The sequence below is a fragment of the Rhizobium altiplani genome, from assembly GCF_001542405.1.
GTDB lineage: Bacteria > Pseudomonadota > Alphaproteobacteria > Rhizobiales > Rhizobiaceae > Rhizobium > Rhizobium altiplani.
This window is the reverse complement of record NZ_LNCD01000078.1, coordinates 1-57671: the sequence shown is the minus strand read 5'-3', so window position 1 is coordinate 57671 and position 57671 is coordinate 1. Positions and strand designations below refer to the sequence as shown.

Annotated in this window: 46 protein-coding genes, 1 tRNA gene, 2 rRNA genes and 3 pseudogenes (1 of these 52 running past the window's edge); 35 read left to right on the top strand and 17 right to left on the bottom strand. The window is 60.5% G+C overall.

The features are described 5' to 3' along the window. The 3 genes in view from AS026_RS17060 to AS026_RS17050 are tightly spaced (each overlapping or abutting the next) and all read left to right on the top strand, a layout consistent with a single transcriptional unit that may run on beyond the window. On the top strand, positions 1–871 hold the 3' portion of the coding sequence (locus tag AS026_RS17060; RefSeq protein WP_062370692.1) for an HlyD family secretion protein. The gene continues 95 nt to the left of window position 1, outside the view; only the last 871 of its 966 coding nucleotides appear in the window; its start codon lies off the left edge, out of view; it ends in the stop codon at positions 869–871. Next, on the top strand, positions 868–1818 hold the full coding sequence (locus AS026_RS17055) for an ABC transporter ATP-binding protein (protein WP_062370690.1): 951 nt from the start codon (positions 868–870) through the stop codon (positions 1816–1818). The genes AS026_RS17060 and AS026_RS17055 overlap by 4 nt, the downstream gene beginning before the upstream one ends. Next, positions 1815–2963: an ABC transporter permease gene (locus tag AS026_RS17050; RefSeq protein ID WP_018117179.1), complete on the top strand. Its 1149-nt coding sequence runs from the start codon at positions 1815–1817 to the stop codon at positions 2961–2963. Before AS026_RS17055 ends, AS026_RS17050 begins: the two co-directional genes overlap by 4 nt. A 59-nt stretch (positions 2964–3022) precedes the next feature. Here AS026_RS17050 and AS026_RS17045 read toward each other — a convergent pair whose 3' ends face one another. Together AS026_RS17045 and AS026_RS17040 are read right to left on the bottom strand one after the other, a co-directional pair. After that, positions 3023–3655 (bottom strand): Vgb family protein, encoded by a 633-nt coding sequence (locus tag AS026_RS17045; RefSeq protein WP_062370688.1) that lies wholly within the window; start codon positions 3653–3655, stop codon positions 3023–3025. A 9-nt stretch (positions 3656–3664) separates the two neighbouring features. Further along, positions 3665–4885, bottom strand: a complete 1221-nt coding sequence (locus AS026_RS17040) for a hypothetical protein (RefSeq protein ID WP_062370687.1) — start codon at positions 4883–4885, stop codon at positions 3665–3667. 121 nt (positions 4886–5006) lie between these two features. Between AS026_RS17040 and AS026_RS17035 the strand changes: the two genes are divergently transcribed. The 5 genes from AS026_RS17035 to AS026_RS17015 all read left to right on the top strand — a co-directional run bounded on the left by AS026_RS17035 (position 5007) and on the right by AS026_RS17015 (position 9725). After that, positions 5007–5804, top strand: coding sequence for a DUF899 domain-containing protein (locus tag AS026_RS17035; protein ID WP_018117176.1), 798 nt, complete (start codon positions 5007–5009; stop codon positions 5802–5804). A gap of 5 nt (positions 5805–5809) precedes the next feature. Next, positions 5810–6091, top strand: a complete 282-nt coding sequence (locus AS026_RS17030) for a hypothetical protein (RefSeq protein ID WP_062370684.1) — start codon at positions 5810–5812, stop codon at positions 6089–6091. 72 nt (positions 6092–6163) lie between these two features. Then, on the top strand, positions 6164–7042 hold the full coding sequence (locus AS026_RS17025; protein ID WP_062370682.1) for an aldo/keto reductase: 879 nt from the start codon (positions 6164–6166) through the stop codon (positions 7040–7042). 233 nt (positions 7043–7275) lie between these two features. Next, the gene (locus tag AS026_RS17020) at positions 7276–8733 is read left to right on the top strand and encodes a CYTH and CHAD domain-containing protein (RefSeq protein ID WP_062370680.1); all 1458 of its coding nucleotides are present in this window, start codon (positions 7276–7278) and stop codon (positions 8731–8733) included. A 203-nt stretch (positions 8734–8936) separates the two neighbouring features. After that, on the top strand, positions 8937–9725 hold the full coding sequence (locus AS026_RS17015; protein WP_062370678.1) for a DUF481 domain-containing protein: 789 nt from the start codon (positions 8937–8939) through the stop codon (positions 9723–9725). A 60-nt stretch (positions 9726–9785) separates the two neighbouring features. Here AS026_RS17015 and AS026_RS17010 read toward each other — a convergent pair whose 3' ends face one another. Further along, entirely contained in the window at positions 9786–10490 is a 705-nt protein-coding gene (locus AS026_RS17010; protein ID WP_062370676.1) for an SDR family oxidoreductase, read from the bottom strand. A 129-nt stretch (positions 10491–10619) separates the two neighbouring features. On the opposite strand from AS026_RS17010, the gene AS026_RS17005 reads away from it, so the two are divergent. The 3 genes and pseudogenes from AS026_RS17005 to AS026_RS41275 all read left to right on the top strand — a co-directional run. Beyond that, the gene (locus AS026_RS17005) at positions 10620–11516 is read left to right on the top strand and encodes a LysR substrate-binding domain-containing protein (protein WP_205634473.1); all 897 of its coding nucleotides are present in this window, start codon (positions 10620–10622) and stop codon (positions 11514–11516) included. Between the two features lie 257 nt (positions 11517–11773). After that, the gene (locus AS026_RS17000; RefSeq protein ID WP_018857276.1) at positions 11774–12133 is read left to right on the top strand and encodes an RT0821/Lpp0805 family surface protein; all 360 of its coding nucleotides are present in this window, start codon (positions 11774–11776) and stop codon (positions 12131–12133) included. A 754-nt stretch (positions 12134–12887) separates the two neighbouring features. Further along, positions 12888–13004 (top strand): annotated as a pseudogene (locus AS026_RS41275) (DUF3175 domain-containing protein); the annotation flags it as partial. 115 nt (positions 13005–13119) lie between these two features. Here the strand turns inward: AS026_RS41275 and katG are convergent. Then, positions 13120–15300: a catalase/peroxidase HPI gene (gene katG / locus AS026_RS16990; RefSeq protein ID WP_018857273.1), complete on the bottom strand. Its 2181-nt coding sequence runs from the start codon at positions 15298–15300 to the stop codon at positions 13120–13122. Positions 15301–15769: 469 nt separating this feature from the next. Between katG and AS026_RS16985 the strand changes: the two genes are divergently transcribed. From AS026_RS16985 to AS026_RS16950, 8 genes are read left to right on the top strand one after another with little or no spacing between them, the layout of a single operon-like run. Then, positions 15770–16501: a FadR/GntR family transcriptional regulator gene (locus AS026_RS16985; RefSeq protein WP_026371801.1), complete on the top strand. Its 732-nt coding sequence runs from the start codon at positions 15770–15772 to the stop codon at positions 16499–16501. After that, on the top strand, positions 16498–18081 hold the full coding sequence (locus AS026_RS16980) for an ABC transporter substrate-binding protein (RefSeq protein ID WP_062370672.1): 1584 nt from the start codon (positions 16498–16500) through the stop codon (positions 18079–18081). The genes AS026_RS16985 and AS026_RS16980 overlap by 4 nt, the downstream gene beginning before the upstream one ends. 57 nt (positions 18082–18138) lie before the next feature. Next, positions 18139–19098, top strand: coding sequence for an ABC transporter permease (locus AS026_RS16975; RefSeq protein WP_062370670.1), 960 nt, complete (start codon positions 18139–18141; stop codon positions 19096–19098). Positions 19099–19100: 2 nt separating this feature from the next. Further along, positions 19101–19976, top strand: coding sequence for an ABC transporter permease (locus AS026_RS16970; RefSeq protein ID WP_062370667.1), 876 nt, complete (start codon positions 19101–19103; stop codon positions 19974–19976). A 20-nt stretch (positions 19977–19996) separates the two neighbouring features. Then, positions 19997–20917: a dihydrodipicolinate synthase family protein gene (locus tag AS026_RS16965; RefSeq protein WP_018857268.1), complete on the top strand. Its 921-nt coding sequence runs from the start codon at positions 19997–19999 to the stop codon at positions 20915–20917. Between the two features lie 5 nt (positions 20918–20922). After that, positions 20923–21936 carry an ABC transporter ATP-binding protein gene (locus tag AS026_RS16960; RefSeq protein ID WP_037216125.1) on the top strand — a complete coding sequence of 338 codons (1014 nt, stop codon included), beginning with the start codon at positions 20923–20925 and terminating at the stop codon, positions 21934–21936. Continuing rightward, the gene (locus AS026_RS16955) at positions 21937–22905 is read left to right on the top strand and encodes an ABC transporter ATP-binding protein (RefSeq protein WP_062370666.1); all 969 of its coding nucleotides are present in this window, start codon (positions 21937–21939) and stop codon (positions 22903–22905) included. Beyond that, a complete protein-coding gene (locus AS026_RS16950) occupies positions 22902–23834 on the top strand; it encodes a dihydrodipicolinate synthase family protein (protein WP_025660071.1) in 933 nt (310 codons plus the stop codon). The genes AS026_RS16955 and AS026_RS16950 overlap by 4 nt, the downstream gene beginning before the upstream one ends. 121 nt (positions 23835–23955) lie before the next feature. On the opposite strand, the gene AS026_RS16945 is transcribed toward AS026_RS16950, so the two are convergent. Beyond that, on the bottom strand, positions 23956–24438 hold the full coding sequence (locus tag AS026_RS16945) for a BON domain-containing protein (protein WP_025660072.1): 483 nt from the start codon (positions 24436–24438) through the stop codon (positions 23956–23958). Between the two features lie 216 nt (positions 24439–24654). Between AS026_RS16945 and AS026_RS16940 the strand changes: the two genes are divergently transcribed. The 10 genes and pseudogenes from AS026_RS16940 to AS026_RS42750 form a co-directional block, all read left to right on the top strand. Beyond that, entirely contained in the window at positions 24655–25425 is a 771-nt protein-coding gene (locus tag AS026_RS16940; RefSeq protein WP_025660073.1) for an SDR family NAD(P)-dependent oxidoreductase, read from the top strand. A 373-nt stretch (positions 25426–25798) separates the two neighbouring features. Further along, complete coding sequence (gene hisD / locus AS026_RS16935) at positions 25799–27133, top strand: histidinol dehydrogenase (protein WP_025660074.1); 1335 nt, start codon at positions 25799–25801, stop codon at positions 27131–27133. A 68-nt stretch (positions 27134–27201) separates the two neighbouring features. Further along, positions 27202–28218, top strand: a complete 1017-nt coding sequence (locus AS026_RS16930; RefSeq protein ID WP_062370663.1) for an ABC transporter substrate-binding protein — start codon at positions 27202–27204, stop codon at positions 28216–28218. 25 nt (positions 28219–28243) lie between these two features. Then, positions 28244–29104 carry an ABC transporter permease gene (locus AS026_RS16925; RefSeq protein ID WP_018117153.1) on the top strand — a complete coding sequence of 287 codons (861 nt, stop codon included), beginning with the start codon at positions 28244–28246 and terminating at the stop codon, positions 29102–29104. Position 29105: 1 nt separating this feature from the next. After that, positions 29106–29888, top strand: a complete 783-nt coding sequence (locus AS026_RS16920; protein ID WP_062370661.1) for an ABC transporter ATP-binding protein — start codon at positions 29106–29108, stop codon at positions 29886–29888. A gap of 403 nt (positions 29889–30291) precedes the next feature. Beyond that, positions 30292–31638, top strand: a complete 1347-nt coding sequence (locus tag AS026_RS16915) for an LLM class flavin-dependent oxidoreductase (RefSeq protein WP_062370659.1) — start codon at positions 30292–30294, stop codon at positions 31636–31638. Between the two features lie 26 nt (positions 31639–31664). Next, complete coding sequence (locus tag AS026_RS16910) at positions 31665–32510, top strand: ABC transporter permease (RefSeq protein WP_025660079.1); 846 nt, start codon at positions 31665–31667, stop codon at positions 32508–32510. Positions 32511–32590: 80 nt separating this feature from the next. Continuing rightward, a complete protein-coding gene (locus AS026_RS16905) occupies positions 32591–33565 on the top strand; it encodes an ABC transporter substrate-binding protein (protein WP_425349813.1) in 975 nt (324 codons plus the stop codon). A gap of 12 nt (positions 33566–33577) precedes the next feature. Next, positions 33578–34348: an ABC transporter ATP-binding protein gene (locus AS026_RS16900; RefSeq protein WP_062370657.1), complete on the top strand. Its 771-nt coding sequence runs from the start codon at positions 33578–33580 to the stop codon at positions 34346–34348. 70 nt (positions 34349–34418) lie between these two features. Next, positions 34419–34657: pseudogene (locus AS026_RS42750) on the top strand (LysR family transcriptional regulator); the annotation flags it as partial. 59 nt (positions 34658–34716) lie between these two features. On the opposite strand, the gene AS026_RS16895 reads toward AS026_RS42750, so the two are convergent. Both AS026_RS16895 and AS026_RS16890 read right to left on the bottom strand, forming a co-directional pair. Then, a complete protein-coding gene (locus AS026_RS16895; protein WP_062370655.1) occupies positions 34717–36033 on the bottom strand; it encodes an epoxide hydrolase family protein in 1317 nt (438 codons plus the stop codon). Positions 36034–36057: 24 nt separating this feature from the next. Next, positions 36058–36453 carry a cupin domain-containing protein gene (locus AS026_RS16890; protein WP_018117145.1) on the bottom strand — a complete coding sequence of 132 codons (396 nt, stop codon included), beginning with the start codon at positions 36451–36453 and terminating at the stop codon, positions 36058–36060. 392 nt (positions 36454–36845) lie between these two features. Between AS026_RS16890 and AS026_RS16885 the strand changes: the two genes are divergently transcribed. Continuing rightward, a complete protein-coding gene (locus AS026_RS16885) occupies positions 36846–37787 on the top strand; it encodes an alpha/beta fold hydrolase (protein WP_062370653.1) in 942 nt (313 codons plus the stop codon). Positions 37788–37926: 139 nt separating this feature from the next. Here the strand turns inward: AS026_RS16885 and AS026_RS16880 are convergent, their stop codons facing one another. Then, positions 37927–38385 carry a MarR family winged helix-turn-helix transcriptional regulator gene (locus AS026_RS16880; protein ID WP_245271668.1) on the bottom strand — a complete coding sequence of 153 codons (459 nt, stop codon included), beginning with the start codon at positions 38383–38385 and terminating at the stop codon, positions 37927–37929. A 109-nt stretch (positions 38386–38494) separates the two neighbouring features. Next, entirely contained in the window at positions 38495–40237 is a 1743-nt protein-coding gene (locus tag AS026_RS16875) for an adenylate/guanylate cyclase domain-containing protein (protein ID WP_062370652.1), read from the bottom strand. Between the two features lie 245 nt (positions 40238–40482). Here AS026_RS16875 and AS026_RS16870 point away from each other — a divergent pair, with 245 nt between their 5' ends. Both AS026_RS16870 and AS026_RS16865 read left to right on the top strand, forming a co-directional pair. Then, entirely contained in the window at positions 40483–40821 is a 339-nt protein-coding gene (locus tag AS026_RS16870; protein ID WP_025660085.1) for a putative quinol monooxygenase, read from the top strand. A 142-nt stretch (positions 40822–40963) separates the two neighbouring features. Beyond that, positions 40964–42724 (top strand): adenylate/guanylate cyclase domain-containing protein, encoded by a 1761-nt coding sequence (locus AS026_RS16865; protein ID WP_062370650.1) that lies wholly within the window; start codon positions 40964–40966, stop codon positions 42722–42724. Between the two features lie 133 nt (positions 42725–42857). On the opposite strand, the gene AS026_RS16860 is transcribed toward AS026_RS16865, so the two are convergent. The 4 genes from AS026_RS16860 to AS026_RS16845 form a co-directional block, all read right to left on the bottom strand. Then, positions 42858–45137: a CDC48 family AAA ATPase gene (locus tag AS026_RS16860; RefSeq protein WP_025660087.1), complete on the bottom strand. Its 2280-nt coding sequence runs from the start codon at positions 45135–45137 to the stop codon at positions 42858–42860. Between the two features lie 485 nt (positions 45138–45622). Continuing rightward, complete coding sequence (locus AS026_RS16855; protein WP_018113584.1) at positions 45623–46591, bottom strand: substrate-binding domain-containing protein; 969 nt, start codon at positions 46589–46591, stop codon at positions 45623–45625. Continuing rightward, a complete protein-coding gene (locus AS026_RS16850; protein WP_062370648.1) occupies positions 46578–47903 on the bottom strand; it encodes an ABC transporter permease in 1326 nt (441 codons plus the stop codon). Before AS026_RS16850 ends, AS026_RS16855 begins: the two co-directional genes overlap by 14 nt. Further along, entirely contained in the window at positions 47900–49501 is a 1602-nt protein-coding gene (locus AS026_RS16845; RefSeq protein WP_062370646.1) for a sugar ABC transporter ATP-binding protein, read from the bottom strand. The genes AS026_RS16850 and AS026_RS16845 overlap by 4 nt, the downstream gene beginning before the upstream one ends. A gap of 216 nt (positions 49502–49717) precedes the next feature. On the opposite strand from AS026_RS16845, the gene AS026_RS16840 reads away from it, so the two are divergent. Further along, complete coding sequence (locus tag AS026_RS16840; protein ID WP_025660090.1) at positions 49718–50728, top strand: LacI family DNA-binding transcriptional regulator; 1011 nt, start codon at positions 49718–49720, stop codon at positions 50726–50728. A gap of 87 nt (positions 50729–50815) precedes the next feature. On the opposite strand, the gene AS026_RS16835 is transcribed toward AS026_RS16840, so the two are convergent. After that, positions 50816–52042: an alpha-D-ribose 1-methylphosphonate 5-triphosphate diphosphatase gene (locus AS026_RS16835; RefSeq protein WP_062370771.1), complete on the bottom strand. Its 1227-nt coding sequence runs from the start codon at positions 52040–52042 to the stop codon at positions 50816–50818. Between the two features lie 313 nt (positions 52043–52355). Between AS026_RS16835 and AS026_RS16830 the strand changes: the two genes are divergently transcribed. Together AS026_RS16830 and AS026_RS16820 are read left to right on the top strand one after the other, a co-directional pair. Beyond that, on the top strand, positions 52356–52808 hold the full coding sequence (locus AS026_RS16830) for a universal stress protein (RefSeq protein ID WP_062370644.1): 453 nt from the start codon (positions 52356–52358) through the stop codon (positions 52806–52808). A gap of 354 nt (positions 52809–53162) precedes the next feature. Continuing rightward, a pseudogene (locus tag AS026_RS16820) lies at positions 53163–54257 on the top strand (IS3 family transposase); the annotation flags it as partial. Positions 54258–54479: 222 nt separating this feature from the next. On the opposite strand, the gene AS026_RS16815 reads toward AS026_RS16820, so the two are convergent. From AS026_RS16815 to AS026_RS16805, 3 genes are all read right to left on the bottom strand, one after another. Then, positions 54480–54556: transfer RNA gene (locus AS026_RS16815), tRNA-Met, on the bottom strand. A 265-nt stretch (positions 54557–54821) separates the two neighbouring features. After that, a 5S ribosomal RNA gene (gene rrf / locus AS026_RS16810) occupies positions 54822–54936 on the bottom strand. Between the two features lie 109 nt (positions 54937–55045). Further along, positions 55046–57671, bottom strand: a 23S ribosomal RNA gene (locus tag AS026_RS16805); the annotation flags it as partial.

Here is a 57671-nt window from a genome sequence, read left to right as displayed (position 1 = left end):
GTGGGTCGAGGCCGACACACTTTTCATCGGCGCCGACACCAGCGGGCGGCTGGTCAAGCTCGACGTCGTCGAAGGCCAGGCGACTGCGCCCGGTTCGCCGCTCTTCAGCCTGGATTCGCGGAGCGAGGAGGCAGCCGTCGGCTCCGCACGCGCTTCGCTGGCGCGCCTGCAGGCAGAACTGGAACTCGCCGAGGCCGCGCAAAAGCGACCGGAAGAGATCGATGTACTGCGCGCGAGCGAACGTGAGGCGACCGCCCGGCTGGAGCTTGCCGCACAGGAGCTGGACCGCACCCGGGTGCTGGTCCAGCGCGGCACCGCGACAAAGGCGGACCTCGATACGGCGACGGCCACCGAAGCCGCCAACCGTGCCGTCCTCGATAATGTCCGCGGCCAGATCACGCTCGCCAACCTGCCTGCCCGCATCGAAACGCTGCGCCAGTCGAGGGAAGCAGTCGCGGTCGCAAAGGCCGATCTCGCCGCTGCGGAAGCCGCGCTCTCCCGTCGCTTCGTCTCGGCGCCGGCAACAGGCAGTATCGAGACCATCTACTATCGCGCGGGTGAGGTCGTCCCTGCCGGCCGGCCGATCGTGGCGCTCCTGCCGCCGGAGAACATCCGTGTCCGCTTCTTCGTACCCGAAACAGAGCTTGCGCTTTTCTCGCTGGGCCAGCCGATCCGCGTTGCCTGCAGCGCGTGCCAGCCGACCGACGCGACGATCAGCTTCATCTCAAAGAACGCCGAATACACGCCGCCGGTAATCTACAGCCTCGAAGAGCGTGCCAAACTCGTCTACCGCGTCGAGGCGATCCCGACCGATCCCACGGCGCTGCGTCCTGGCCAGCCGGTGGATGTCACCGCGGGAGCGCGACCATGAGCGACACAGCCATCGCCGTCGATGCTCCGGAGACCGTCATCGACGTCCATCACCTCACCAAGAGTTTCGGCAGCCGAAAGGTGGTCGATGACGTGTCGATGACGGTCAAGAAGGGCCGCATCCACGGCTTTCTTGGCCCCAACGGTTCCGGCAAGACCACGACAATCCGTATCCTCTGTGGTCTGCTGACGCCAGACAGCGGCAATGGCACATGTCTTGGCTTCGACATCCTGACCGAGAGCGATCGTATTCGCCGCCGTGTCGGCTACATGACTCAGAAGTTTTCGCTTTATCAGGATCTGTCGATCCGGGAAAACCTCGAGTTCGTCGCCCGCGTCTACGGTCTGGCCGATGCCCGCGGCAAGGCAAGCGCCGCCATAGACCGCCTTGGCCTGAAGGGCCGCGAACAGCAGCTTGCGGGGGAGCTCTCGGGCGGCTGGAAACAGCGTCTTGCGCTCGGCGCCTGCATCCTGCCCGAACCGGCGCTACTCCTCCTCGATGAGCCGACCGCCGGTGTCGACCCCAAAGCCCGCCGCGACTTCTGGAACGAGATCCACGCCCTCGCCGCTGACGGCCTCTCTGTCCTGGTCTCCACCCACTACATGGACGAGGCCGAGCGCTGCCACGAGATCGCCTATATCGCCTACGGCAAACTGCTGGCGCAGGGAACGGTGGACGAGGTGATTGCCGGCACCGGCCTCGTGACATGGACCGTCTCCGGGCCCGAGGTGCATCGTCTCCAGTCCGAACTTGAGAATGTGCCGGGCATCGACATGATGGCACCGTTTGGGACCAGCCTGCATGTTGCCGGCCGCGATCCGAAGGCGCTCGAAAAGGCAATCGCGCCTTATCGCGAACGGCCCGACCTCAAGTGGCAAAAGGGTGAAGCGACGTTGGAAGATGCCTTCATCGACCTGATGCGTCGCGCGGAGGATAATTTCCAATGACGACGCGACCGGCAAACCGCAACGGCATCTCATTCGGGCGCTTCTGGGCGATGACCATCAAGGAATTCATCCAGATGACCCGCGACCGCATAACGTTGGCGACGATGGTCGCCTTGCCGATCATGCAGTTGTTCTTGTTCGGCTTTGCGATCAACACGACGCCACACAATCTGCCGACAGCTGTGTTGATGCGCGAGAACACGGATGTCGGCCGATCTATTTTGGCCGCCCTCGAGAACACCGATTTCTTCCAGATCCGCTCTGTCGTTACCCGAGCCGAAGACATGGATTCGCTTCTGGAATCCGGCAGGGCTTTGTTCGTCGTGGAAATTCCGGAAGGGTTCGAACGCTCGCTTCGGCGCGGCGACACGCCCTCGCTACTGGTCGCGGCCGATGCCACCGATCCGGTCGCATCGAGCTCGGCGCTGGGTGCGCTATCAGGCATCGTGACGTCGGCGCTCGCCAATGACCGCCAGGTCGAGTTCTCCGAGCCGACCAGGCCCGCATTCTCGATCGTCCAGCACCGGCGCTACAATCCGGCCGGTTCGTCGACTTTGAATATCGTGCCCGGCTTGCTCGGCACGATCCTGACGATGACGCTGCTGATCTTCACGGCTCTTTCGGTCACCCGGGAATTGGAACGCGGCACCATGGAAAACCTGCTTTCCATGCCGATCAAGCCGCTGGAAATCATGCTGGGCAAGATCGCGCCCTATGTGCTGATCGGCCTCATCCAGTCGCTGCTCATTATCACGGCCGGCCTGTTTGTGTTCGGCGTTCCAATCCTCGGCAGCCCGGCTTCGCTCGCGGCCGCAACCGCGCTCTTCGTCATCACCAATCTGTCGATCGGTTACACCTTCTCGACGATCGCGGCCAATCAGCTGCAGGCGATGCAGATGGCGATGATGTTCTTCCTGCCGAATATCCTGCTGTCTGGGTTCATGTTTCCGTTCGCCGGCATGCCGCAATGGGCGCAATGGATCGGTGAGGCACTACCGCTGACCCACTATATCCGGATCGTCAGGGCAATCATGCTGAAGGGCGCCAGCATCCAGACCCTTGCCTACGACACCACTGCCCTGGCCTGCCTGATGGCGGTCGCCATGTTCATCGCCGTCCGCCGCTTCCGCAGGACATTGGACTAGTCATAGGCCGAACTCGCGGTTTCCCGTGCCGACCGCGCACATGCGCGAGCACGGTCTGACTATTTTGGCCGGCGGACGGCCCGGATCTTGCCGCTGTTTCCACCGCCGCAAAACAGCCGGTCCGCGCCATCGGACTCAAGTCCCGATATGCCGATACCAGCCGGCATCTCGACCCGTTCCAGGACCTGCCCGGTCTCTGGTTCAATGTGCCTGATATCGCTTTCGTCGCCCTCCCAGGTGGCATGCCAGAGCTCATCGCCGATCCAGGTCACCCCGGTAACAAAACGGTTGGACTCGATACTGCGAAGGACAGCGCCGGTTTCGGGATCAATCTGATGGATCTTCCGGCCGCGATACTCTCCGACCCAAAGCGTTCCTTCCGCCCAGGCGAGCCCGGAATCACCGCCATTGCCGGGGGCCGGAATCGTCGAGAGTATCTCGCCGGTCTTCGGGTCGATCTTCTGGATCCTGTCCTCGGCAATCTGGAAAAGATAGCGCCCATCGAAAGCCGTTCCGGCGTGTGCCGCAACGGCGATCGTATTCACGACCTCACCGACATCGGGATCGAGGGCATTCAGCCTGTCGCCGGACGCGAACCAGACATTCCGACCGTCAAAGCTCACGCCGCCCACCTGCTTCACATCTGGAAAGGGGCCATATTCACGAAGGATTTCAGCTTGGGAGTGTTTCATGGGCTTATCCTAGTCGTTGGGCAGTGGACCTGGGAGTAACAAAGTTGACGGGAATCCCGGTAGTGACGGGATAGTCCAGCGGCGTGCTGGTCCTCGTCCGAAAAACTGCACCTTGCCCGTTTCAGCGAGGGCATCAAGCGCGCGTTGCACGGTGCGCGCGCTCGCACCAATCGCGATTGCCAGCGCCGAACTCGACCAGGCCTCCCCATCGGCCAGAAAAGCAAGGATCTCACCATGCTGCTCCTCGACCGGTGGAGCCAGGATGACCACCTGGTCGGCACGCCGCGGCGCGAGCACAAAGCCGTCCTTGGTTGCCTTGATATCCGCTATGCGGTGAAGCTCGCCGCGCAGCCGCCCGATTTCGACGCGCAACCTGGCGCGATGCGATTCATCGGCATCCTTCGCCCTGAATGCACGGGCAACGAGCACGTTGCGCGATACATCCGCCGGCCAACTCTCCGCCAGTGCACGGGCGAGCGCGAACAAGACCGGGCGCGTTGTCAGCGACACGGACGCGTCGCCCTCCCGCACGACGTAGCGGCACGCGTCGACGACAAGCGTGCCGGACGACAGGACTGTCTCGACTTCTTGCAGCAGCAGCAACCGCTCCTCGCCGCGGCTGGTCAGTCGCGCCGCCGGCGCCTTCAGAACCTCGGAGACCCCTTCGACCTCCGCACGAAGCGCGGGGATTCCCGCCTCCCTCGCCGCATTTTCCGCCCGGAGCAGTGCCGCGCGCGCAACGCCCGTCTGGAGCCGGCGGATTGCAATCCCCGCGACGACAAGCTCGTTCGCCGTTCGCAAGGGCGGCGGGAGCGGTGTTGGATCGACCCCGGCGAGCAGCCGTTCGGCTTCGTCGAGATGGCCGATGAGCAGCGACCGCCTGGCTTCGAGATGTCGCGCATGTGCGGCGTTCAAGCGGTCATCATGCGCTTCGAGCACTTCCCGCGCGGAGCTGAGTGTCTTGGCAGGCCAGGTTAGATCGCGCGAGACCAGAGCGATTTCAGCCTCGGCGACGAGACAGCGCGCCCGTGCGACCGGCTCCCTTGGCCCAAACGCACGGGCAGCCGTCTTCAGCAGGACCTTTGCCCTCGCGAGATCCCCAAGCTGGGCCATCGCGATGCCGCGAAGGGCGAGCGCGGGCGCGTCATTCCGCAGCGCCACCCTCTTCAGCGCACCGAGAAGATCGCCTGTCGCAAGCAGCCTCGCCGCGGCGATGATCATCGAGTCCATCGAAATCCCGTCAAACTTGTAACTCCCACCCTCGCCCACTCCGGTCCTAGTCTGCTCACGATCACCAAGCAGCCGCAAGGAGCGGCATGCTACGTCAACAGGCACCAAGAGGAGAAGTATGATGACGATGCACATGACAGGCACACGCGAAGAATGGCTTGCGGCGCGGCTCGACCTGCTCGCAGAAGAGAAGGAACTGACCCGTCGCAGCGACATGCTGGCACAACGCCGTCAGGAACTGCCGTGGGTACGGATCGACAAGGACTACAGGTTCGAGACCGACAGCGGCAGCGCTTCGCTGGCCGACCTTTTCAAGGGCCGCTCGCAACTGCTCATCTACCACTTCATGTTCGGTCCTGACTATACAGCCGGATGCCCCTCTTGCTCCTCGATCGCGGACGGCTTCAACGGCGTTGTCGTTCACCTCGAGAACCATGACGTCGCCTTCACCGCCGTTTCCCGCGCGCTGCTTCCCAAACTGCAGGCCTTCAAAGAGCGGATGGGATGGACCTTCGACTGGGCCTCTTCCTTCGGTAGCGATTTCAACCTCGACTTCAGCGTCTTGTTTAGCCAGCAGCAACAGCGCGAAGGCGGGATAGAATATAACTACCGGCGTGAACCGCCGGCACCGGGGCCGCAGGAGAGCGAAACCGTACAGGAATGGAAGTTGCGCGGCAGCGAGACCCCGGTCGGCCAGATCGCCGCGATGACAGGAACCGACATCGCCACCTATACGCGCGACAGGCCGGGCCTCAGCGCCTTCGTGCTCGAGGACGGCGTGGTCTACCACACCTACTCCAGCTATGCCCGCGGCCTGGACGGTATTTGGGGCGTGTATCAATGGCTCGACCGCGCGCCCTTCGGCCGCAATGAGCAAGGTATATGGTGGCGGCATCATGACGAATACGGCCGAAGGTAGAGCCGATGCTTTCCTCCGACCAGACAAGGCGCAGCGCATCGGTCGAGAAGCCGGCCGACAATGCAACAAACATCGCCGACTGGCTGTGTCTTGCGGCAGCGCCCACCTTCGCCATCATGGCGGTTGTCACCATGGCAAGCGGCGGAGCAGAGACAATCTGCTCCGCAATGCAGGACGTCTTTCCCATGGATGGCATGGCCATGATGTACCTGCTGATGTGCGCTTTCCACCTGCCGCCGTGGCTGCGTCTGATCTCCGGGCGCACGGTCAAGTCTGAACAGTCCTGACTTGCATTGCTCCCTGCCCGCTCCACTTAAGGCCCGAGCAAATCCACCTAACAGGCAATCGGGAGAAGATCAGTGCCAGACAATTCCACGATCTCAGCGGCTGCATCGGGCCAATTTTCGATCGGTAGCATCGCGATCAACCGTCTCGGCTTCGGCGCCATGCGCATTACCGGACCCGGCATATGGGGACCGCCTGCGGACAAGGCCGGAGCACTGGCAACCCTGGGTCGCCTGCCCGAGATCGCGGTCAATTTCATAGACACGGCAGATTCCTACGGCCCCGACGTTTCGGAAGAACTCATCAGCGAAGCGCTGCATCCTTACAAGGGGCTGCTGATCGCGACCAAGGCAGGGCTGACCCGCGAAGGACCGGATCTCTGGACGCCAAACGGACGGCCGGACTATCTTCTCGAGCGCGCGAAAGGCAGCCTCAAGAAACTCCGTGTCGACCGGATCGATCTGTGGCAATTGCATCGCATAGACCCGAAGGTTCCTCGCGACGAGCAATTCGGCGCGGTCAAGATGCTCCTGGATCAGGACATCATTGCCCATGCCGGCCTAAGCGAAGTTTCGGTTGAAGACATAAAGGCCGCCCGAAAGGTCTTTCCCGTCGCGACGGTCCAGAACCGCTACAACCTCGTCGATCGCGCCAGCGAGGACGTGCTTGACTACTGCGAGCGCGAGGGCATTGGCTTCATACCGTGGTACCCGCTGGCCGCAGGCGAGCTTGCCCGTCCAGGGTCCATCCTCGACAGATTGGCCAAGAGGTACGACGCGACGCCAAGCCAGATTGCTCTGGCGTGGGTGCTCAAACGCAGCCCTGTGATGTTGCCGATACCGGGAACCTCCAAGGTAAAGCATCTTGAGGAAAACGTAGAGGCGGCAAGCATCGCTCTCGATGAAGCGGATTTTATAGCGCTGGACACAGCGGCTCGCCAATCCGGCTCCTAGCGCCGACCTGGCCTAGTAGCATGTCCAACCGACGCACGAGGTGATTCCTCACCTGCCTCTTATAGTCGGACGGGGTACCGCAACGAGCAGCGATCGCTTTTCTTGTGAAAGATCGCTGCGGTTGCATTCCCGCTCAGGTTTTTGTCATCAGGACGTTTTATCCCGATGCCACCGCTCTATATCGTGAAAGAGTTGCCTCCACCTAGGACTGTGCAACCGAGCGGAGAGGCTAATTGGCAACAGAAACAGAACTGAAACTTGAACTGAGCGCCGACGCGGTGGACACATTGCTGGGATCCGGCTTGCTGGGAAGCCCAATCTCTGTCGATCCCTTGACCTCCATTTATTTCGACACGCCCGACCGCCAGGCATGGGAGGGCGGCTATTCTCTGCGAATCCGTACGGTTGGCGAAGCGCACGTCCAAACGGTCAAGGCTGCGGGACCGAACAGGGCCATCTTTGCGCGCTCCGAGTGGGAAACGCCGCTCACGGGCAACACACCTGTGATCGATTACACGACCCCGCTGAGGTCCGAACTCGATATCGAGGACGGCACTCTCGTCCGGCAGTTTTCCACCCTGGTAAAGCGACATCGTTGGAACGTCGATCAGGACGGGAGCCAGATTGAAGTTGCCCTTGACATGGGCTCGATCGTTGCCGGCGACCGCGAGATGCAGATCCGGGAATTGGAGCTGGAACTGAAGGACGGCAAGCCATATACGCTGTTCACCCTTGCCCGCAGAATCGAGGCGCTTGTCCCGATCCGTTTCGGTGTCGCTTCGAAAGCGGAGAGAGGATACCGCCTGCTCCGCGAGCAACAAACGGCATACAAGGCGGAACCCGTGCATCTCGACCGCGACCTGCGGGTCTCGGCCTCGTTCCAGGTCATTGCTGAAGCATGTTTCCGGCAGTTCCGGCTGAACGAATCGATCGTCATAAATCGCCCGAACCCATCGGCACTTCATCAGGCCCGCGTGGCACTCAGGCGGCTGCGATCTGCCTTCTCGCTCTACAAGGTGATCCTGGTCGACGCCGAATCTCAGCGGTTGAAGGAAGAGTTGAAGTGGCTGGCGGGCGTTCTCGGAGAGGCACGCAACATCGATGTACTGATTGCCAGGGTTGGAAACAGCGACGTAAAAAGTCGTTTGCTCGAAGCACGCGACAGCGCCTATGAGCAGGTGCTGAACGCGCTTTTCAGCTCGCGTGCCAAAGCCTTTATGCTGGACCTTAACGAGTGGCTGCATTGCGGAGAGTATCTCGCGCTGGTGGAAACGGCAGAGATTCGGAACGGACCGGTGGTCGATTTCGCAATCGACATCCTTGACCGTCAACGCAAGAAACTGAAAAAACGCGGCAGGTCTCTGGTCGAAGCCGACGATGAGCATCGGCACGAAACCCGCAAGGCGGCAAAGAAGTTTAGATATGCGAGCGAATTCCTCAGGTCCCTGTTCTCCAGCAAGCAGGCCGAGCGACGGTACGAAAAGTTCATCCAAACGATGGAGAAATTGCAGGACGAACTCGGTCTCCTGAACGACATGGTAACCGCGCCGACTGTCATTCACAATTTGGAGCTGGAATCACATCCCGACGTCGAATCCCTGATGGTCGCTGGCAACAGCGAAAAACTGATCACCGCCGCTCAATCGTCGTTGGACGAACTGATGGAGCGAAAAAGGTTCTGGCGGGGATGAAGCAGCCGCTCCGCGCTGCCGGGATGCTCTCCCACGCCGCGTGCCGAGATCGCCTGGCGCCGAGCGTACTCTTCTCATGTGAGATATCAGGAACAGAATATAAGCACTTTGCGGACGGCGAGACTTAGTGCAATCTGCGATATCAGTTCAGGTCGATGAATCGGGGCTATTGTGACCTGAACGCGAGAGGGGACAGGTTCATCATGAATAGCAGGTTTTCACTGATCGCATGCGCCGCTGCCGCAATGGCGTTCGTCACACCCACGCATGCAGCAGATCTCTTGCCCGCCACGGCGCCACAACCTCAGGCCGTGCAACCGAATGGCTGGACGTTTTCCTTCGCACCCTACTTCTGGGTTGCGGGCCTCGACGGCAAGACTCAGGTGTTCGGCCTCCCGACCGTCGACATCAATCAGAATTTCAGCGACATCCTGAAGGATCTGGACTTTGCCTTCATGGCAGCCGGTGACGCCCGCTATGACCGGTTCAGCGTCTTCACTGACATAATCTATGCTCGCATAACGACGGATGCGGCAACACCGCGGGGCGTCGTCGCTGACGAGGTCGATGTCAAGTCAGTCACATTCAGCGCACTGTTGGGCGTCGGATACACCGTCTACGAAGATCCGAAGGCTCGCTTGGATGTGGTTGCCGGTGCCAGATACTGGCATGCCGAAACAACGATAGGGCTAAGCGGTGGCCTCATCGGCAACGTGTCGCGGACCGATAGCGCCAATTGGGTGGACGGGGTCGCGGGCATCAAAGGCAACTACTCGCTGACCGACACGGTCTATCTCACCGGCTGGGGCATGATCGGCGGCGGAGGTGCCGACCTGGACTGGGACGTGCTGGCGGGCATTGGCTATAAGTTCAACGACACCGTCTCGGCGGTTGCCGGTTACCGCGCCCTCGGCGTCAACTACAGCAACGATGGCTTCACCTACGACGTGATCGAGCACGGCCCGATTTTCGGAGCGATCATCCGCTTCTGATCGCCGTTTCCTGATACACCGCCCCGGAGGCCTTTCACCCCGGGGCAGTGCCCGCCGGCATCAAACCGAACGGGATAGTCCGCCGTCAACGCGAATATTCTGCCCCGTCATGTAGGCTGCACCGGTCGATGCAAGGAACGCAACCGTCGCGGCGATTTCCTCGCTCGTGCCATAACGCTTCATCGGAACGCTGTCGCGGCGCTCCTCCGTCGCCGGCAGGCTGTCAATCCAGCCCGGAAGAACATTGTTCATGCGGATATTGTCGGCGGCATAGGTGTCGGCGAATATCTTGGTGAAGGACGCCAGCCCGGCGCGGAACACGGCCGACGTCGGGAACATCGGGCTCGGCTCAAACGCCCATGCGGTCGAAATATTGATGATCGCGCCGGCCTTCTGCTTCTGCATGTGCGGCGTCACCAGCCGTGTCGGACGGATGACGTTCAGAAGGTAGACCTCCATGCCCCGGTGCCAGTCCTCGTCCGATATGTCGAGGATGGGCGCGCGCGGACCGTGGCCGGCGCTGTTCACGAGCACGTCGATGCGTCCCCAAGTGGAGATCGCGAGATCAACGAGCTTGCGGAGATCGTCATTTGATTGGTTGGAGCCGGTGACGCCGACGCCCCCCAGCGCCTTTGCAAGCTCTTCGCCCTTCCCCGACGATGATAGGATCGCCACCTTGAACCCATCGGCTGCAAGACGCTTCGCCGCGGCGGCGCCCATTCCGCTGCCGCCGGCCGTGATCACCGCTACCTTTTCTACTGACATCGTACTCTCCTGCCTTAAAGAGGACCCGCATGCAATTGCGGTCTACAGTTGCCTGCAAAGCGTGATATCACTCGTGCGGCATCGGTGCGAGCCAGTTTCGTTCTCAGAAAGCAGTAGAAAATCTATTGAATGGCAGAAGGTATCAGACGTCTTCCCTCGCTTAATGGCCTTCGCGTGTTCGAGGTCGTCACACGGCACCTGAACTTTCGCCTGGCAGCCGAGGAAATCGGGGTCACCCAGGGCGCTGTCGCCCAACAGATACGGGGCTTGGAAGCAGAGTTGGGCCTGAAGCTGTTCGACAGGCTTCCGCGAACGCTGGCGTTGACGGAGGCTGGCCAGAGCTATGTGACCAACATCCGCCGTGCTTTCGAGCTGATCTCGGAGGCAACCGAGACATTGAAACCGGAACCGCTTCACCTGACAATCAGCGTGACGCCGACATTCGCCTCGAAATGGCTGATCCCTCGCCTGCCGGATTTTACCGCGGCTCACCCCAACATTGATCTGCGCATCTTGGCGAGTGATCGCATTGCCAATTTCCAAACCGATGCGGTGGATCTCGCCGTCCGTCATGGCCGGCCACCCTTCGGACCGAACTTGAATGCGGAGCTGCTGTTCGATCACGTGATTATTGCTGTCGGCAGCCCGCTACTGGTGGAGAAGCTCGGCTTCCCCGACCAAGAGGACAATTTCTCGCGCTACCCGCGCCTTCACGATGGCCACGATCTCTGGCCGCAGTTTCTGGAATTGGCGTTTCCGAACGGAGCGCCGATGACCGCCAAGAATATTCGGTTTAATCAGACCTCCCTGGCGATTGAGGCCGCGATTGCTGGCCAGGGCCTTGCTCTGACGAGCACGTTTTTTGTGGACGAGGACATTGCGTCGGGCCGCCTTCTCCGTGTGTTGCCAACCGAACTTACCGCTGGGTCGGATTTCTACGTCATCTCGCCACGAAAGCCCCGTCATGCGGCATCCGTAGCTGCCGTAAAAAGCTGGCTCGCGGACGCTACGCGCCAGAGCCGATAGGCCAGACGACGATCAACCGGCACCCGCCGGGCCGTGAATCCGCATTCAACGGACTAGAAGGCCACCCGGCGGGTCGGGATGGCCGGGCAGCATCGTTGAACGCCGACTTGGGGCAGGCGCGCAGTCGGTGGAACTCACAAGCAATGCGCCGGAATGAACGGAACTGGCTGGCACTGCGCCCATTTCTATAGTAGTTCCTCAGGTAGCTGTCAGAATTGCACGCTACGATGCGGGAGAACTATCATCGGAAAGTCTAGATGACGCGAAAGAACATAGGCGTGATGCAATTGGCCCTCGCGGCCTTGCTGTTGGCGGGATGCACCAAGGTAGAACCCTTGGAAACCACCGCGATCCCGCAGTCGAGTCCGACGCCTGCGAAGACGGATCAGGCGGTCATCGCAGATACGGTCAGTCGCGGCGCGGTCGGAGTGAACCCCCTTGCCTGGGCGAATCCGTCGACGGGAAGTGTGGGGGTGATCGAAGAAATTGGCGTTGATCCTGAAAGTTCATGCCGCGCCTTTGTAACGACCCAGCGGACGCTGGAGGGAGAAACCCGATTCAAGGGTCTCGCCTGTCCGTCTGGCGACTCGGATTGGAAGCTCGGACCCGCGCGATAGCCGGAATGCCACGCGTCCTCGTGTGGCCAAATCAAGCGCCGCCCGCTAGCCGAACAGACCCAACCTTGTTCTTGTGAGCCATTGCCGGCGGTCGACGACACGCCGGGATCTCTGCCTCGAACACCTAGCGGACGCAGTCCCTACGGACTGATGACCGGCTTACTCGTGGATTTGATCTGAGATCTCACCGCGAGGCCTGATCGTGCTTAGCGTGGTTGCACGGTCAACTGCCTTGCCTGCGGGCGCTTGACCAAATCCGCCTGGATTGGTGATCTCCTCTTGTGCCTGGGTGGAGCTCGACTGTCCGAGCGACGGACCGGCCTGGTCGGGAAGCGATTGTGCGCCGCAAGGCGCAAACAGCCGGACCAACAGCAATGCGGATTAAGGCAAGAGAATACGCATCTCCATCATTGGATTGTTGGAGAACCGTTCGAAACGCTTGATGTTCCGCGCGTGCACCCGTCCAATTCGGCAAGCGCCACAAATTGCATGGGCCCGCCAGAATGCCTGACGGGCCCGAGACGCAATACAAGCGGCCGCATCTGGCCGACCCCATAAAACCACAACCGCGCATTGACTGCACGTACCTCATTGGCGGTAAAGCGGCCTACCTTTCGGTGATTTTCTGGTGCGAGCGCTTCAGCACCGTCACGTCGTCATAGACGCTCTACGACTTCGCACTTGGCGTGCTGACGGGCGTGGCTCATTGGCGGCGGTGCCGTCCTGCATCGAGGAACCGGCGTCACAACGGCTGATGCTGAATTTCTATATCAACCGTGCAGGTCAGCAACTCTCCAAGGCACAGCGAACAAAGCTGGAGAAGGCGAAGGACGAGCTTCGCAAGGATTTCGGGCGGAAGCCCAAGGGATGAGAAAGCAGAAAGCTGCTCAACCGGCGACCGAGACCTTCACCACAGCCGAGCGCGGTGACAACGAGGACGGATGCATGGACGCGGCTTACCGCCGCGTCCACCAATATGTTATCGATCAGGCCAGATCGAAACGATCGGCGTTCATCACCTTGTTCCAGGCTGCGACGAAGTCCTTGACGAACTTCTTCTTCGCATCGGACTGGCCGTAGACTTCCGCAAAGGCGCGGAGCTGCGAGTGCGAACCGAAGATCAGGTCGACGCGGGTGCCGGTCCACTTAAGTTCGTTCGTCTTGCGGTCGCGTCCCTCGTAAACGCCTTCCTTACCCGCAACCGGGGACCACTGGGTGCCCATGTCGAGGAGATTGACGAAGAAGTCGTTCGTCAGCGCCTCGGGACGAGACGTGAAGACGCCATGCTCGGGCTGACCAGCCTTCAGCACGCGCAGTCCGCCGACGAGAACGGTCATTTCCGGCGCGGTCAGCCTCAGCAGCTGGGCGCGATCGACAAGGGCCTCTTCCGGCTTCATGAACTGCCGGCCGCCGACATAGTTGCGGAAACCGTCAGCACGCGGCTTCAGCGCGGCGAAGGACGCCACGTCGGTCTGTTCCTGCGAGGCATCCATGCGACCAGGCGTGAACGGCACGGTGACGTCATGACCGCCAGCCTTTGCCGCCTTCTCGACACCGGCAGCGCCTGCGAGAACGATCAGGTCGGCGAGCGAGATCTTCTTGCCACCGGTCTGGGCGGCATTGAAGTCCTTCTGAATAGCTTCGAGGACACCGAGCACCTTGGCGAGCTGCGCCGGCTGGTTCGCTTCCCAGTCCTTCTGAGGCGCAAGCCGGATGCGCGCACCGTTGGCGCCGCCGCGCTTGTCGGAGCCGCGGAAGCTCGAGGCAGAAGCCCAGGCGGTCGAGACGAGCTCCTGCACGGACAAGCCGGTCAAAAGAACCTTCTCCTTCAGCGCGGCGATGTCAGCATCGTCGACAAGCTTGTGGTCGACGGCCGGAATGACATCCTGCCAGATGAGGTCTTCCGCCGGGACTTCCGGACCGAGGTAACGGACCTTCGGACCCATGTCGCGGTGGGTCAACTTGAACCAGGCGCGCGCGAAGGCATCCGCGAACTGATCAGGATTTTCGAGGAAGCGGCGCGAGATCTTCTCGTATACAGGATCGAAGCGCAGCGACAGGTCCGTGGTCAGCATGGTGGGAAGCTGCTTTTTCGACGCATCAAAAGCATCAGGAATGGAAGCTTCGGCATTCTTGGCCTTCCACTGCTTCGCACCGGCCGGGCTCTGCGTCAGCTCCCACTCGAAGCCGAACAGATTCTCGAAGAAGTAATTGCTCCACTGCGTCGGCGTCTGCGTCCAGGTCACTTCAGGACCGCCGGTGATGGCGTCCTTGCCGACACCGGTACCGAAGGTGCTCTTCCAGCCGAGGCCCTGCTCCTCGATCGCACCGCCTTCCGGCTCCGCACCGATCAACGAAGGATCGCCGGCACCATGCGTCTTGCCGAAGGTGTGACCGCCGGCGATCAGCGCCACCGTCTCTTCGTCGTTCATGGCCATACGGGCGAAGGTTTCGCGGATGTCGTGGGCAGCCGCGACCGGATCGGGGTTGCCGTTCGGGCCTTCGGGATTGACGTAGATGAGGCCCATCTGCACGGCGCCAAGCGGTTCAGAGAGTTCACGCTCGCCGCTGTAGCGCTCATCGCCCAGCCAGGTTCCCTCAGGACCCCAGAAGAGTTCCTCGGGTTCCCATACGTCCGCGCGGCCGCCGGCGAAACCGAAAGTCTTGAAGCCCATGGATTCCAGTGCAACGTTGCCCGTCAGGATCAACAGGTCGGCCCAGGAGATCTTGTTGCCGTATTTCTGCTTGATCGGCCACAGCAGGCGGCGGGCCTTATCGAGGTTGGCATTGTCAGGCCAGCTGTTCAGTGGCGCGAAACGCTGCTGACCGGCACCGGCACCGCCGCGGCCATCAGTGATGCGGTAGGTGCCTGCGCTATGCCATGCCATGCGGATGAACAGGCCGCCGTAGTGACCGAAGTCGGCCGGCCACCAGTCCTGCGAATCGGTCATCAGCGCATGAAGGTCCTTCTTCACCTCATCGAGGTCGAGCGTCTTGAATTCCTCGGCATAGTTGAACGCCGTCCCCATCGGATCGGACAGGTCGGAATGCTGGTGAAGGATCTGAACGTCCAGCCGGTCCGGCCACCAGTCGCGGTTGGATCGACCACGGGGCGTATTGCCATGCGCAACAGGACATTTGCCCGCGCTGTCGGTTTTCTGGTCCATAACGTTCTCCTTGATTACCTTGAATTTTCTGCCGTCCAAAGGGGGATCTGCCAAACAAGTCAACGGAGCTGCGCCGTTTCCAAATGAGGTTCAGCACTCAAGCCAAGGGTACGCCGATCGACATACATCCTCCCTTTCCTCCTTCATATCGGAAAATGGCGATAATTCTAAGTTGGATTTACTGATCGTTACGATAACCAAAACCTATGAGTCTGAGGGATTACGCTCCCCGCAGGATTTGCTGAACTTGTGTGGCAGAGATGGGGAAACAAGGAGATCCTGGCTCCAATCCCTCGGCCAGCCCCCCGAGCGGGCGGCAAGGCCACGGGCGGAAGACCAAGTACCAAGCCTCTTTGCCGAACCCTATGACAAACCTCCCTCCGGCGCCTTCGTTGACATGTTCATTTGACAGATATCCTACAAGTGGATATGTATCTCGGCATCTGGAATTTCTGCAGCGAGACCCAGCATGCCCCTAAAGACCATGAAGCCTTTGACAAGAGCCCCCCTGCTGCATGTGTCCGTGCAGGAGAGCCTGCGTGCTTACATCAATGACAATGGCCTGAAGCCGGGAACCCTTTTGCCGGCAGAGAGCGAACTTGCGACCCAACTCGGCGTCAGCCGCAACTCCCTGCGAGAGGGCATCAAGGCGCTGGAATCCCTGGGCGTCCTGGAATCGCGCCGCGGCGTGGGAATCTTCGTGAAGGCCTTCTCGTTCGAGCCGCTGCTCGACAACCTTGCCTATGGCCTTGGCGGGGCGCTTCGCCAGATTGAGGAAGTGATCGAGATCCGCCGGACGCTCGAAGTCGGCCTGATCGGCAAGACCTTGGAGACAATCAGCAAGGACGACATTGCCGAGCTCCGCGCCACCGTCAACCGCATGAAAGCGCATGCCGAGCGCGGTGAATCCTTCGCCGAGGACGACCAGCTATTTCATCGTCTGCTCTTCCGCTGCCAGGAGAACGAAACGCTGAGCCGGCTAATCGACGTGTTCTGGCTCGCTTTCTACAAGGCCTCGGATTTCGTCAATCTCGATAACGTCGACCCGATGGCCACCTGGCGGGATCACGCCGCCATCGTCGATGCCGTCGAAGCCCGGGACCTGGAGGAGGCTCGCCGCCGCCTCGACCGCCACTACGAAGGCATCGCGCAGGTAATCACAAACAACAAGACAAGTTCAAATGTGGGAGGAACGCAATGAACACTCTGTCCCGACTTTCGGCGATCGCGATCGCCGCGATGATGGCAACAACAGTCGCGTCAGGCCTCACCCGCCCGGCGCAAGCCGCAACCCTGTCGGGCGGCTTCGACGTCGGGCCTGGCGGATTCCAAGGCAATTTCAATCCGCTTGCAGCCACCGCCGGCTTCACATGGCTCAGCATCTATTTCGAGCCGCTCGTGACCTACGATGCGAAGCTCCAGAAGCCGGTCGGCGTTCTTGCATCGTCCTATGAAGTGAGCCCCGACCAGCTGACCTACACGTTCAAGCTCGTCGACGCGAAGTGGCACGACGGAAAGCCGTTTACCGCCAAGGACGCCAAGTTCACGATGGAGCTTGCCAAGAACGCCAAGACCGGCTCCGTTCTCGCGGCCCGCCTGACGCCGGTTTCATCCGTCGAAGCTCCCGACGAGCACACGCTCGTTCTCAAACTCAGCGCCCCATCCGCAAGCCTCATGGATACGCTCACCAAGGTCATGATGCTGCCCGAGCATGCGCTCGCCGCAATACCGGCCGACCAGCTCGCCAAGAACCCATGGTGGTCGACCTCACCGATCGGCACCGGCGCATTCAAGTTCACCAAGTATGTCAACGACCAGTATGTCGAACTCGCCGCCAACACGGACTACCGCAGCGGGAAGCCGGCCCTGGAGAAGATCATCAATCGCTACTTCGCCGATCCGGCGGCGGCGATCGCCGCTCTTCGCGCCGGCGAAATCCAGTTCACCTATGTCGATTCCAATGAGGTCCCAACATTCAAGGAAGACAAGTCTTTCCGCGTGATCGAAGGCAATTCCTTCGTCGTCAACTATCTGGGATTCAATCATGAATCACCGATCTGGAAGGATTTGCGTGTTCGTCAGGCGGTGATGCACGCCATCAACCGTGACGCAATCATCCAGAGCCTCTACGGCGGTGCTGCGAAGCCGGCCAATTGCGCCTATGTCGCTGACCAGCTCGTTCCGAAGGACATCGATCCCTATGCCTATGATCCGGAAAAGGCAAAAGCGCTCCTGAAGGAAGCTGGCTGGGACCAGATCAACGGCGGCAAGCCGATCACGCTCCTGACCTACTACACGACGCCCTTGGCGACCAATGTGCTGGCCGCCGTTCAGGCAATGCTGGCGCAGGTCGGCATTAACGTCGTGCCACGTGCCGTCGATGCGCCGACCTATAACAGCATCGTCCTGAAGCCGGACGCCGATATTTCGCAGTTTCAGCTGGTTTATGCCGGCCTGCAAAACGGACCGGACGCCGGCAGCATCAATGTCGGGCTAAACGAAAAGCAGATCCCGCCGGCCGGCCCGAACGTCGTTCGCGCCCGGATGCCCGATCTGACGGCCGCGCTCGATGCCGCCCTCGGCGAGCCAGACGCGGCAAAGCGCGACGGGCGCTATCAGCAGGTCTGCAAGGTCATGAACAGCCAGCTCCCGTGGGGCACGCTCTGGGTGGCAAACCGCTATGGCGTAGTCTCCACCAAGGTCAAGGATTTCGTCTGGACTCCCGCTCCCGGAGGCGGTCCCTACCAGGCCGATCCGCAGCGCTGGTCGATCGCCGAGTAAAGACCGCCCATTGGTACGAGGGGGTGGCATCTGCCACCCTTTCAGGACGGAGTTGCAATGCTGAGATACAGTCTCCGGCGCCTGGCGATCGGGATAGGCATGCTGCTTGCCTTGAGCATGCTGATTTTCCTACTGCTGCGCCTCACCCCTGGCGATCCGATCGACGCCTATATCGATCCGAATATTCCGATGTCGCCAGCTGATTTGGCCGAGCTGCGCAGCAGGCTCGGTCTCGACCAGCCGCTGCCCGTACAATATCTGGCCTGGTTGCAGCAGGCCTTGGCCGGCAATCTCGGCTACTCGATCAAGCGGATGGATCAGGCGGTGCTCGGCCTAGTCTTGTCGCGGATCGGCCCCACCGTCCTATTGATGGGAACGGCTCTCGTCATCTCGATCATCGTCGGCATCGCCACCGGCATCGTCAGCGCCGTACGACGCAACTCCTTCGCCGACCTCTCGTTTTCGGTACTTGCCCTCACAGGCATTTCCAGCCCGGCGTTCCTCAGCGCGTTGATCGGACTTTACGTCTTCGCGGTGCGGCTCAAATGGATGCCATCCGGCGGCATGCAGACGCCTGGCGAGGCCTTCTCGATCCTCGATCTGGTGCATCACCTGATCCTGCCTGCATCTCTTCTTGCGGTCGCTCAAGCGGCTCTGATCATGCGCTATATGCGCGCCTCCCTGCTTGAAGTGCTCAATCAGGATTATGTGCGTACGGCGCGGGCGAAGGGTGTCGTCGAGTTCTGGGTGATCCTCAAGCATGCCTTGCGCAATGCGCTGCTGCCTGTCGTTACGCTCATCGGCTCGACCATCGGCCTTGCCATCGGCGGCGCAATCTTCATCGAGAGCGTCTTCAACTGGCCGGGCATGGGCCTGCTGCTGGTCGATTCCGTCGAGACCCGCGACTACCCGGTCATCATGGGCGCGACGCTCATTATCGGAGCCTGCGTAATCGTCGTGAACCTTCTAACGGATATCACCTACGCGGTGATCGATCCGCGCATCAAGGTGGCGTAACTATGCTGGCCAGAACCCCTAGCCGCAGTCCCGGCCCCCTCGCCCGTGCACTCGACCGCTTCCTGATCAACCGCGCCGCCGTTTTCGGTGTCTGCCTGGCTGTTCCTGTCCTGGCGATGATCCTCACCTATCCCCTTTGGTGGAGCTTCAAGCCGAACGACATCGACCTGTTGGCGATGAACTCGGGCCCAAGCCTGAAACATTGGTTCGGTACCGATGGCGTCGGACGCGATGTGTTTGCCCGCGTCATGGAAGGCGGCCGCATCTCGCTCCTCGTCGCTATTGCGTCGACGCTGATGTCGGCCGTCATCGGCTTTCTCTTCGGTGCTGTCTCAGCCCTTGGCGGCCGCTGGGCCGACGCCGTGGGCATGCGGTTCGTCGACCTCGTGATGACGTTGCCGCCGGTGATTTTTCTCCTCGTGCTCGCCTCCATCGCCGGCACGGGCATCTGGCCGACGGTACTCGTCATCTCGTTGCTGTCCTGGCCACTTCTGGCGCGAATGGTGCGTGCACGGCTTCTAGAACTCCGTGAGCGTGACTTCGTCATCGCCGCTCGGGGAATGGGCGCCGGCCTGCCGCATCTCCTCTTCCGGCATGGCTTGCCGAATTCGATCGATATCCTTGTTGTCTACGCGACTTTGCAGATTGCCAACGCCATCCTGCTTGAAGCCGGACTTTCCTTCCTTGGCCTCGGCATCGCCCCGCCGGCCGCAAGCTGGGGCAACATGCTGAATGCTGCCCGGTCGACGGCGGTCCTCGAACAATATCCCTGGCAATGGCTGTTCCCGGGTGGGGCGCTCATCCTTGCCGTGCTTGCCATCAACTTCATCGGCGACGGTCTTCGGGACGCTTTTGACCCTCGTGCTGAACTAAACTGATCATCCGAAAGAAAGAGACAATGACGAAATTCAAAGGTGTAATTCCTCCGGTCGTGACGCCACTCAATGCGGATTTCACGGTCGACTATCCGTCCTACACGCGGGTCCTGGAGCACCTCATCGAGGGCGGCTGTCACGGTGTTTTCGTGCTCGGCTCGACAAGCGAAGTGATTTTCCACGATGACAAGACCCGCCGCGAGATCATCGAGCATTCGGCAAAGGTGGTGAATGGCCGCGTGCCCCTGATCGTCGGCGTCATCGATCCGACAACAGATCGCGTCATTCATCACGCTGACGTTGCCAAACGTGCCGGCGCCGACGCCGTCGTTGCCACCGCGCCTTTCTATACTGTCACCAGCCAAGCCGAGATCCTCGACCATTTCCGCTTTATCCGCGACGCCGTCGACGTACCGCTCGTCGCCTACGACATTCCGGTCTGCGTTCACGTCAAGCTGCAGCGCCAGACGACGGTGACTTTGGCAAGAGAAGGCACGATCATCGGCCTCAAGGACTCGAGCGGCGATGACGGCAACTTCCGCTATGCCCTGCTCGATCTTGCCGATCAGCCGGACGTGTTCCTGATGACCGGCTCGGAGATTGTCGTCGACAACGCCCTGCTAATGGGCGCCCACGGCGTAGTCCCTGGCATCGCCAACGTCGATCCGCATGGTTACGTGCGCCTGTGGGATGCCGCCCAGCGTGGCGACTGGGTCGCCGCACGCAAGGAGCAGGAACGGCTTTGCCGGCTCTTCGAAATCGTCTGGGTTGCCCAGGGCCGCGTCAGCGGCGGCGCCTCCGGCATCGGTGGCTTCAAGACCGCGATGAAGAGCCTCGGCATCATCGACAACGCCGTCATGCCGCGCCCGCGAGCAGCGCTCGACGAAGCTGAAACAGCGAGGATCAACGAGATCCTGCGTGCAACCGGTCTGCTTCGCGGGTGATCTCCATGCAGTCAACCGAACCGATCCTCGCCATTCAGGGCCTCAAGACCATCTTCCGCATTCGCGGAGGCGATGTCACGGCTGTCAACGACGTCGACCTGACCGTCGGCGCGGGAGAGACCGTGGCCTTGGTGGGAGAATCGGGTTCGGGCAAATCGGTAACCAGCCTTTCCGTCATGCGACTTCTGACCCGCAACATCGGGTCGATAGCGGCAGGCAGCATCCGGCTGCGCCGAAAGGACGGATCCGGGTGTAATCTGGTTTCGCTGACGGAAGACGAGATGCGCGACATTCGCGGCGACGACATCGGCATGGTCTTCCAGGAGCCGATGTCCAGTCTCAATCCCGTCTATACGATTGGCGACCAGATCTCCGAGCCCATTCGCATTCATCGCGGAGCAAGCCGGAGAGTCGCGATGGCCAGCGCGTTTTCGCTGCTGGAGAGCGTCGGGATTCCAGACGCCAAACGTCGGGCTGGCCAGTATCCGCACGAGCTGTCCGGCGGCATGCGTCAACGTGCGACGATCGCCATGGCGCTTGCCTGCGATCCAACCTTGCTGATTGCAGATGAGCCGACCACCGCACTTGACGTGACGATCCAGGCGCAGATCCTGGACCTGTTGCTGAAGCTCCAGCGCGAGCGCGGCATGGCCATGCTGTTCGTCACGCACAATCTCGGCGTCGTCGCCCAGATCGCCCATCGCGTCGCCGTCATGTATACCGGCCGCATCGTCGAGGAAGGCCCGGTCGGCGAGGTCTTCAGCAATCCAAAGCACCCGTACACGAAGGGCCTCCTCGCCTCGATGCCCCGGCTTGGCGATGCGACCCGGATGAAACAGTCGGGCGAAAAGCTCGCGGCCATCCCGGGTGTCGTTCCGAGCCTCATGAACATGCCTTCCGGCTGCGCCTTCGCACCGCGCTGCCAATTTGCAATCGAGGCCTGCGGGAAAGCGGTTCCGGCACTCGAAGCCGTCGGACCGCTTCATAAGAGCCGATGCATTCGCTGGCGGGAGATTTAGATGACCGAGCCTTTGCTTTCCGTTCGCGACCTGTCGAAAAGCTACGCATCCCACGGTACGCAGCTGACAATCCTGAAGGACATTTCCTTCGACATCGGTAAGGGTGAAGTCGTAGGGCTCGTCGGCGAATCCGGCAGTGGAAAAACGACAATCGGCCGCTCTGTCCTTCGCCTGGTCGAGCCATCATCTGGCAACGTCCGCTTCGATGGCGTCGAACTGACCGGCCTTTCATCCACGGCGATGCGACGCATGCGTCCGCGCATGCAGTATATCTTCCAGGATCCCTTCGCCAGTCTCTCGCCGCGCATGACCATCGGTGAAATCCTGACCGAGGGCCTGAAAATCCAGCGCATCGGAACCCGCAAGGAACGGCTCGAACGCGCCCGTGTGGCTCTCGAACAGGTCGACTTGCCGGCAGAAGCGATCAATCGCTACGCGCACGAGTTCTCGGGCGGCCAGCGCCAGCGCATCGGCATTGCGCGAGCGCTGACCCTGGCCCCGGAACTGATTGTCGCCGACGAGCCGGTGTCGGCGCTCGACGTTTCCATTCAGGCGCAGGTCATAAACCTGCTGCGCGATCTGCAGCAGCGGCTCGGGCTGACCATGCTGTTCATCTCGCACGACCTGGCCGTCGTGGAGTACATCTGTGATCGGGTGATCGTCCTCTATCTCGGTCGCATCATGGAAATCGCGACGAGCAGCGACCTCTATGCCCGGCCGCAGCATCCCTATACGCGCGCGCTTCTCTCCGCCATTCCCTCCACGGATGTTGGCGCCAAACGCGACCGGCGGGTGCTGAGGGGTGAAATTCCAAGCCCCGCCAATCCTCCGAGCGGCTGTGTTTTCCGCACCCGCTGTCCGCACGTAATCGAAGCCTGCAGCCAGGCCGTTCCGGAGTTGCGGGAAGTCGCGCCGGGGCATCTCAAGGCGTGCATTCGCGACGACATACCTTTGGGAGCCATGCCTTGACGACGCAGAGACGACATTCGATCGCCGGCAATTGGGCGAGCCTTCTCCTGCCGATCATGGGGAACGACGCAATCGATTTCGCGGCACTCGGCGAAGAGATCGACATCCTGATCGAAGCCGGGGTCGATGGCATCTATTCGAACGGTACGGCTGGCGAGTTCCACAATCAGACCGACGCCGAGTTCGAGAGGATCCAGATCACCCTCGCGGAGCGTTGCACGAGTGCCGGCATGCCCTTCGTGATCGGCGCTTGCCAGCCAGATCCGCACATCGCTCTGTCGCGTGTTGCACGCGCATCCGCTCTGAAGCCGCTGGCGATCCAGGTCATTCTGCCGGACTGGTGGCCGGTCACGGATGTTGAGGCAATCGATTTCCTGAAACGCGCGGCGAATGAGGCAGAGGCAATCCCCCTGATCCTCTACAATCCCCCACATGCCAAGCGGGCACTGTCGCCGCGCGATCTGGCTGCCATCTGCCGCCCGTCGCCTGCCGTCGTCGGCATCAAGCTCGCCGATGGCGATGCCGCTTGGTATGCCGCTGCCCGCGAATACCTTGACGAGTTCGCACTTTTCATTCCCGGCCATCACCTCGCGACCGGCATGAAACACAGCGTTGCCGCCGGCGCCTTTTCCAACGTGGCCTGTCTCAGCCCGCGCGGCGCCCAGTGGTGGACCGATTTGATGGCAGAAGACATCGACGCGGCGCTGGCCATCGAGAAGCGGATTTGCGCGTTCATGGACAGCCACATCGTTCCATTCCGCCAAACTTACGGCTATTCGAATGCCGCGCTCGACAAGCTGCTCTGCGCAATCGGCGGCTGGGGCCCCGTCGGAACGGAGCTGCGCTGGCCATACCGCTCCATCGAGAAAGCCGAGGCAGACCGGCTCCGAGCGATCGCCCGAGCAGAGTTGCCCGATCTCTTCCGTTGAGCATGCGAAGGTCCAACTTCAAGGACCGGACGGATTTCGCGGACCCTACGCACTGTGGCGCCAATTCATCTGACGGAAGAGCGCAAGCGCTCGACCGTCTGGATCTCGCCGTGCCATTTCGTCAATCGTCAGTCGGAATATGCGAGTCAGCCGCTATTGTCTCGATGTTGTTCCGGACATGCCGCACGCCATCGACAGCGAGTGCCGCGAGTTCAACCTTGCGTGCCATTCCTATCGTTTCGACTTGTCCCTCAAGGGTCACGGTATGGCCGTCCGCATGAACGTCGATACTGTCGATATCAAGGTCAGGGATGTTCTCGAGGTTCTCAGTCACCTTCGCTTCCAGTTCATCGCTGTCGTCGCGATCGATCATACCTGGGCGCAGCGAATCCTTGAGAGGATTCTCATTGCCATCCTCGTCCACACCGTCCACCCGGAAGCCACTATTGTCGTCTCGGCCGGAGTCATCTGAACCATAGGCGCGATTTGCCGAAGCGACTCCTTTTGGCCCCTTATCGGCATAAGGCCAGCCTTCATCGATATTGCGCTCTTCGAAATCGCGATAGTCTTCTTCACGCGACAGTTCCTTGTCCTTCCCGGGCATGATGATCTCCATCGGTTGCGCTGTCTTGAAGAAACTCATCGGTCCCGAGATTGTTCAGACCGTGTGCGGCGCTCAATGCCGGCGGGACACAATGGCACGCTGATCGCATCGCACTGGATATGGCGGCGAAAAGGTGATTGCATGGCGCCGTTTTTACAGGCTGCTTCGGCGCGTTGAGCCGGACGACGCAGAGCGCCGTTTGCGAAGGGAGCAGCAATGTCCGTATCATCTTTCAGCCTTGAGGGCCGTATCGCCGTCGTGACCGGTGCCAGCCGTGGGCTCGGCCAGGCGATCGCGCTGGCGCTTTCCGATGCAGGCGCGGATCTGTGTGTGACGGCGCGCGAGGAAGCTGCCCTTGCTGAGACCAGAGCGCGCATCGAGGCGCGCGGCAGGCGCTGTTATATTGCGGCCCAGGACGTGACCGACCTCGCGTCGATCGAAACGACCCTGTCAGCCTTTGCGGATTCGGCCGGCCATATCGACATTCTGGTCAACAACGCCGGCGTCGAGCAGGTGTCCCAGTCGCTGGATGTCCATGGCGAGCTCTGGGATCGGATCATCGACACCAACCTCAAGGGCTCCTTCTTCTGGGCACAAGCGACGGCCCGGCAGATGGCGCGGCAAGTCTCGGGCGGCAGCATCGTCAATCTCTGCTCACTAACTTCCTTCGTCGGCATTCCGACCGCGGTGCCCTACGGGGCATCGAAATCCGGACTGCTCGGGATGACGCGGGCGCTTGCCACGGAATGGGCGGGAATGAACATCCGCGTCAACGCGATCGCGCCGGGTTATTTCCGTACCGCGATGACGGAGGACTTCTATCGTGACGAGGCCTGGCAGGCGCGCATGCTGGATCGGATCCCGCAACGCCGCTTCGGCGAAGCCGCCGACATCGGCGGCGCCGTGATCTTCCTCGCCAGCGACGCGTCCGCCTACATCACCGGCCACTGCCTTCCAGTCGACGGCGGTTTCCTGGCGTCAATCTGAGAGATCTTCCGCAGAACTCAGCCCTACGGCCGACCCTATCTGAACCGGTACGCGGCTTGCTCGGCTAATGAGTAGCGGGCGCCGCCGCCCAAGATCGGACTACCTTCCTGGCAATGCCGGCAGCAGCCTTTTGCATAAGTGTTTTCGCATGTTAGTGCCGTGGACGGGCCAAACCGGTGCGAAGGGCAAGGCGGCTGCGGCGACGATCATGGAACACCTCGCAGCTGTGCGAAAAAGGCGTTGAAGGCGCCGATGGCGAGCGGTACGTACATAAAAACGCAAGCACGGCTACGGTGAAGCGCAGAGACCGCATGAGCGCAAAACCGTGCGAGGACTATCCGCGCCGTTTCCGGCGCAAACGAGGGCACCTGCAATGAGCGACGTTTCCTTTTACGACTATGCCAAGCTGAGTGCGGAGGCGAAAGCCAATCTCCTGCGCCGATCTGAGACCGATATTTCTGGTTTCATCGAAAAGGTGCGGCCGATCCTTGAGGCGGTGCGCGCTGAAGGCGACCGCGCGGTAGCGCGCTTCGGGCGGGAGCTCGACAAGGCCGACATCTCCGAGGATCGCATCAAGGTCAGCGAAGCCGAGTTCGACGCCGCCTTCAAGCTCGTCGATGACGCTGTCATCGACTCTATCAAGTTCAGCATCCAGAACATCCGCTCCTTCCACGAGGAGCAGAAGCCGCCGGCCATGTCGCTGAAGGAAATCCGGAACGGGGCCTTTGCCGGTGACCGGTTTACGCCGATCCGGTCCGTGGCACTCTACGTGCCGCGTGGCAAGGGCTCGTTTCCGTCGGTGACGATGATGACTTCGGTGCCGGCCGTGGTCGCAGGTGTTCCCGAGCTTGCCATCGTCACGCCACCGGCACCTGATGGCACGGTGGACGCGGCAACGCTGGTGGCCGCCCGCCTTGCCGGCGTCGAAACGGTCTACAAGGTCGGCGGCGCACAGGCGGTTGCCGCCGTCGCTTACGGCACGGAGACGATCAAGCCGGCGCTCAAGATCGTCGGTCCCGGCAGCCCTTGGGTGGTCGCGGCCAAGCGCAGCCTTGCCGGCGTCATCGACACCGGCCTGCCCGCCGGTCCCTCGGAAGCCATGATCTTCGCCGACGATACCGTGCATGGCGGCCTTGCGGCACTCGATCTCTTGATCGAGGCCGAGCATGGGCCGGACTCCTCCGCCTATCTCGTCACCCACAGTCGCCGCGTCGCGGAAGAGGCGCTCGCGGCCCTGCCGCAGCATTGGGCGCGGATGACCGAACAGCGCGTCGCCTTTTCCCGGACGGTCCTCTCGGGCACCTGCGGCGGCATCGTGCTGACTTCGTCGCTCGAAGAGAGCTACGAATTCGTGAACGCCTTCGCGCCCGAGCACCTGGAAATCCTGTCGCGCGACGCCTTCGCGCATCTCGGCCATATCACCGAGGCCGCCGAAATACTGCTCGGCCTCCACACGCCTGTCAGCATTGCCAACTTCTGCCTGGGGCCGAACGCGGTGTTGCCCACGAGCCGCTGGGCGCGCACCTTCGGGCCGCTCTCGGTCACCGATTTCGTCAAGCGCAGTTCGATCGGCTACGTCACCGCGCCGGCATATCCTGAGTTTGCCGAACATGCCCACCGGCTTGCCGTCTACGAGGGCTTCTCCTCGCATGCTCACGCGGTCTCGCCGGTCCGCGACGCCTATCTGCGAGGGGATGGCGAGCGCTGAAGATAGACAGCAGTGGCGTTGCCGATTATGCCGAAATCAACAACTCAAAGGACAAAGAGAGGGTAACCATGACAGACCAGTCCATCAGACACCAATTCTCACGCCTCGCCTTCGCCGTCGGCCTCGTCGGGCTGCTGACGCAGGCGCTGCCTGCCGGTGCGGCCGACATTCCAGCCAAGCCGGAGGCTGGCAGCTTCAAGCTCGGCATCGAGCCCTGGCTCGGCTACGGCCAGTGGCACGTGGCAGCCGCCAAGGATCTCTTCAAGAAGCAGAACCTCGAAGACGTCCAGATCGTCAATTTCACCGAGGACAAGGACATCAACGCAGCGCTGGCGAGCGGCCAGCTTGATGCGGCCAACATCGCCACCCACACCGCCATGGCGATGGTCGCCGCAGGCCTGCCGGTCAAGATCGTCTCGCTCCTCGATTTCAGCCTCTCGGCCGACGCGATCCTCGCCGGCGGTGACATCAAGAGCGTGGAAGACCTGAAGGGCAAGAACATCGCCTTCGAAGAAGGAACGACGAGCGACATCCTCCTCAACTACGCGCTGGCCAGCCACGGCCTCACCGTCGATGACATCACCCGCGTGCCGATGCCGGCCGCCGATGCGGGCTCGGCGCTGATTGCCGGCCGCGTCCCCGTTGCCGTCACCTACGAGCCCTATATCTCCGCCGCCCGCGCCCAGGACAAGAACATCAAGATGCTCTTCGAGGCCGGCAAGGATCCGGGCCTCGTCTCGGACGTCTTCGTGGTGCGCGAGGAAGTGCTGAAGTCGAAGCCCGGCCAAGTGCTGGCGATGCTGAAGGCCTGGGACTCCGCGCTCGCCGACTACAAGGCCAACACGGCGGAAGACCGCACGATCATCGCCAAGGCAGTCGGCGCCTCGCCGCAAGATCTCGCGACCGCCTTCGACGGCGTGCAGTATTACTCGACCGCTGAAGCAGCAAAGGCCTTTGCCGGCGACTTCACCAGCAGGACCTTCGGCGACGTGCTCAAGGCGGCCAAGCAGGCTGGCATTCTGACCGACGACGTATCGGCCGAGAAGATCATTGATCCCTCCTTCGTCGACGCTGCCAACAAGTAGCGGCGCTTCAAGAAACGGACAAGCCATGTCTGCCCCCGAAGCCTCCTCCACATCCAAGGGCGGCTCCCGAGCGCAACCGCGCGCGGGCGTCGGCCGACCGCCGAGCGCCTTCCGCATCGGCGATCCGCTCGGCGCGCACGCGTTCGTGGCGATTGCAGTCTGCGTCTTTGTGCTGCTCTTTGCGCTGTGGTGGGCGGCGACGGGGACGGGCTGGGTCAAGCCGATCTTCCTGCCGCACCCTGGCGCTGTTCTTTCCAAGATGGTGGAACTGGCGCTGGACGGTACGCTCTTAAGCGATGCCGGCGTCAGCCTTTACCGTATGGCGGTCGGCTTCGCGCTCGCCTCGGCGATGGCGATCCCGATCGGCATCATGATTGGCTGCTTCAAGACCTGGGAAGCGGCGATCGAACCCTTCGTCGATTTCGTGCGCTACATGCCGGTCGTAGCCTTCGTGCCGCTGACCATCCTGTGGGCCGGCACCGGCGATATCCAGAAATTCGTGATCATCTGGATCGGCACCTTCTTCCAGCAGGTGCTGATGGTGATGGATTGCGTCAAGCGCGTGCCGCCCGATTTCGTCGGGCTCGGGCGCACGCTCGGCCTCTCGGAAACGCGCATTCTGACACGCATCGTGCTGCCCTCGTCGCTGCCCGGCATCTGGGATACGCTGCGCATCAGCCTCGGCTGGGCCTGGACCTGGCTGGTGCTCGCGGAACTGGTCGCCGCCACGTCGGGGCTGGGATACCGCATCGTCGTCTCGCAACGCTATTTCCAGACGCAGACGATCATCGGCTACATCCTTTTGCTTGGCGTGCTCGGCCTGATCACCGACCAGAGCATGAAGGCGCTGGAGCGCGTCCTCTTCCGTTATGCGTCGAGGCATTGAGATGAGCGAGCCGAAACTGAAGCTACAGTCCCTCAACAAGTGGTACGGTTCGAAGAAGAACCGCATGCACGCACTGAGCGACATCGACCTGGAACTGGCCGATAACGAATTCGTCTCACTGGTTGGCGCGTCCGGCTGCGGCAAGAGCACGCTCCTGTCGATCGTCGCGGGCCTGCAGGGCTTCGACGACGGCGTGCTCCTGACTGACGGGGCGCCGATCGTCGGACCGGGCCTCGACCGCGGGGTCGTCTTCCAATCCTATACGCTTCTGCCCTGGCTGACGGCGCAGCAGAACGTGGAATTCGCGCTGAGCGCCGCGGGGCTCACGGGTGCGGAGTGCCGCGACGTCGCGCGCCACCATATCGAGTTGGTGAAACTCGGTCGCTTCGCCGACAGCTTTCCCTCCGAACTCTCCGGCGGCATGAAGCAGCGCGTGGCGATCGCTAGGGCCTTGTCTTATCGGCCCAAGATGCTGCTGATGGACGAGCCGTTCGGCGCACTCGATGCCCTCACCCGCCACCAGATGCAGGAGCTTCTGACCCAGATCTGGGAAGAGCACCGCCTGACCGTGCTCTTCGTCACCCACGACGTCGAGGAGGCCGTCTACCTTTCGGACCGGATCGTCGCCATGAGCATCAATCCCGGCCGCATCAACGCGACCTTCCACGTCGGCCTCGCCCGGCCACGGCATCAGGACATGATCGCCACGCCGGACTTCATCGCCCTGCAGAAGGACGTGCTCGCCGCCATCCGCGCCGGATCACAACAGGACGACGGCCACTGATCTCGTTCGCGGTGCTTTGTCGAGCATCGGACGGTGGACGAACCAGCAGGGGTCAGGGCCCGCCGTCCTTACCCGCGCGGCTCCAATCGCCGATGAACCCTCTTTGGCGCGGCGTATCGGTTCCAGACCTCTCGGCGTCTTCGCCTAATCGGCGACCGATCAATGTCGGCGACGTGTTAGCGCAATGGGAGACAACTGCCTCCTTCCAACTTCTCGTCTGACGGCAGGAGCGCGTGGTAGTGGAAAACCATTGTAGGGAGCCTTCCGAGGAAAAATCTTTCACCCTATGACCCCACACACGAAAAAATAAAATCTATGTAATCTATATACTATGTGCCAGTCTTTCCCGACTTGCCCGCCCGCCCGTCCGGCAGCGGCGTGAAGCAGCAACGGGAGATTGAAAATGACGCGACAGATCAAGCTTGGTGCATTCCTTCCCGGTGGCGGGCAACACATTGCGTCCTGGCGTCATCCGGATCAGCCGCTCGACGGGGCGACGAGCCTGAAGTTTCACATCGAGCTTGCGCAGGCGGCCGAACGTGGTCTTTTCGATGCCTATTTCCTGGCGGACGGGCTGGCGGTGGCTTTCGGCGGCGGCATCGAAGGCGGCAATGCAAAGGTAGCCGGGTTCGAGCCCGTCACGCTGTTTTCAGCCCTGGCGCCCTTCACCGAAAATCTCGGTTTCATAGCGACGGCGTCAACCACTTACGAGGAACCCTATTCGGTCGCCCGCAAATTCGCTTCGCTCGACCTGATCTCCGGCGGGCGCGCCGGATGGAACGTGGTGACCACCGCAACCGAAGCCGCGGCACGGAATTTCAACCTCGACAAGCAAATCCCTCATGCCGCACGTTACCGCCGGGCCGAAGAGCATGTCGCGGTGGTGAAGAAGCTTTGGGAAAGTTTCGAGGATGACGCCTTTATCCGCGACCGCGAAAGCGGTGTCTATTTCGATGTCGACAAGGTGCATCGCACCAATCATCGCGGCGAGCACTTTTCCGTCGAGGGGCCGCTCAATGTTCCGCGTTCGCAACAGGGACATCCGGTGATCGTGCAGGCCGGACAATCCGATGACGGGCGCGGACTTGCGGCGGCGACCGCCGAAATCATCTTCACGGCACATCAGAAGCTCGAAAGCGCGCGGGAATTCTACCGGGATGTCAAGAACCGTGCCCGCGCCTTCGGCCGCGATCCGTCCCATGTCCTGATCATGCCTGGTGTCTCGCCTTTCGTCGGCCGGACAGAGGCCGAGGCGCGTGAAAAATACGAGCGATTGACGAGCCTGATTGTGGAGGAGGACGGACTGGCGCTGATCAACGCGCTGACCGGTGGCGAACTCGACCTTGCCGGCTGCGACCTCGATGGTCCGCTGCCGCTGGCGCCGCCGACAGAGGGGATGAAGAGCCGGCAGGAGCTGATCCGCCGCATCGCGGACGACAACGATTTTTCTATTCGCCAGCTCTATCAATGGATCGCGTCCGCGCGCGGCCATTTCACGATCGTCGGCTCGGCCGAACAAGTCGCCGATACGCTGCAGGAATGGTTCGAGAACGAGGCTGCGGACGGCTTCAATATCCTGCCGCCCTGGCTGCCTACCGGCCTCAACGATTTCGTGGATCTCGTCATTCCCGAACTGCAGCGCCGCGGGCTGTTCCGGACTGCTTATGAAGGCAAGACGCTGCGCGAAAATCTCGGGCTGCCATTTCCCCACACGAGGTGGAGTGCCGCCTACACCGAAGCCGCCGAGTAAGCAAAACCGCAAAAGGAGCACTGGCCATGGCCCTGGATACGGAACAGCAGATCGCCCTGCAGAGCTATAACATCACCTCTTTCTGGCGGCAGAAGCCGGTGCGGGAGGCCCTGGTATTCTTGCGCAATTTCCTGTCGCGCTATGGTCTGCTGATTGTCTTTGCGCTCTTTTGGGAGATCGCACCGTCGCTCGGCTGGACCAATCCAGCTGTGTTGCCGCCGCTGGGCGCGATTTTGCGGGCCCTCTGGAACGGCGTTACCGTCGGCACCTTCTCCGGCGACATTCTCATCAGCCTGCAGCGCGCGGGCACAGCCTTTGGCGCGGCAGTCGGCGTCGGCATTCCGCTCGGCCTGTTCATGGGGCATATCCGGATCATCGAGCGCAGCCTCGATCCCATCCTGCAACTGTTCCGCCAGACCTCGGCGCTCGCGCTTTATCCGGTCTTCATCCTGCTGCTCGGTCTCGGCGAAACCTCGAAGATCTTCGTGATCTTCTGGGCGACGCTCTTCCCGATCCTGCTCGCCACCATCGGCGGCGTGAAGCAGGTGGATCCGAAGTTGATCGAGATGGCACGCGTCTATGGCGCCAAGCCGCTCACCGTCTTTCGCCGTGTGGTTTTGCCGGCGGCCCTGCCGCAAATCTTCGTGGGCCTTCGACTCAGCGCCACGACCGCACTTCTGCTGCTCATCGCCGCCGAAATGATCGGCGCCAATTCCGGCATCGGCTTTCAGGTGATGAACGCCCAATACAACTTCCAGATTCCGTTGATGTTCGCCGCCATCCTTTTGCTCGCCCTCCTCGGTCTGTCGGCGAATTTCATTCTGGAGACCCTGCAGGCCCGGCTCTGCCGCTGGTCCAAGGTCAAGAACTGATCATCCGCATCTCTCAGCCCTTCCGCTCCAAACTTTCCACGGAGACTAACATGCATATTTCCCGTCGCTCCTTCGGCCGCATGGCCGCCGCCGCTAGCCTTCTCCTCGCAGGCACGGCTGGCACCGTCTTCGCAGCCGAGCCCGAGCAGGTCACCATTCGCTATCTCGCAAGCCAAGGCGGCCTTTCCGGTCACGAACTTGCCGAAGCACTCGGCTATTTCAAGGATACGGGCATCACCTTCGAGAATGTCGGCTATGCCCAGGGCGGGCCTGCCTCGCTCTTCGCGCTGGCTTCCGGCGACGTCGAACTCGGCAGCGCGGCGACGGCCGCTGTCCTGAACTCGATTGCTGGCGGCAATGATTTCGTCGCCGCCTATGCGTCGAACGGCATCAACAAGACCACCGAGAGCATTTTCTACACGCTTGAAGGCAACCCGATCAAATCCATCAAGGATCTCGCCGGCAAGACGATCGCTGTTAACACGCTTGGCGCCCACCTCGACTATACCGTACGCGAGGCGCTCCACTCCGTCGGCCTGCCGGAAAACGCCGCCAAGCTCGTGGTCGTGCCTGGCCCGCAGCTGGAACAGGTCCTGCGCTCAAAGCAGGTCGACATTTCGGCTTTCGGCTATTGGCAGAAGACTTTTGAAGGCGCCGCCCTGAAGAACGGCCCCCTTCAGAAGGTTTTCGGTGATACGGATGTTCTCGGCGAAATAGCCGGCGGCTTTGTTGTGCTGCGCCGCGACTGGATCAAGCAGCATCCGGCCGCCGCCAAGACCTTCGTCGAGAAGTCGCAGGCCGCGCTCGAATATGCCCGCCTCCATCCCGAGGAAACGAAAGCTGTCATCGCCAAGGTTCTTGCCTCGCGCAACGAGAACCCTGATATCGCGCAGTATTTCACCGGTTACGGCGTGCGCGAGGGCGGCAAGGCCGTTCCACGCGACTTGCAATTCTGGATCGACATCCTCGCCCGCGGCGGCGTCCTGCAGCCGGGACAGCTGAAGGCCGAGGATATTCTTTACGATCCGGCGAACTTCGCCGTCGCCGCGAATTGAGGAAGCAGACAGATGGCACTCACTGAACTTGCCACGCGTGGAGAGGTGACGATCCGGAACCTTTCTAAATCCTTCTCGATCAACGGGCGCCATCTCAGTGTGCTCCAAGCGGTCAATAACCAGATTCGCGCCGGTGAGAGTCTGGCTATTGTCGGAGCCTCTGGCTCCGGCAAAACGACCCTGCTCAGGGTTCTCGCCGGCCTCGAAGAGGCCGACCGAGGCGAGGTATTGATCGACGGTCAGCCGGTCCATGGTGTGGGCACCGATCGTGCCGTGATCTTTCAGGAGCCACGGCTTCTCCCTTGGCTGAGCGTGCTCGACAATGTCGCCTTTCCGCTGGAAAACCGCGGATTGCGAAAAGCAGAGGCTCGGGATCGCGCCCGACACTACGTGGAACTCGTCGGTCTCGGCGATTTCACCGAGGCGCTGCCGGCCCAGCTCTCGGGAGGCATGGCGCAGCGTGTCGGCATCGCAAGGGCGCTAGCGGTGAAACCGGAAATTCTGCTTCTCGACGAGCCCTTCGGCGCGCTTGATGCCATGACCAAGATCACGATGCAGGAAGAGCTGGCGCGCATCTGGCGGGAGGAAAAGGTCACCATGATCCTGGTAACCCACGATCTCGAGGAGGCCGTCTACCTTGCTGACCGGGTCCTCATTCTCCCCAAGGAGAAAGGCGGCCGCACACGCGAGATCGACATCGACCTGCCACGCCCACGTAACCGGAGCGAGGCGCGTTTCGTCAAGTTCCGCGAGCAACTCTTGAACGAGTTCGGGCTGCACTGACCTCGGGCCTGGAACACAAACAGAAGAACGTTATCCAGCAGATCAGCGACCGTGCGGCGAAGGCCGCCCGCCCACGATCGAGGCCGAGGGTCGGGAGGCTGTTCGCGAGATCGTTGCGGTCGGCGGCTGTGTTGGTTTCGTTTCCCGGCCGAGTTTGGACGGGGCCGATGCTTTGTTCCTTTGGAAATCGTGAGGGCCGACGACATGCTTATGGACGAGGCCCTGATCTGTCTCAAGGAGCGAACCGGCGCCAAGCTAGTCAACGCCTTCCTCAAGATCGCGCGGTCGGAGGACCTCGTCAAACATTGATGAAGGCGGGTGCCGGCCGTTCTATTCCGCGACGGCGTCCCTCAACGATCGACAACACCTTATCGCAAACTCCGAAATGCCGCCCTGATCTCTTCGCTGAACAGTTTCGGTTCCTCCCAGGCGGCGAAGTGGCCTCCCTTCGAGGCGCGGTTATAGTAGACCAGCTTGGGATAGGCGCGGGAGAGCCATTCCTTCGGGGGCTTGTAGACCTCGCCGGGGAAAACAGTCACGCCGACGGGCACCTGAATCGCCGTAAGCTTCGCGCCTGAGACCGTGTTCTCCCAGTAGATGCGTCCGCTCGAAGGCCCGGTGTTCGTCAGCCAGTAGAGGGTGATGTTGTCGAGGATCATGTCCTTTGTCAGAGCCTTTTCCGGTTCACCGCGCGTGAAGACCCAGTCTGCGATCTTGTCATAGAGCCAGGCAGCGAGGCCGACTGGAGAGTCCGCAATACCGTAACCGACAGTTTCCGGACGCGTATTCATGATGGCGGCGTACCCGAAGCCATTATTCAGAAAATCCCTGGCATCGTCGAAGATCTTCTTCTCGTCGGGAGAAAGGGTCGCGGGGGCCGGGGCGCCGTTCTTGAGCGCCTGGGCAGCGTCCGGCGGAAAGGTGGTGCCCCGCTCGATCCGGTTGACGTGAATGCCGAGTAGGCCTTCCGGTGCCCGCCGGCCAAGGGCATCGGAAATGATCGCGCCCCAGTCACCGCCTTGGGAGACGTAGCTTGTGTAGCCTAGACGCTTCATGAGCACGTCCCAAGTGCTCGCGATGCGCTGGGGGTTCCATCCGGTCGTGTTCGGCTTCTCCGAAAAACCGAATCCCGGGATGGACGGCAGCACGAGGTGGAAGGCGTCTTCGGCCTTGCCTCCGTGCGTCGTTGGATCGGTTAGCGGGCCAATCACATTGAGGAGTTCGAACACTGAGCCCGGCCAACCATGCGTCATGATCAACGGCAGCGCGTTCTCGTGCGGGGAACGCACGTGAATGAAATGAATATCAAGCCCGTCGATGTTCGTCAGGAACTGCGGAAAGGCATTCAGCCTCCTCTCGGCGTTGCGCCAGTCGTAGCCGGTCTGCCAGTATTCGACGAGACCGCGCAGCTTTTCCGGCTGGACGCCTTGGGATCGATCTGTGACGGTCTCACCGTCAGGCCAGCGCGTGGCGGCGAGCCGCCGCCGCAGGTCAATCAATTCCGCTTCAGGAACCTCGGCCTTGAAAGGGCGAATTTCGCCGTTCCAGCCCGGTTTCGCCATTCTGGTTTCTGCCGCTTTCGCAAGCGACGGCAACACGGCGGTCGACAGGGCGATAGCCGTTCCCCCGAACAACAGCGTCCGACGAGAAAGGTCGATGGCTTCTACCTTGGCACTTGCTGTCATGACGTATCCTCCTCCTTTGTTGGACTATTTCACGGTCTCAAGGAGCTTCGCATTCTTGGTGACGATGTATGTCGCCAATTCCGAAGCCTTCCCTTCGCCGACGTTGCGCGCGGAATGGACAACGCCATCGGGGATGAACAGGGACTGGCCAGCTTGGAGCGTCACGGCTTCCCTGCCCTCTAGCTTGTATTCGAGTGTCCCTTTGAGAACGTAGGCAACTTCCTCGCCAGGGTGTCTATGATTCACTGCGAAGGCGCCGGGAACGAAGTCGACGCGCACCTGGACGACTTCCTTGCCGGCGACGCTGATGTCCTCCTTCACCAGATCGGTCCGCTGAATTTCGGGCTGCTGGGCCTGCGCGGGCTGGTAGATGACGGCGGCAGCGACAAGAGCCGCGGAGACGATAAACCGTGCGTTCATGGATTGCTCCTTCGTTGGCACTAGCAGGCGCAACCAATGCCCCATGCTTACGAGCCAAAATCGGACCGTTCGGTATCCCGGATATTTCTGATGCCGGTCGCAAATGTATCGGAACCAAGCCGACCGAGGGTCTGGATACAATGCAATACAAAATCGTCCGCCGCGGATTCTGCGCGGCTTGACGATATGTTGCATATGCATCATTATGCCTTGCAGGGAATGAGCCCAACGGTCTCTCCTGTACAATATCATCATTCTAGAACAAACATTCTGTTGCGTACGCAACATACAGGCAGATTGGTACGGAACTGGTTGGCGACGGTCGCGCCAAGCTTCCGCAATCACTATCGTCGCCTCCAGAGGCGAGCAACAACACACGAAGGAGCCTTGAAATGTTGAAACACTCGATGCCCCTCCTTTCCTCGCTCATGCTGAGCGCGGCATCGGCTGGTTCAGCCGGCGCTTCTCCCAGCAGCATCCATGCCGAGATCGGATACATAGAGGTAGCCCCCGACATCACGCTTCGACGCATGGTCGCCCACAGCGCCGCGCCTAAGGGGACTGTTCTCTTCCTCCACGGATTTCCGGAGACGCTACTCGTCTGGAAGGATATCGCGAACGCGCTTGCGCGAGACTACGAAGTCCATGCTATCGATTGGCCAGGCTACGGGATGTCATCGCGACCCGCAGTCGCGACGTTCTCGTATTCGCCACGAGACTATGCCGACATCCTGAGAGCCTACATCAAGTCTGCGCATGTCGATCGCTCAAGGCTGACAATTTTCGCGACCGATATCGGATCGCTTCCCGCATTGCTGGCAGCGATTGAGGAACCTGATATTGCCAAGAACATCGTCGTCGGAGACTTCGCTCCGTTCAACAGGCCCGAATACATGTACGAGAGCCTCCAGAACCTCAAGAGCGAGCCGGCGGCATCCAAAACCCGTATCCACATGAACGGGACGAGCGCGGAAATCCTCGCAAACGCGTATCGCCGCGGCCTGCCACCCGAGGAACAGTTCGACCTTCCGGCCGAGGTGCTGAAGGACATGACGGAGGGATGGGGGCACGGCGACATCACGTCCGCTGACGCGTTCTACCACTACTACTCGCACTTCACGCGCGATCAGGACTATCTCGAAGCGCACCTTGGTGAACTCAAGACTCCCGTCAAAGTCGTCTGGGGCGAAAAGGACTTCTACATCAAGAAAGAGATGGGAGAGGAATTTGCGCGGCGAACCGGTGCGCCCATGACTGTTCTGCCGGGTATCGGCCACTACCCGCACCTCCAGAAACCTCAGAATATTGTCGCTGAAATACGGGCGGCGAAGTAGCGCCGACGAAGCGTGGTCTGTAAGACAACGGCCCTGCCCGATGAGCGCAAAGGCTATCGTGAAGGACTGGGATCAACGGCGTCGCCGAGGCTTTGCTTCACGTTGAGAAAGTTAAGGAACCGAGGCGCCAAGATCGTCTTCACTTCGGCTCGTCTACTCTCTGAAGACTCTCGGCAACGCCAATGATGGCTTTTGCACCAACATCGCCAACGAGCTGGCTGGCTTTCCGCTGCGCCTCGCGCCAGGCAGGCGCGGCGTCATTGAGGAGCTTTTTTCCAGAATCCGAAATGACGACCGGTCTACTGCGGCCGCCATCCGTCGGAAGCTCTTCGATCCAACCTTCTGCAAGAAGCGGTGCAAGACTGCGGGTCAAGGTCGTCCGATCCTGAAAGTTTGCGCGACCGATCTCGGCGCGGCTTGCACCACCCAGTTTTGCAATCATGATCAACATCGAGAACTGCGATGCATTGAGGCCGTAGTCACGCAATTCCTGATCATAGATGTTTGTAATCACCCGGGAGATGCGCCTGCTCCTCGTCATCAAGCACCCGGATACGACCTCGCTGACGATATCAGAGTTGGAATCACGTCGATCCATGGCCATCTCGCCCCAGCATTCAATCGGATCTCGTTTTGTAGTGCATATGCAACATTTCGTCAATTGAGCTGCTTTGTCGACATGTCCATTAGACTTTCAGATCGCCAACCTACTCCGGCAGACCCCCTAGTCGTAGGCCTTCGATGTATTTGGCCATGAGCGTCTTATCGAGATAGGGTGCACGCGAACTGTAACGCTCGATCGAGAAGTCAGGATTGACCTTCAGAAGTTCGCGCGCGGCCTGGCGCGCCTCTTCAAGCCGCCCCAGTTGGGCGTAGGTCGCTGCAAGCAGGCGATAGGCGGGCCCAAGCTCGGCCATTTTCTCCAGAAGGGACAGTGCCTCCAAATATTTTCCCGAAAGAAATTTGGCTGCGGCGATATCCCAGAGATACCAGTCGGGGCGGCTCGGATTGAGGCGGACGGCAAGCTCTCCCATCCTAACGGCATCGTCAAGGCGCCCAAGATAACCAAGGGCATCGCAATATTCGGCGAGGAGGTCACAGTTGCTGGGAGCCAGTTCTCGGGCACGCTCATAGCAGGCTACGGCTCGCTCGGCCTCTCCCCTCCAAAGGTGAACGACGCCAAGAGCCCAGTGGGTATCAGCGTCGATCGGGTTTAGCTTTAGGGCTTTGCTTAGCAGGGCCGATGCGGTCGCAAGCGCGGTATCGATTTCAACGATTTCGTTCCATTTCAGCTTCCGAAGCTCGATCCAGGCCAACCCGATGTAAGGCCGCGGAAACTCCGGATCATCGGCTATCGCGGCGAGATACATTTCCCGCGCAAGTCGCACATCCTCTTGGCTCGAGCCCTGATGAAGATGCCGGCCTCGCAAATACAGATCGTAGGCTTTCAGCGATGTAACAGGCTTGCTCAGGGCGCGTTGACGCTCCGCCTCTTCTATCTTGACGCTCAGCGCGGCCGGTATGGAGCGGGACAGCTCGTCCTGAATGTGAAAGATGTCGATAAGGTCGAAGTCGTATTTTTCCGCCCAGATTCGCTCACCCGAAACATTGATGAGGTTGGCACTCACCCTGACACGATTGCCAAGTCGCCTCACGCTCCCCTCGAGGACGTAGTGCGGGATTGACTCGGCGTGCTGTTGCTCTGAGGGCGGTTGTTGAGCGACAACGATCAGCCTGGAGAACCGCGCCAAACCTGCCGCGACATCTTCTGTTAATCCCGCCGCGAAATAATCCTGGTCTGGATCGCCGCTGAGATTTGAGAACTTCGAAACGTACAGCAAGGTTCTGTTCGGCGAAAACTCCGCCCCAAGGCGCGTTCCGACCGACTGCACGGCAGGCTTGGGTGTCGCAGTAAACCCAGGACTCGCCCCTTCTGCACCGTCGTCGACGATGATGTTGAAGATGCGAATTGGCCGCTCGATGTTCTTCAGTGCGTGCTCGCCCACATCTTCGAAGCGGATGCCCAGACGCTTGCCCAAGGTGTCGCGCACCGATGCGGATATCGCTATGCCTCCCGGTTTCGCGACATTCTCAATGCGAGCTGCAACATTCACGCCATCGCCGTAAACATCGTCGTCCTCGAAGATAAGGTCGCCGATATTTATACCGATCCGAAATTCTATCCTGCGATCGCCACGCGCATTGCGTTTCTGCATCTCCGATTGGATCTCGATCGCGCACAGGACCGCCTCTTCAGCAGTCTGAAACTCCGTCAGCATCCCATCGCCAACAAGCTTGATTGTATGGCCCTGATACAACGCGATTTTCACGTCCCAAAGTTCGTGTCGGTGCAATTTTAGAGCGGAAAGTGTGCCTTTCTCGTCGATCCCCATCAGTCGACTATAGCCGACCACGTCAGAGGCCATGATGACAGAAAGCCGTTGCTTCATTGTCGCCCACCCCCATCAAGTCAGCCAATGGCCACTCAGATTAGCATATACGCAATGTCGAGACACTTCCTGGCGCGCTCAAGAATTCGTCTTCGCTCGCCCCGTGGCGGACAGTGTCCACTTCGCGCCAGAAGCAGCCTGCGCTATAAGTTACAACCTGGACATGGACCTTGAGGTCGGCACCCACGTCGAATGTTAGTAGCCTCCGTGTCAGGGCGAGTGATACAGAAATTCGAGGTGCCCATATGAAACTCATAACGGGTTGGCTCACCTGCAAGCAGGGAATGCGAGAGGCGTTCCTTGCCGCTATGGAGCCGCATGTTGTGTCCACGCGCGCTGAGCCAGGCTGTGTGTTTTTTGAGTGTCATCGGCACAAGGATGAAGACGACGTGGTCGTTCTGATCGAAGGCTTTCGCGATGCGGAGGCACACGAGTTCCATAGGCGAACCCCGCACATGATCGCGATGCAGGCCGATGTGCGGCGGCTCCTGGCAAGATTGAGTTTGATCGAGACTGTCTCAGATGAAGTCGCACGTTATGATCTCGATTTCATCGCAAATCCGCCGGGCCCCTATCGTCCTTAGTCCTGCAGGCAGCTTGCACGTCGATGTGCGTGCTCCCACAGCACCGTTCGCACCCGCCGCTGTCGTTGGCAATCGTAAAACACCCAAGCCTGCCGATGTGCTACATTGTCACCACGTGCTTTTGTGGCGGGAGGGATCGAGAATGCAGCGCAAGCTGGCCACGATCATGGTCGGAGATTTCGTCGGCTCCACCCCTGCGATGGAAACGGACGAGGAAGGAGCGATCACCCGGATTGACGCTGTCCTCGACACTGTTCGCACGGTCATCCAGCGCCATGACGGCCGCGTCTTTGGCACCGCGGGCGATGCCCTGCTCGCCGAGTTCGGCAGCCCAGTCAATGCGCTTAGGGCCGCCATCGAGGCGCGCGCCGAGATCGCTGCCCTTCCTGGCTCGAGTGGCGGCGACATGCGTTTCGGCCTGCATGTCGCGGATGTCGTCGTCGTGGGCTCGGACTTGCGCGGCGATGGCGTGAACATAGCCGCGCGAATTGAGGCGTCTGCGCCACCTGGCGCAATCGAGGTTTCGGGGGTGCTTTACGACCAGGTCCGTCGAGTCTCGCCTTGTGGATTTGAAGACACCGGCGAACGTCGACTGAAAGGAATTTTCGAGCCGATACGGATTTACCGGGTTACTGAACTGGTGGACCGCCACCTCTATCAGTTCGCTCCAACACGATCCTCTCCCAATGCTGCACAGCCTCCCCGGACAAACTCGATCGCCGTGGCGCGGTTCGACATTGCGCCCGGCGCCATTGCGGATCAATCCTTCCTGGCGGACGGCATCACCGACGACCTGACTCTTGAACTGAGCCGGCTGAAGGGGTTGTTTGTCAGTTCCCGTTCGGCCGCGACCGCACTGACGACCAAAGACCCGGTCGAGATCGGCCGCCTTCTCGGCGTCGGCTACGTCGTCAGCGGCTCGATCCGGCAAGCGGGCGACGACCTCAGGGTCAACATCTCGCTGACGGAAACCGGAGAGGGTCTCGTCATCTGGTCCGATCGCATAACGCGTCCGTTTCGCGAACTGCTTGATGTCATGGATGAAATCATCGCGCGTGTCGCAGCAACCGTGTCCGGACGGGTCGAGCAGTCGGAACTTGCGGCCGCGCGGCTAAAGCGCCCGGAGAACATGACGGCCTATGAGTATTACCTACGGGGACTGGACCATCATCGCTTGGTTGGCGTTTCGGACACCCACATACACGAAGCCATGGCCTGGTTCGAGCGGTCAATGACCGCTGATCCCGGTTTCGGCCGCCCCTTCGCCATGCACGTCTGCTCGTGGAGCAACTTGCCAAGCTTTGACCTTCATGAGGCAGAACAGCAGGTTGCGCATGCGCTTGCACTCGACCCGACCGACCCGGAAGCCCATCGCATCATGGGCGCGATCAAGATGAAATCGGGCGACTTCGCCTCGGCGCGTTACCATCACATACGCGCCAAGGAACTCGCTCCGAACGACGCCTATATTCTCGGCCGCAGCGCCGCGTTCTATGTCTATGTCGGAGAGGCTGAGCACGCCCTTGAAATGCTTGATCGTGCCGAGACACTCGATCCCTTTCTGCCGGTCTGGATCACTGAAGAGCGGGTGGCGGCCCTCTACGCGCTGGACCGCTTCGAAGACATGATGCGCGTCGCCCTGACACTACCCTTTCAGACCAGGCGGACGTTGCTTTATCAGATCGCGGCTAGCATGGCCTGCGGCAACAGCGGAAAGGCTGAACTCTTGGTTCGGCAAGCGCTTTCCCTCGATCCGGGCCTGTCTGCAATATACATCCGGATGCAGGAGACCTATGCCGACGAGTCCGTCACCGAAGCCCTGATCGAGCGAAACTGCGATGCTGGCCTGCCGCCAAAGCCGCGGAAGCCTACACCCCGCAAGAAATCAACTTTGCTGAGATGACGAACGGCCCACGCGGCGCAGAATAGGTGGCGTCACTGAGCTTCACCTGGCTCAGCATGGAGCGCGGAAGCCCGACCGCCCCGCACTGGACCGGCAGAGCCGCCACGGTCGGTCACTACTTAATCTGGCGCCCCTACTCTCCAGCCTGCCTGAGGGGCGTGAAGCCGATCTGCATGCGCTGCGGATTTTCCTGGCGGAGCGTGCGCAGCATCTCCTCATACTCCCGTTCGGCTTCTGCCGTGACCGACGGTCGAACCTCCTGCAGGGCCATGGCGAAATTCTCCTTTGTCACCGTCGACGCAGTCAGAGACTGACGCAGTGCAATCAGCCCTGCTCGCCGTGTCAGGTCTTCGAGATCTGCCCCTGTAAACCGCTCCGTCTTGTCGGCGAGTTCATCGAGATCAACATCGTCGGCGAGCGGCATCTTCTTCGTATGGATGCCAAGGATCTTCCGCCGCGCTTTTGCATCCGGCACGGGAACATAGACCAGTTCGTCAAAGCGCCCCGGTCGCAGCAGTGCCGGATCGAGCAAATTCGGCCGATTGGTCGCTGCCATCACGACGACGCCCTGCATGTCTTCCAACCCATCCATTTCGGCCAGTAGCGTGTTGACGACCCGCTCGGTCACCGCCGGCTCTCCCAGCCCGCCGCCGCGGACGGGGGCCAGCGAGTCGATTTCATCGATGAAGATGACGGTCGGGGCAACCTGTCGTGCGCGTTCGAAGAGCCGCGAAACCTGCTGCTCGGACTCGCCGTACCATTTCGAAAGCAGATCGGACGATTTGGTTGCCACGAAGTTCGCTTCGGCTTCGCGCGCCACGGCCTTTGCCAACAGTGTCTTCCCGGTCCCCGGAGGTCCAAACAAGAGAAATCCCTTTGCAGGGCGAATGCCCATCTGCCTAAAGGACTGCGGTGACCTGAGCGGCAGTTCCACCCCTTCCTTCAGTCTCATCTGCGCTTCGTCCAAACCTCCGACATCGTCCCAACGGACGTTCGGCGCCTGGATCATGATTTCGCGCAACGCGGAAGGTTGAATGCGCTTCATGGCGGACGTGAAATCGTCCTGAGAGACCGTGAGCTTTTCAAGGATCTCGGTTGGGATACCCTGCTTCAGATTGATATCGGGAAGAACACGGCGCAGCGCATCCATCGCCGCTTCGCGAACCAACGCACCGAGATCCGCTCCGACAAAGCCGTAGGTCGTCCTCGCGATCTCATCGAGATCGGTGTTCTCGGCGAGTGGCATGCCCCTGGTGTGGATCGCGAGCACCTCGCGCCGGCCGCGCTGGTCCGGTACGCCAATGACGATTTCGCGGTCGAAACGCCCGGGACGGCGGAGCGCCTCGTCAATCGCGTCTCGCCTGTTCGTCGCGCCGATGACAACAATATTCTGCCTCGGCTCCAGCCCATCCATAAGGGTTAGCAACTGGGCGACAATTCGCCGTTCGACTTCTCCAGTCACCTGCTCGCGCTTTGGCGCGATGGAGTCGATTTCGTCGATGAAGATGATTGATGGCGCATTCTGCGAGGCTTCCTGAAAGACCTGCCGCAAACGTTCCTCGGACTCCCCGTAGCGGCTGCCCATGATCTCGGGACCGGCGATGTGGTAGAAGTTGGCTTCCGTCTCATTGGCGACAGCACGGGCCAGCAGCGTCTTGCCGGTGCCCGGGGGGCCATAGAGAAGCACGCCCTTTGGCGGTTCGATGCCGAGGCGCTGAAACAACTCGGGATGGCGCAGTGGCAGCTCCACCATCTCGCGGACTTGCTCGACAGAGGTGCCGAGTCCGCCGATATCGTCGTACGTTACGTCAGCTCGGCGTGCTTCCTTCGGTTCCTCAAACTGCGAACGCAATTCGACAACCGTCTGCTCGTTCATCTGGACGATGCCTCTCGGCTGTGTCGAGACAACGACGAGCCTGATTTCCTGCAGACCGTAGGCGGGAAGATCGAGTACGCTCCGTAGCAGCGGGTCCGCAGCGCGGGGATCTCTTACGCGTTGCTGGACTGAGGTCGATACAACGTCGCCGGCCACCATTGGGCGGTGAAGAAACGTGCGCTGCAAAGCTTCACCCGGTCCCTGCAACACCAGGTTCTTCTGCGCCGGCGCGAGGACAACCTTCGTCGCCGGCCTTACCTCCGCCTTGCGAACTTCGATATGGTCGCCGCTTGTTGCGCCTGCATTTACGCGCTGAAGGCCGTCGAGCCTGATCAGGTTCAGGCCCTCATCATCGGAATAGGGCCTCATCGCGATCGCGGCCGTATGCCGCTTGCCGATGAGCTCAATAAGCTCGCCTTCTCGTACGCCGAGCTTGGTCATCGCCTTCGTGGAGACGCGGGCGATGCTCGCTCCCGTATCCTGCGGTGGCATATTGGCAACCTGCAGCGTGAGGATCTGATCGTCGGGGACAGACATGATACCTCCAAAATCGCTTGTGATGAAACGCTGCGCTGACAGCTAGAGAGCTTACGGAAAAGACAAGCGGTTTTCATGCGAACACGTAAAAAGACTTGCGCTTCCTTGCCGCCGACACGACGGATCCGCCTACTGATATTCGAAACGCGTGATGGAGCGAATTATACAGAGGTGTAGGTGAGCGACCGTTTCACGGTTGGACAAAGTGCTCCAGTGGTCCACCGGTTGAGCCTCGGTGGAAAGCCGCAAACCTCGGAAGCTTCACAATCCCCTCGAGTTTTACGCAGCCTTCGCCCCCCAGGCAGCCATCCAAGCTCTCCCCAAGCCCGTTATTCCGCCAGGCTATCGACGAATGCGCGGATGCCGCCGACTACTACAGTGGTTTAGCGGACCGGACTGACCGTCGAACAGGTGCGGACCCGTATGGACACAAAAAGGGCCGGCTGGGATAGCCGACCCTTCTTTACTGTCAGGTTTACGCTGAGTTAGAGGCCGTTGTCCTTCATGATCTGGCCTGCATTTTCCTTTGTCACCTTGAGCGTCGGCAAGACGACATTCTTTTCGACTTTTTCTCCGCCGAGATACTTGATCGCCTGACGCAGGCCTTCCGCGCCCGGCGTTGCATAGAGGAAGGTCGCACTGAGTTCACCATTGTTCACCCAGGTCACGCCTTCTCCGGGAAGCGCATCGATGCCGATGAACTTGATGTCCTTCTCACGTCCGGCATCCTTGGCAGCGAGGTAGGCGCCATAGGCCATCGGATCGTTGTGGCCATAGACGAGGTCGATCTTCTCATTGTTGCGGAGCGCGGTGGCCATGATGTTGTAGGCCTGGTCCTGCTTCCAGTCGCCCGACTGCTGGTCGAGCAGGTTCTTGATGCCCGGCTCTTTGTCGGTAAATTCGTGGAAGCCGTCGTGCCGGTCGTGTGCCGGCTGAGTTCCCATGCCGCCCCAGATCTCGACGACATTGCCCTGCGCCTTACCGGGCCCGCCGAGAAGTTCAACGGCATATTCCCCCGCAGCCCGACCGATCAGCTTGTTGTCGCCGCCGACGAACTGGACGTACTTGTCAGTTTCGACGTTGCGATCCAAGACGAAGACCGGAATCTTGGCGTCGATCGCCTGCTGGACGACGCCGGTGAGGCCAGCGGATTCCTTCGGCGAGATCAGCAGCGCATTGACTTCCTGGCGGATCAGGTTTTCGACATCCGCAACCTGCTTTTCAGTCTTGTCCTCACCGTCGGTGATGATCAGCTCGACTTCGGGATGCTTTGCGGCCTCCGCGATGATGTCCTTGTTGAACTGCGCCCGCCAGGGCTCGATCGTGGTCGCCTGGGAGAACCCGATGCGCCACTTCTTGTCTTGCGCCAGCGCGCCATGCGTAGCGAAAAGGGATGTAGTGGTGAAAAGCGCGGTAGTGACGACCGCGAACTTCAACATGTCACGACGTTTCATTTCCGTTTCCTCCAGTGTTGAGAGACATGGTCTCCTTGCGCGGACGCTCCTCCCCGGACGCCTCCGATCTCGCGGGCCGCGGCAGTGTCAGCCGCAACCGCGCCAGAATATCGCGGGCATTGCGCTCCTGAACGAGCACGGTGCCGATGATGATCAGTCCCTTCAGCACCAGCTGAAGGTTGGAATTGATGTTGTGGAGCTGCAGGATATTCGACAGCAGCCCGAAGATCAGCACGCCGCAGAAGGTGCCGGCAAGGCTGCCGCGTCCCCCCATCAGGCTCGTGCCGCCGATGACCACCGCGGCGATGGCGTCGAGCTCCAGCCCAGCCCCGGCATCGGGCTTGCCCTGGCGATACTGCGCAACGTAGAGGATCGCGGCGATGCCCGCGAGCAGGCCGGAGACGGCATAGGTGACGATCTTGACCCGTCCGCTGTCGATGCCTGAAAGCCGCGCCGCCTCCTCGTTGCCGCCGATCGCATAAACGAAGCGGCCGAACGGAGTGAACTTCAGCACGACCGCATAAATCGCAATCGCCGCAATGAAAAAGATACCGGGCATGGGAATGATGCCGAAGACCAGCGAGCGGAGGATATCGAAATCGGCCGTGGCGTTCGAGCCAGTATAAACCGGCAGGACCGCATTGTTCTGACCCGCCGTCAGCCGAGCGATGCCGAGCGCAGTCACCATCATCGCGAGAGTGACGATGAAGGGCTGCAGGCGGCCGACGACGATGATGATGCCGTTGATGGCGCCAAACAGAAGGCCGACGGCCGGTACGACGAGCAGCACGCCGAGCACACCGAACTTGGTTTCGCTCTGCGGCACGATATAGAAGAGCAGCACGGTGCAGAGGGCGATACCGACCAGCGCCGGGACATAGATGCCCCGCGTGCGGTCGAGCGTCAGGTCGCGGCTGCGGCTGAAGCCAGTGCGGCTCTTTTCAAGATTGGAGAAGATGAACCGGGTTACGGCGGCTCCGATGACGAGGGCGGCAAGCAACACCGACGGCACGCCGAGCAGGAAGGCCGACGTGTCCCCGGGGACCGTCAACAACATGGCGCAGACGACGCTGCAGATTGCCATCAGCGAACCGACCGACAGGTCGATGCCGCCGGTGATGATAACGGCCGTCATGCCGGTCGCGATAAGCCCCGTCGTCGAGACCTGACGCAGCACGTCGAGCAGGTTGCCGCTGGAAAGAAATATGTTCCTGCCCGACGACGTCACCGGCGACCATACGACACCGATCAGGAAAATCGCGATCAGGCCCCAGTACAGTTTCGTGCGGGAAACAAGCTTTATCACATTCATGCGGATGCCTTCTCCTGCCTGTTGCTGGATCGTGGTGCCGCCAATTGCATGATCCGCTCCTCCGTCGCGATCGCGCGGTTCAGGATACCGGTCTGGCGTCCTTCGGACATGACGAGGATGCGGTCGGAAAGATGCAGTAGTTCCGGCATTTCCGAACTCACGACGACGATCGACATACCCGCTTCGGCCAGGCGGAAGATCAGGTCGTAGATGTCGCTCTTTGCCCCCACATCGATGCCGCGGGTCGGCTCGTCGAGCAGCAGGATGCGCGGCGTCGTGGCGAGGCACTTGCCGATCACGACCTTCTGCTGGTTTCCGCCGGAAAGCGTTGCCGCGACCTGTTCAATGCCCGAAGCCCGAATACCCAACGTCTTGATGGCGTCGGCGGCAACCGCCGCTTCCGCCGCAAAGTCGCGCAGACCGAAGCGCGCCATTCGGCTGACGAGCGGCAGCGCGACATTCTCCGTGATCGTATCGTGCAGGTGGAGTCCCTGCATCTTGCGGTCCTCAGTGACGAAGGCAATGCCCAGTCGGCGCGCGTCCGTCGGCGAGCGGATCGTGACCGGCTGCCCGTCGATCAGAATCTCACCGCCGGCCTCCCCGTTGCTGGCGCCCGTCATCGCCTGCAGGATCTCCGTACGCCCGGCCCCGAGCAGGCCGCCGATGCCAAGGACTTCACCTGAGGCGACCTCGAAATTGACGCCGGTCAGGACCTGCTTCCAGCCGTGCCGGTTGGCCACGGACAATGACAGATTTCTCACCGACAGGACTGCACCGCCAACGGCGGTCGCTTCGTGCCTGATGGTTTCCGCACGGCTGAGATTGCGGCCCACCATGCCGGCGATGACCATGTCTTCATCGATCTCCGACTTCGGCCTGGTCCAGACGTGCCGGCCGTCCCGGAACACCGTGACGCGATCGCTGAGTTGCATTACCTCGTCGATCCGGTGCGAGATGTAGATGATGCCCACCCCCTCGGATGCGAGCTGGCGCATGATCGTGAAAAGCCGCTTGCATTCATTCGGTGACAGCGCCGATGTCGGCTCGTCCATGATGAGCATCCGGGCGTCGAGCGACAGCGCCTTTGCGATCTCGACCAGCTGCTGTTCGCCGATCCTGAGCGACGACACCCGTGCTTCGGGATCAAGATCGATGCCGAGCCGCGTGAGCAGGGTCCGGGCGGCATTCATGCTTTTCCGGCGATCGACAAACAACCCGGCGATCAAGGGCTCCCTGCCGAGGAAGATATTGTCGGCAATCGACAGCTCAGGGACGAGATTGAGTTCCTGGTGGATGATGGCGACACCGGCAACCTCTGCGTCGCGCACCGTCGCGAAGTGAACCGGAGCCTGGTCGATGATGACGGCGCCATCATAGTCGGCGTAGACACCGGACAGGATTTTCATCAGGGTCGATTTGCCGGCGCCGTTCTCGCCCATCAGCGAATGGATCTCACCGGCGAACAGATCAAATTTCACATGATTGAGCGCGGCAATTCCGCCAAACGACTTCGAGACGTCGACCGCTTCCAGCACAGGCGCGGTGGACGAACGTGGCGCGTTGGCGCGCGAAGGCAAATGGCCCACTTCTTCCTGCATGACAATGACGGCCTCCCTTCCATCTTTGTCTCGCGGCTGTAAGCGACAGTAGAAGCTAATCTAAACGTTTCGAAGATGTCAAGAGATCAGTCGCCCTCCAACGCTTTGTTCTTGCTAAGAACTTGCCATTTTCGTAACATGTTGGACAGCGCATCGATCTAAACGTTTTGAATTATGGACCGGATTTCTTCCAAAAGACGAAAATCCCAGCCGACCATGCTAGACGTCGCTGCGACGGCAGGCGTCTCGGTTGCCACGGTCTCGGCGGTCGTCAACGGTACCGCGCCGGTCAGTTCCGAACTGCGTGGCAGAATCGAAAATGCGATCGCGGCCATCGGCTATAAACGCAACGCCATTGCCCGAAGCCTGAAGACGGGCGCCACCAAGACGATCGGGCTCGTCATCGCCGATATCACCAACCCGTTCTTCACGGATGTCGTCGCCGTCATCCAGGATGTGCTGCATCGCGCCGGTTACGCTGTGATGCTCTGCTGCACAGACGAAGATCCGGTGCAACAGGAGGAGCAGATTTCGCTTCTCCTGGACAGGATGGTGGACGGCCTGATCATTGCGCCGGCTGGCGACGACCATGCGCTTGAGCGCGTCCTCCAGCGCGCCGGTATCCCAACCGTACTGATCGATCGCATCAGCCACGGCATCGCGGCGGATGCCGTCGTCCTCGACAACCAGCGCGCGGTACAAGACGCGATCGACTATCTTGTCGGCCTCGGCCATCGCCGGATCGGCTACATCTCGGGTTCGCTTGATACCTCCACCGGCCTCGGCCGGCTGACCGGCTATCGCGGCGCGCTTGACAATGCCGGCATTCCCCAGGACGACGCATTGGTGCGCATCGGAAACTTTCGCGAGAAAGACGCCTATAATGCCGCCATGCAGTTGCTCGTGATGCCAGAACGGCCGAGCGCCATTTTCTCGGCAAACAACCTGATGGTCATCGGCGTGATGAAGGCGATCCGGGACATGGGGCTGCGTTGTCCCGATGACATCTCGGTGTCGAGCTTCGACGATTTTCCCTGGGCGGATGTTTTCCAGCCGAACCTGACGACCATCGCCCAGCCGGTACAGGCCATCGGTGAGCACGCAGCCCAGCTCATTCTCGACCGCCTTGCCAATCGCTCCGACCGCCCTCCCCGGCAGATCGTACTTTCGGGCCGCCTGACGATCCGCTCGTCGTGCCGGCCTTTCTCTGCAGCTGACGGAGGTTAAAGATTTGCGCGAGATGGGCGGACAAGCGGAGCTCCCGACGGGCCTCGTTCTAGCTCTGCATCAGTTGCTCGCCCGCTTCTCTACTCGTCACCAGCCCATCGGCGCCGCGCAATAGGCTTCCCGGCCGGCGACCCAGGTGCGCCGAACCACGGGGGCGCCGCCCTCTGGCCAATCGACCAATATGAGGTCCGCCCGCTTTCCGACTTCGATCACGCCGCGATCGAAGAGCCCCAACGCACGCGCCGGATTGCCGGATACGAGCGGCCAGAGCGCGTGGACCGGTGCCACGCCATCGGCCTTGAGCCTGGCCAGGCCAAGCAGCATCGCAGGATAATAATAGTCCGAGGCGAGAATATCGCAGAGACCCTCGCGAATCATATCGGCGGCAGCGATCGAAGCAATGTGGCTGCCGCCGCGCGTGGCGTTCGGCGCGCCAAAGACGATGAAGTCACCAGCCTCACGGGCGGCCCGCGCCACCCGCTTGTTCATCGGGAACTCACTGATCCGTGCGCCACGGACGCGGAAGAAGTCGCGCGTTTCAATCTGGCTATCGTCATGCGACAGCATCGGTGCGCCAGCGGCCTGGCCGAGGGTCGCCACCTCTTCAATCGCGGCTGGTACTTGCGGACGGCGATCCCACATGTTCCTGACGAGCGCGACCATGTCAGACACCGGGATCTTGGCCCGCTTGGCACGTTCCGCCATCTTCTCCGCGAACGCAGGTGTTTCGGGATCGACTGCTGGGAAGGCCGGATCGAAGTCAAACGGCCGCTCCTGCAACGGTGTCGAGGGATGCAGCATTGCCATCGATGTGTGGTCGTTGAAGGCAATCGACGGCAGGCGCGGTCCGGCGAGCGCCTCGCGAACAAGCTCGATCGCCTCGAAGCAGAAGGTTTCCCAACGGAGCTGGACACGATTGTCCACCGTCAGACGCGGGCCGAGTGCGTCGAGCGCGCGGACGACGGCGTATCCGTTTTCCACAGATCGAAGCCCCGGCTCCCAGCTCAGCGTCAGGGCGTGGTAGGCAGTCGCTATCCCATTGGCGGCAAGCTGACGGTCTGTGTCGAGCAGCGCAGGAGCGACAGGGAGTATCGTCCCCGGCCGCGGCATGATCTGCCGCTCGAAGGCATCGCCATGAATGTCTACGAAAGCCGGAGCGAGGAGATAGCCGCGTCCATCCACAATGTCCGCTCCGTCGCGTGCACCGTCGATCGCCGTGATCCGGCCGTCTTCGATGCGCACGGAAGCGGGCTCCAGACGATCGCCAAAAATAACGGTCGCGCCCTCGATAATCACTGCCGAATTGTTCTGCATCGGTGTCATTCCACGAAAAGGAGAGTGCAGCAGCCCAGTTTCATCGGGGGCTGAGTGCCACACTGCTTCTAACCAGCCGATATGACAGATTTGAGAATGTCGCTGTGCACAGGCATACGTTGACTGACACGGTAGCGCAGGTCCCCAGCGGTGTAATCCGTCCACAGTGGAGGTGCGTTGCATGTGGCGCGACGGCCAAACTCCGCCAGTCCGTTCTGGCGATTTCTCCGTCTACAACCGTATCGTTAGTTGCTAAACGATAGTACCTTGCGTGGTGGGCACAAATCCTTGGACCAGACGGGAGACGACAAGTATGTACAACCATATTCTCATTTCTACCGATGGATCGGAAGTAGCGCAGAAGGGTGTCGATCATGGGCTGTCGCTTGCAAGCAGCCTCAAGGCCCGCGTGACGATAATCATGGCAACAGAGCGGTTCCCTGTCTACGCGCATGCCGGGATTGCCGGCGCCTATATTCCCGGGCCGACAGAGATGGCCCAGTATGAAGCCGGTCAAAAGGAAACAGCCGAGAGAGTGCTGGCTGGGGTCAAGAGAGCAGCAGAAAAGCTCGGCGTGCAGTCGAACACTGTCCATATCCCGCAGGCTTATCCGGCCGAAGCGATTGTTGAGGAGGCCAAGGCTCTCGACTGCGATTTGATCGTTATGGCATCACACGGCCGTAGGGGTTTAAGAAAGCTGGTGCTCGGGAGCCAGACATCGGAAGTCCTCGCGAGCAGCCCGGTGCCTGTCTTGGTGGTCCGGTAAGTCGTCACTTCTGGGAAGCGGTGTCCCACGGGGCCTGCGCCGAAACCGACCAGCGCGGCTGACTCCAAATCTCGGTCATCCGCGAGCGAAATCGGGGACGGCACCGCGTCTGAGGTTGCGGAGCCGACCCTGCCTGCATCTTGGCGACGGATTGGCGCCGAACGGCGCCCTGGAGAACGATCCTGATGGCTTCCCGCCCTGCCGAATTCGCTGACCGCACGCCCTGGGAGATTTGGGCTAAATACTTGGGGCATCGTGCTTGCGATCCGAACCTGATCCGAACCCTTCAGACTGGACCAGTTTTGGTTAGAGTTTTCCGGTGCATTTTCCTGGCTGGGAAAGGAACGGACGACGATGAAGGCATCGCAGTTTTCGGACACTCAGAAGGCGTTCATTCTGAAGCAGGGTGATGAGGGTGTGCCAGTTGCGGAGATCTGCCGGAAGGCAGGAATCAGCCAGGCGACCCATTTCAACTGCAAGAAAAAATACGCCGGTCTGTTGCCGCCGGAGATGAAGAAGCTGAAGCAGCTCGAGGACGAGAATGCGCGGCTGAAGAAGATCGTCGCGGATCTGACGCTGGACCGGGAGATGCTGCAGGACGTCATTCGCCGAAAGCTCTAAGGACTGCTCGGAAGCGGGAGATGCTGAAGGGTGTGTGCCAGGATTGGGCGATTTCGATCCGGCGTGCCTGTGGGGCGCTGAACTTTGATCGGTCGACCTACCACTATACTATACCTCTCGCCGCACCGATCAGGCCGGTCTTGAGCGTCGCATCCGTGAGATCTGCGAGACCCGTGTGCGTTACGGTTATCGCCGTGTGCAGGTGCTGCTGGAGCGCGAGGGTTAGGGGCCCAACATCAAGCGGACCTACCGCATTTATAGGGACTTGGGCCTGCAATTGCGCAACAAGACACCGAAACGCCGGGTGAAAGCCAAGCTCCGGGAGGATCGGCAAATGGCACTCAGACCGAATGATGTCTGGGCGATGGACTTCGTGCATGACCAGCTCGCCACCGGCAAGAAGCTGCGGGTCCTGACAGTGGTAGATACCTTCTCACGCCATGTGCCGGTGCTCGATCCGCGGCACAGCTACCGCGGTGAAGACGTTGTGCAAACGCTCGAACGAATATGCCGTCAGGTCGGCTATCCGAAGACGATCCGCGTCGATCAGGGCACCGAGTTCGCATCCCGCGATCTTGATCTCTGGGCCCACGCCAAAGGCGTCACGCTGGACTTCTCACGGCCTGGCAAGCCGACCGATAACGCCTTGATCGAGGCGTTCAACGGCCGCTTCCGAGCGGAATGCCTGTGTTCCTGACCCTTGCGGATGCCCGCGAAAAGATGGAGGATTGGCGTAGAGACGACAATGAGGTTCGGCCACATGGTGCGATCGGCAACAAGGTCCCGATCGCACTGATGAATCCGGGAGGCGCAACCAGCCCGCCCCCTGACACAAGCCGGAAAACTCCAGCCTCCGCTGGTCCAACGTTTGGGAGCGGATCAAAACCGCCGTGGCTCTAGTCGCCGCTGGATGAAAGTTCCGTGGCAGGACAGACGCTCACGGGCTCACGGGCGAGCTCGACACGGAGTCCAAAAAGAAAAAGCTCCTCGGCGCCTATGCGGAGGAGCTTCGGTGCAAATATCCGCAGTGTGAGAATTTGCGAGTTTTGTTGGTTGCGGGGGCAGGATTTGAACCTGCGGCCTTCAGGTTATGAGCCTGACGAGCTACCGGGCTGCTCCACCCCGCGCCAAGTGCAAAACCCTCTGGGTTTTGTCACGGTGCGTAAACTGCGAAGCAGTTTACGCTACTGCCCGAGCAAATTGCCGAAGGCGATTTGTCTCGTGTAAGGGACGCACTGCATATTTTCGGGCCGATTATAGCAGAAAGGCCGCTTTGTGGGCGGCCCTTTTGATCGGCTTGGGGCCGTTTTCGTGATGAGAAGATTATCTTTGTTTCACATGCAGCTTTCGACTGTCTTCGACATTCGGCGCATGTGTTGTTGCGTTTAGCAGACCTGGCAGCGACCGACTCTCCCGCGTCTTAAGACGAAGTACCATAGGCGCTGGGGCGTTTCACGGCCGTGTTCGGAATGGGAACGGGTGCAGCCGCCCCGCCATAACCACCAGGTCAGCGAAGCGCAACAAATGAGAAGCTGGTGCAGTTTTCACTGCGTTTGAACACGTCTTGCATCATCTCCCGACACGTCTGTGTCGCAGATGAGCATTGATCAATGAGAACGATCAAGCCAATCGAGCTATTAGTACCGGTAAGCTTCACACATTGCTGCGCTTCCACACCCGGCCTATCAACGTGGTCGTCTTCCACGGCTCTGATAGGGAATACTCGTTTTCAGGTTGGTTTCCCGCTTAGATGCCTTCAGCGGTTATCCATTCCATATGTAGCTACCCTGCTATGCCCTTGGCAGGACAACAGGTCCACCAGAGATATGTCCATCCCGGTCCTCTCGTACTAGGGACAGATCCTGTCAATATTCCTACACCCACGGCAGATAGGGACCGAACTGTCTCACGACGTTCTGAACCCAACTCACGTACCGCTTTAAATGGCGAACAGCCATACCCTTGGGACCTGCTCCAGCCCCAGGATGCGATGAGTCGACATCGAGGTGCCAAACAACCCCGTCGATATGGACTCTTGGGGGTCATCAGCCTGTTATCCCCGGCGTACCTTTTATCCGTTGAGCGATGGCCCTTCCACACGGGACCACCGGATCACTATGACCGACTTTCGTCTCTGCTCGACTTGTCAGTCTCGCAGTCAGGCGGGCTTATGCCATTGCACTCGACGACCGATTTCCGACCGGTCTGAGCCCACCATCGCGCGCCTCCGTTACTCTTTCGGAGGCGACCGCCCCAGTCAAACTACCCACCATACACTGTCCCGGATCCGGATAACGGACCGCGGTTAGACATCCATGACGATAAGGGTGGTATTTCAAGGATGGCTCCACAGAAACTGGCGTCCCTGCTTCAAAGCCTACCACCTATCCTACACATGCCGACACGAATGCCAGTGTAAAGCTATAGTAAAGGTGCACGGGGTCTTTCCGTCTGACCGCAGGAACCCCGCATCTTCACGGGGAATTCAATTTCACTGAGTCTATGTTGGAGACAGCGGGGAAGTCGTTACGCCATTCGTGCAGGTCGGAACTTACCCGACAAGGAATTTCGCTACCTTAGGACCGTTATAGTTACGGCCGCCGTTTACTGGGGCTTCGATTCAAAGCTTGCACCTCTCCTCTTAACCTTCCAGCACCGGGCAGGCGTCAGACCCTATACGTCGTCTTGCGACTTCGCAGAGCCCTGTGTTTTTGATAAACAGTCGCTACCCCCTGGTCTGTGCCACCCCACTTCACTTGCGTAAAATGGGGTCACGCTTCTTCCGAAGTTACGCGTGCAATTTGCCGAGTTCCTTCAACATAGTTCTCTCAAGCGCCTTGGTATACTCTACCTGACCACCTGTGTCGGTTTCGGGTACGGTCTATACGGTGGAGCTATTTCCTGGAACCGCGTCCCTGCAAGATCAATCCAATAAGACCTCACAAGTTGAGCAATCCGTCACTACCACCAGGCCCACGAATATTAACGTGGTTCCCATCGACTACGCGTGTCCGCCTCGTCTTAGGGGCCGGCTAACCCTGCTCAGATTAACTTTAAGCAGGAACCCTTGGTCTTTCGGCGAGAGGGTCTCTCACCCTCTTTATCGTTACTCATGTCAACATTCGCACTTCCGATACCTCCAGGAGCCCTCACGGGTCTCCCTTCATCAGCTTACGGAACGCTCCGCTACCACGTGTATTGCTACACATCCTCAGCTTCGGTGCATGGCTTCAGCCCCGTTACATTTTCGGCGCAAAGACCCTTATTTAGACCAGTGAGCTGTTACGCTTTCTTTAAATGATGGCTGCTTCTAAGCCAACATCCTGGTTGTTTTGGGATCCTCACATCCTTTCCCACTTAGCCATGACTTGGGGACCTTAGCTGGAGGTTAGGGTTGTTGCCCTTTTCACGACGGACGTTAGCACCCGCCGTGTGTCTGCCGACTAGTACTCCTGGGTATTCGGAGTTTGGTTAGGATCAGTAAGACGGTGAGTCCCCATAGCCCATCCAGTGCTCTACCCCCCAGGGTATTCGGTCGACGCTCTACCTAAATAGATTTCGCGGAGAACCAGCTATTTCCGAGTTTGATTGGCCTTTCACCCCTAGCCACAAGTCATCCCAATCTATTGCAACAGATGCGGGTTCGGTCCTCCAGTTGGTGTTACCCAACCTTCAACCTGCTCATGGCTAGATCACTCGGTTTCGGGTCTAATGCAACAAACTAAATCGCCCTATTCAGACTCGCTTTCGCTTCGCCTACACCTACCGGCTTAAGCTTGCTTGTTACACTAAGTCGTTGACCCATTATACAAAAGGTACGCCGTCACCCTTGCGGGCTCCGACTGTTTGTAGGCATCCGGTTTCAGGTTCTATTTCACTCCCCTTGTCGGGGTGCTTTTCACCTTTCCCTCACGGTACTTGTTCGCTATCGGTCATGCACGAGTACTTAGGCTTGGAGAGTGGTCTCCCCATGTTCAGACAGGATTTCTCGTGTCCCGCCCTACTCTAGGACAATCATGCTATCTACGCGTACGGGGCTGTCACCCGCTACGGCCAAACTTTCCAGATTGTTCCGCTTTAAACACAATTGCCACTGGCCTGGTCCGCGTTCGCTCGCCACTACTTGCGGAGTCTCGGTTGATGTCCTTTCCTGCAGGTACTTAGATGTTTCAGTTCCCTGCGTTCGCTTCTTACACCCTATTTTATTCAGGTGCAGATACCTTATCACAATGCTTAGAAACC

Excerpts from the sequence above, each read along its gene's own strand:
- AS026_RS17055 (WP_062370690.1), top strand. The coding sequence starts at position 868 with ATGAGCGACACAGCCATCGCCGTCGATGCTCCGGAGACCGTCATCGAC.
- AS026_RS17050 (WP_018117179.1), top strand. The coding sequence starts at position 1,815 with ATGACGACGCGACCGGCAAACCGCAACGGCATCTCATTCGGGCGCTTC.
- AS026_RS17045 (WP_062370688.1), bottom strand. The coding sequence starts at position 3,655 with ATGAAACACTCCCAAGCTGAAATCCTTCGTGAATATGGCCCCTTTCCA.
- AS026_RS17040 (WP_062370687.1), bottom strand. The coding sequence starts at position 4,885 with ATGGACTCGATGATCATCGCCGCGGCGAGGCTGCTTGCGACAGGCGAT.
- AS026_RS17035 (WP_018117176.1), top strand. The coding sequence starts at position 5,007 with ATGACGATGCACATGACAGGCACACGCGAAGAATGGCTTGCGGCGCGG.
- AS026_RS17030 (WP_062370684.1), top strand. The coding sequence starts at position 5,810 with ATGCTTTCCTCCGACCAGACAAGGCGCAGCGCATCGGTCGAGAAGCCG.
- AS026_RS17015 (WP_062370678.1), top strand. The coding sequence starts at position 8,937 with ATGAATAGCAGGTTTTCACTGATCGCATGCGCCGCTGCCGCAATGGCG.
- AS026_RS17010 (WP_062370676.1), bottom strand. The coding sequence starts at position 10,490 with ATGTCAGTAGAAAAGGTAGCGGTGATCACGGCCGGCGGCAGCGGAATG.
- AS026_RS17005 (WP_205634473.1), top strand. The coding sequence starts at position 10,620 with ATGGCAGAAGGTATCAGACGTCTTCCCTCGCTTAATGGCCTTCGCGTG.
- AS026_RS17000 (WP_018857276.1), top strand. The coding sequence starts at position 11,774 with ATGACGCGAAAGAACATAGGCGTGATGCAATTGGCCCTCGCGGCCTTG.
- katG (WP_018857273.1), bottom strand. The coding sequence starts at position 15,300 with ATGGACCAGAAAACCGACAGCGCGGGCAAATGTCCTGTTGCGCATGGC.
- AS026_RS16985 (WP_026371801.1), top strand. The coding sequence starts at position 15,770 with ATGCCCCTAAAGACCATGAAGCCTTTGACAAGAGCCCCCCTGCTGCAT.
- AS026_RS16980 (WP_062370672.1), top strand. The coding sequence starts at position 16,498 with ATGAACACTCTGTCCCGACTTTCGGCGATCGCGATCGCCGCGATGATG.
- AS026_RS16975 (WP_062370670.1), top strand. The coding sequence starts at position 18,139 with ATGCTGAGATACAGTCTCCGGCGCCTGGCGATCGGGATAGGCATGCTG.
- AS026_RS16970 (WP_062370667.1), top strand. The coding sequence starts at position 19,101 with ATGCTGGCCAGAACCCCTAGCCGCAGTCCCGGCCCCCTCGCCCGTGCA.
- AS026_RS16965 (WP_018857268.1), top strand. The coding sequence starts at position 19,997 with ATGACGAAATTCAAAGGTGTAATTCCTCCGGTCGTGACGCCACTCAAT.
- AS026_RS16960 (WP_037216125.1), top strand. The coding sequence starts at position 20,923 with ATGCAGTCAACCGAACCGATCCTCGCCATTCAGGGCCTCAAGACCATC.
- AS026_RS16955 (WP_062370666.1), top strand. The coding sequence starts at position 21,937 with ATGACCGAGCCTTTGCTTTCCGTTCGCGACCTGTCGAAAAGCTACGCA.
- AS026_RS16945 (WP_025660072.1), bottom strand. The coding sequence starts at position 24,438 with ATGCCCGGGAAGGACAAGGAACTGTCGCGTGAAGAAGACTATCGCGAT.
- AS026_RS16940 (WP_025660073.1), top strand. The coding sequence starts at position 24,655 with ATGTCCGTATCATCTTTCAGCCTTGAGGGCCGTATCGCCGTCGTGACC.
- hisD (WP_025660074.1), top strand. The coding sequence starts at position 25,799 with ATGAGCGACGTTTCCTTTTACGACTATGCCAAGCTGAGTGCGGAGGCG.
- AS026_RS16930 (WP_062370663.1), top strand. The coding sequence starts at position 27,202 with ATGACAGACCAGTCCATCAGACACCAATTCTCACGCCTCGCCTTCGCC.
- AS026_RS16925 (WP_018117153.1), top strand. The coding sequence starts at position 28,244 with ATGTCTGCCCCCGAAGCCTCCTCCACATCCAAGGGCGGCTCCCGAGCG.
- AS026_RS16920 (WP_062370661.1), top strand. The coding sequence starts at position 29,106 with ATGAGCGAGCCGAAACTGAAGCTACAGTCCCTCAACAAGTGGTACGGT.
- AS026_RS16915 (WP_062370659.1), top strand. The coding sequence starts at position 30,292 with ATGACGCGACAGATCAAGCTTGGTGCATTCCTTCCCGGTGGCGGGCAA.
- AS026_RS16910 (WP_025660079.1), top strand. The coding sequence starts at position 31,665 with ATGGCCCTGGATACGGAACAGCAGATCGCCCTGCAGAGCTATAACATC.
- AS026_RS16905 (WP_425349813.1), top strand. The coding sequence starts at position 32,591 with ATGGCCGCCGCCGCTAGCCTTCTCCTCGCAGGCACGGCTGGCACCGTC.
- AS026_RS16900 (WP_062370657.1), top strand. The coding sequence starts at position 33,578 with ATGGCACTCACTGAACTTGCCACGCGTGGAGAGGTGACGATCCGGAAC.
- AS026_RS16895 (WP_062370655.1), bottom strand. The coding sequence starts at position 36,033 with ATGACAGCAAGTGCCAAGGTAGAAGCCATCGACCTTTCTCGTCGGACG.
- AS026_RS16890 (WP_018117145.1), bottom strand. The coding sequence starts at position 36,453 with ATGAACGCACGGTTTATCGTCTCCGCGGCTCTTGTCGCTGCCGCCGTC.
- AS026_RS16885 (WP_062370653.1), top strand. The coding sequence starts at position 36,846 with ATGTTGAAACACTCGATGCCCCTCCTTTCCTCGCTCATGCTGAGCGCG.
- AS026_RS16880 (WP_245271668.1), bottom strand. The coding sequence starts at position 38,385 with ATGGATCGACGTGATTCCAACTCTGATATCGTCAGCGAGGTCGTATCC.
- AS026_RS16875 (WP_062370652.1), bottom strand. The coding sequence starts at position 40,237 with ATGAAGCAACGGCTTTCTGTCATCATGGCCTCTGACGTGGTCGGCTAT.
- AS026_RS16870 (WP_025660085.1), top strand. The coding sequence starts at position 40,483 with ATGAAACTCATAACGGGTTGGCTCACCTGCAAGCAGGGAATGCGAGAG.
- AS026_RS16865 (WP_062370650.1), top strand. The coding sequence starts at position 40,964 with ATGCAGCGCAAGCTGGCCACGATCATGGTCGGAGATTTCGTCGGCTCC.
- AS026_RS16860 (WP_025660087.1), bottom strand. The coding sequence starts at position 45,137 with ATGTCTGTCCCCGACGATCAGATCCTCACGCTGCAGGTTGCCAATATG.
- AS026_RS16855 (WP_018113584.1), bottom strand. The coding sequence starts at position 46,591 with ATGAAACGTCGTGACATGTTGAAGTTCGCGGTCGTCACTACCGCGCTT.
- AS026_RS16850 (WP_062370648.1), bottom strand. The coding sequence starts at position 47,903 with ATGAATGTGATAAAGCTTGTTTCCCGCACGAAACTGTACTGGGGCCTG.
- AS026_RS16845 (WP_062370646.1), bottom strand. The coding sequence starts at position 49,501 with ATGCAGGAAGAAGTGGGCCATTTGCCTTCGCGCGCCAACGCGCCACGT.
- AS026_RS16840 (WP_025660090.1), top strand. The coding sequence starts at position 49,718 with ATGCTAGACGTCGCTGCGACGGCAGGCGTCTCGGTTGCCACGGTCTCG.
- AS026_RS16835 (WP_062370771.1), bottom strand. The coding sequence starts at position 52,042 with ATGCAGAACAATTCGGCAGTGATTATCGAGGGCGCGACCGTTATTTTT.
- AS026_RS16830 (WP_062370644.1), top strand. The coding sequence starts at position 52,356 with ATGTACAACCATATTCTCATTTCTACCGATGGATCGGAAGTAGCGCAG.